At 43.2% G+C, this 57387-nt stretch carries 61 protein-coding genes and 1 pseudogene (1 of these 62 cut by a window edge); 42 read left to right on the forward strand and 20 right to left on the reverse strand.

Annotated features, from left to right (window positions below):
• Positions 1-157: 157 nt before the first annotated feature.
• From MKY23_RS07610 to MKY23_RS07625, 4 genes are all read right to left on the reverse strand, one after another.
• The gene (locus tag MKY23_RS07610) at positions 158-793 is read right to left on the reverse strand and encodes an ATP-binding cassette domain-containing protein (RefSeq protein ID WP_339836877.1); all 636 of its coding nucleotides are present in this window, start codon (positions 791-793) and stop codon (positions 158-160) included.
• A gap of 19 nt (positions 794-812) precedes the next feature.
• Positions 813-1559 carry a peptidase gene (locus MKY23_RS07615; RefSeq protein ID WP_339836880.1) on the reverse strand — a complete coding sequence of 249 codons (747 nt, stop codon included), beginning with the start codon at positions 1557-1559 and terminating at the stop codon, positions 813-815.
• Positions 1556-2503 carry a YydG family radical SAM peptide epimerase gene (locus MKY23_RS07620; protein ID WP_090921900.1) on the reverse strand — a complete coding sequence of 316 codons (948 nt, stop codon included), beginning with the start codon at positions 2501-2503 and terminating at the stop codon, positions 1556-1558. Before MKY23_RS07620 ends, MKY23_RS07615 begins: the two co-directional genes overlap by 4 nt.
• Before the next feature lie 274 nt (positions 2504-2777).
• Positions 2778-2906 (reverse strand): epipeptide YydF family RiPP, encoded by a 129-nt coding sequence (locus tag MKY23_RS07625; protein ID WP_090921902.1) that lies wholly within the window; start codon positions 2904-2906, stop codon positions 2778-2780.
• Between the two features lie 303 nt (positions 2907-3209).
• Between MKY23_RS07625 and MKY23_RS07630 the strand changes: the two genes are divergently transcribed.
• Positions 3210-4931, forward strand: coding sequence for a helix-turn-helix domain-containing protein (locus tag MKY23_RS07630; protein WP_339836885.1), 1722 nt, complete (start codon positions 3210-3212; stop codon positions 4929-4931).
• A gap of 253 nt (positions 4932-5184) precedes the next feature.
• Here MKY23_RS07630 and MKY23_RS07635 read toward each other — a convergent pair whose 3' ends face one another.
• Positions 5185-5505, reverse strand: a complete 321-nt coding sequence (locus tag MKY23_RS07635) for a DUF1433 domain-containing protein (protein ID WP_339836888.1) — start codon at positions 5503-5505, stop codon at positions 5185-5187.
• A gap of 103 nt (positions 5506-5608) precedes the next feature.
• Between MKY23_RS07635 and MKY23_RS07640 the strand changes: the two genes are divergently transcribed.
• Together MKY23_RS07640 and MKY23_RS07645 are read left to right on the forward strand one after the other, a co-directional pair.
• Positions 5609-6997, forward strand: a complete 1389-nt coding sequence (locus MKY23_RS07640; RefSeq protein WP_339836890.1) for a hypothetical protein — start codon at positions 5609-5611, stop codon at positions 6995-6997.
• A 1-nt stretch (position 6998) separates the two neighbouring features.
• Entirely contained in the window at positions 6999-7304 is a 306-nt protein-coding gene (locus tag MKY23_RS07645; RefSeq protein ID WP_339836893.1) for a WXG100 family type VII secretion target, read from the forward strand.
• A 322-nt stretch (positions 7305-7626) separates the two neighbouring features.
• Here the strand turns inward: MKY23_RS07645 and MKY23_RS07650 are convergent, their stop codons facing one another.
• On the reverse strand, positions 7627-8070 hold the full coding sequence (locus MKY23_RS07650) for a hypothetical protein (protein ID WP_339836896.1): 444 nt from the start codon (positions 8068-8070) through the stop codon (positions 7627-7629).
• Between the two features lie 497 nt (positions 8071-8567).
• Here MKY23_RS07650 and MKY23_RS07655 point away from each other — a divergent pair, with 497 nt between their 5' ends.
• The 8 genes from MKY23_RS07655 (at position 8568) to MKY23_RS07690 (ending at position 14827) form a co-directional block, all read left to right on the forward strand.
• The gene (locus MKY23_RS07655) at positions 8568-8810 is read left to right on the forward strand and encodes a hypothetical protein (protein ID WP_339836899.1); all 243 of its coding nucleotides are present in this window, start codon (positions 8568-8570) and stop codon (positions 8808-8810) included.
• A gap of 37 nt (positions 8811-8847) precedes the next feature.
• Positions 8848-9261 (forward strand): hypothetical protein, encoded by a 414-nt coding sequence (locus MKY23_RS07660; protein WP_339836902.1) that lies wholly within the window; start codon positions 8848-8850, stop codon positions 9259-9261.
• 239 nt (positions 9262-9500) lie between these two features.
• Positions 9501-9689, forward strand: coding sequence for a hypothetical protein (locus tag MKY23_RS07665; protein ID WP_339836906.1), 189 nt, complete (start codon positions 9501-9503; stop codon positions 9687-9689).
• 212 nt (positions 9690-9901) lie between these two features.
• Entirely contained in the window at positions 9902-10768 is an 867-nt protein-coding gene (locus tag MKY23_RS07670; protein WP_339836909.1) for a hypothetical protein, read from the forward strand.
• Between the two features lie 173 nt (positions 10769-10941).
• Positions 10942-12030 (forward strand): hypothetical protein, encoded by a 1089-nt coding sequence (locus tag MKY23_RS07675; RefSeq protein ID WP_339836912.1) that lies wholly within the window; start codon positions 10942-10944, stop codon positions 12028-12030.
• A 315-nt stretch (positions 12031-12345) separates the two neighbouring features.
• On the forward strand, positions 12346-13818 hold the full coding sequence (locus MKY23_RS07680; protein ID WP_339836915.1) for a TIR domain-containing protein: 1473 nt from the start codon (positions 12346-12348) through the stop codon (positions 13816-13818).
• Positions 13819-14302: 484 nt separating this feature from the next.
• The gene (locus MKY23_RS07685) at positions 14303-14491 is read left to right on the forward strand and encodes an aspartyl-phosphate phosphatase Spo0E family protein (RefSeq protein WP_339836918.1); all 189 of its coding nucleotides are present in this window, start codon (positions 14303-14305) and stop codon (positions 14489-14491) included.
• 33 nt (positions 14492-14524) lie between these two features.
• The gene (locus tag MKY23_RS07690) at positions 14525-14827 is read left to right on the forward strand and encodes a hypothetical protein (protein ID WP_339836921.1); all 303 of its coding nucleotides are present in this window, start codon (positions 14525-14527) and stop codon (positions 14825-14827) included.
• A 126-nt stretch (positions 14828-14953) separates the two neighbouring features.
• Here MKY23_RS07690 and MKY23_RS07695 read toward each other — a convergent pair.
• Positions 14954-15250 (reverse strand): annotated as a pseudogene (locus MKY23_RS07695) (ABC transporter substrate-binding protein); the annotation flags it as partial.
• A gap of 194 nt (positions 15251-15444) precedes the next feature.
• Positions 15445-15714, reverse strand: a complete 270-nt coding sequence (locus MKY23_RS07700; protein ID WP_339836924.1) for a hypothetical protein — start codon at positions 15712-15714, stop codon at positions 15445-15447.
• Between the two features lie 146 nt (positions 15715-15860).
• Between MKY23_RS07700 and MKY23_RS07705 the strand changes: the two genes are divergently transcribed.
• The 3 genes from MKY23_RS07705 (at position 15861) to MKY23_RS07715 (ending at position 19285) form a co-directional block, all read left to right on the forward strand.
• Positions 15861-17309, forward strand: coding sequence for a hypothetical protein (locus MKY23_RS07705; RefSeq protein WP_339836927.1), 1449 nt, complete (start codon positions 15861-15863; stop codon positions 17307-17309).
• 33 nt (positions 17310-17342) lie between these two features.
• A complete protein-coding gene (locus MKY23_RS07710; protein ID WP_339836930.1) occupies positions 17343-17615 on the forward strand; it encodes a hypothetical protein in 273 nt (90 codons plus the stop codon).
• 704 nt (positions 17616-18319) lie between these two features.
• Positions 18320-19285, forward strand: coding sequence for a CPBP family intramembrane glutamic endopeptidase (locus tag MKY23_RS07715; RefSeq protein WP_339836933.1), 966 nt, complete (start codon positions 18320-18322; stop codon positions 19283-19285).
• Between the two features lie 112 nt (positions 19286-19397).
• On the opposite strand, the gene MKY23_RS07720 is transcribed toward MKY23_RS07715, so the two are convergent.
• Together MKY23_RS07720 and MKY23_RS07725 are read right to left on the reverse strand one after the other, a co-directional pair.
• Complete coding sequence (locus MKY23_RS07720) at positions 19398-21077, reverse strand: ABC transporter substrate-binding protein (RefSeq protein WP_339836936.1); 1680 nt, start codon at positions 21075-21077, stop codon at positions 19398-19400.
• 398 nt (positions 21078-21475) lie between these two features.
• The gene (locus tag MKY23_RS07725) at positions 21476-23083 is read right to left on the reverse strand and encodes a response regulator (protein WP_221787040.1); all 1608 of its coding nucleotides are present in this window, start codon (positions 23081-23083) and stop codon (positions 21476-21478) included.
• Between the two features lie 364 nt (positions 23084-23447).
• Between MKY23_RS07725 and MKY23_RS07730 the strand changes: the two genes are divergently transcribed.
• Positions 23448-24392: an alpha/beta hydrolase gene (locus MKY23_RS07730; protein ID WP_339836941.1), complete on the forward strand. Its 945-nt coding sequence runs from the start codon at positions 23448-23450 to the stop codon at positions 24390-24392.
• Between the two features lie 236 nt (positions 24393-24628).
• Here the strand turns inward: MKY23_RS07730 and MKY23_RS07735 are convergent, their stop codons facing one another.
• A complete protein-coding gene (locus tag MKY23_RS07735; RefSeq protein ID WP_339836944.1) occupies positions 24629-26440 on the reverse strand; it encodes a histidine kinase in 1812 nt (603 codons plus the stop codon).
• A 453-nt stretch (positions 26441-26893) separates the two neighbouring features.
• Between MKY23_RS07735 and MKY23_RS07740 the strand changes: the two genes are divergently transcribed.
• The 3 genes from MKY23_RS07740 (at position 26894) to MKY23_RS07750 (ending at position 30456) form a co-directional block, all read left to right on the forward strand.
• Complete coding sequence (locus tag MKY23_RS07740) at positions 26894-27751, forward strand: ABC transporter permease subunit (RefSeq protein ID WP_186812220.1); 858 nt, start codon at positions 26894-26896, stop codon at positions 27749-27751.
• A gap of 19 nt (positions 27752-27770) precedes the next feature.
• Positions 27771-28643 carry a carbohydrate ABC transporter permease gene (locus MKY23_RS07745; RefSeq protein WP_090921935.1) on the forward strand — a complete coding sequence of 291 codons (873 nt, stop codon included), beginning with the start codon at positions 27771-27773 and terminating at the stop codon, positions 28641-28643.
• A gap of 1171 nt (positions 28644-29814) precedes the next feature.
• Positions 29815-30456, forward strand: coding sequence for a FusB/FusC family EF-G-binding protein (locus MKY23_RS07750; RefSeq protein ID WP_339836948.1), 642 nt, complete (start codon positions 29815-29817; stop codon positions 30454-30456).
• A 252-nt stretch (positions 30457-30708) separates the two neighbouring features.
• On the opposite strand, the gene MKY23_RS07755 is transcribed toward MKY23_RS07750, so the two are convergent.
• Positions 30709-31305, reverse strand: a complete 597-nt coding sequence (locus tag MKY23_RS07755) for an NAD(P)H oxidoreductase (RefSeq protein WP_339836951.1) — start codon at positions 31303-31305, stop codon at positions 30709-30711.
• Between the two features lie 202 nt (positions 31306-31507).
• Between MKY23_RS07755 and MKY23_RS07760 the strand changes: the two genes are divergently transcribed.
• The 5 genes from MKY23_RS07760 (at position 31508) to MKY23_RS07780 (ending at position 35045) form a co-directional block, all read left to right on the forward strand.
• On the forward strand, positions 31508-31882 hold the full coding sequence (locus MKY23_RS07760; RefSeq protein ID WP_090922282.1) for a helix-turn-helix domain-containing protein: 375 nt from the start codon (positions 31508-31510) through the stop codon (positions 31880-31882).
• A 117-nt stretch (positions 31883-31999) separates the two neighbouring features.
• Positions 32000-33124 carry a hypothetical protein gene (locus tag MKY23_RS07765; RefSeq protein WP_339836955.1) on the forward strand — a complete coding sequence of 375 codons (1125 nt, stop codon included), beginning with the start codon at positions 32000-32002 and terminating at the stop codon, positions 33122-33124.
• A 151-nt stretch (positions 33125-33275) separates the two neighbouring features.
• A complete protein-coding gene (locus MKY23_RS07770) occupies positions 33276-33608 on the forward strand; it encodes a hypothetical protein (RefSeq protein WP_339836958.1) in 333 nt (110 codons plus the stop codon).
• Positions 33609-33666: 58 nt separating this feature from the next.
• Positions 33667-34185 (forward strand): hypothetical protein, encoded by a 519-nt coding sequence (locus MKY23_RS07775; protein ID WP_339836963.1) that lies wholly within the window; start codon positions 33667-33669, stop codon positions 34183-34185.
• Complete coding sequence (locus MKY23_RS07780) at positions 34182-35045, forward strand: DUF4085 family protein (protein WP_221787020.1); 864 nt, start codon at positions 34182-34184, stop codon at positions 35043-35045. The genes MKY23_RS07775 and MKY23_RS07780 overlap by 4 nt, the downstream gene beginning before the upstream one ends.
• Before the next feature lie 111 nt (positions 35046-35156).
• On the opposite strand, the gene MKY23_RS07785 is transcribed toward MKY23_RS07780, so the two are convergent.
• Entirely contained in the window at positions 35157-36236 is a 1080-nt protein-coding gene (locus MKY23_RS07785) for an anti sigma factor C-terminal domain-containing protein (protein WP_221787019.1), read from the reverse strand.
• Positions 36233-36745, reverse strand: a complete 513-nt coding sequence (locus MKY23_RS07790; protein WP_221787018.1) for a sigma-70 family RNA polymerase sigma factor — start codon at positions 36743-36745, stop codon at positions 36233-36235. Before MKY23_RS07790 ends, MKY23_RS07785 begins: the two co-directional genes overlap by 4 nt.
• Before the next feature lie 143 nt (positions 36746-36888).
• On the opposite strand from MKY23_RS07790, the gene MKY23_RS07795 reads away from it, so the two are divergent.
• The 5 genes from MKY23_RS07795 to MKY23_RS07815 all read left to right on the forward strand — a co-directional run bounded on the left by MKY23_RS07795 (position 36889) and on the right by MKY23_RS07815 (position 39269).
• A complete protein-coding gene (locus MKY23_RS07795; protein ID WP_221787017.1) occupies positions 36889-37101 on the forward strand; it encodes a hypothetical protein in 213 nt (70 codons plus the stop codon).
• 80 nt (positions 37102-37181) lie between these two features.
• Entirely contained in the window at positions 37182-37721 is a 540-nt protein-coding gene (locus tag MKY23_RS07800; RefSeq protein ID WP_339836971.1) for an HAD-IIIA family hydrolase, read from the forward strand.
• 28 nt (positions 37722-37749) lie between these two features.
• Entirely contained in the window at positions 37750-38091 is a 342-nt protein-coding gene (locus tag MKY23_RS07805; protein ID WP_090921967.1) for a hypothetical protein, read from the forward strand.
• Positions 38092-38103: 12 nt separating this feature from the next.
• Complete coding sequence (locus MKY23_RS07810; protein WP_186809575.1) at positions 38104-38391, forward strand: SHOCT domain-containing protein; 288 nt, start codon at positions 38104-38106, stop codon at positions 38389-38391.
• A gap of 14 nt (positions 38392-38405) precedes the next feature.
• Entirely contained in the window at positions 38406-39269 is an 864-nt protein-coding gene (locus MKY23_RS07815; RefSeq protein WP_221787014.1) for a phosphotransferase, read from the forward strand.
• Positions 39270-39322: 53 nt separating this feature from the next.
• Here MKY23_RS07815 and MKY23_RS07820 read toward each other — a convergent pair whose 3' ends face one another.
• Genes MKY23_RS07820 through MKY23_RS07830 form a run of 3 tightly spaced genes read right to left on the reverse strand, consistent with a single transcriptional unit; the run spans position 39323 to position 42485 of the window.
• Entirely contained in the window at positions 39323-40408 is a 1086-nt protein-coding gene (locus MKY23_RS07820; RefSeq protein ID WP_221787012.1) for an iron-siderophore ABC transporter substrate-binding protein, read from the reverse strand.
• A 26-nt stretch (positions 40409-40434) separates the two neighbouring features.
• On the reverse strand, positions 40435-41439 hold the full coding sequence (locus MKY23_RS07825) for an iron ABC transporter permease (RefSeq protein ID WP_339836978.1): 1005 nt from the start codon (positions 41437-41439) through the stop codon (positions 40435-40437).
• Positions 41436-42485 (reverse strand): iron ABC transporter permease, encoded by a 1050-nt coding sequence (locus MKY23_RS07830; protein ID WP_221787009.1) that lies wholly within the window; start codon positions 42483-42485, stop codon positions 41436-41438. Before MKY23_RS07830 ends, MKY23_RS07825 begins: the two co-directional genes overlap by 4 nt.
• A gap of 103 nt (positions 42486-42588) precedes the next feature.
• Here MKY23_RS07830 and MKY23_RS07835 point away from each other — a divergent pair, with 103 nt between their 5' ends.
• From MKY23_RS07835 to MKY23_RS07850, 4 genes are all read left to right on the forward strand, one after another.
• Positions 42589-43269, forward strand: coding sequence for a response regulator transcription factor (locus MKY23_RS07835; protein WP_221787007.1), 681 nt, complete (start codon positions 42589-42591; stop codon positions 43267-43269).
• Positions 43266-45044, forward strand: coding sequence for a HAMP domain-containing sensor histidine kinase (locus MKY23_RS07840; protein WP_221787006.1), 1779 nt, complete (start codon positions 43266-43268; stop codon positions 45042-45044). The genes MKY23_RS07835 and MKY23_RS07840 overlap by 4 nt, the downstream gene beginning before the upstream one ends.
• Positions 45045-45570: 526 nt before the next feature.
• Positions 45571-46416, forward strand: a complete 846-nt coding sequence (locus MKY23_RS07845; RefSeq protein WP_154958359.1) for a hypothetical protein — start codon at positions 45571-45573, stop codon at positions 46414-46416.
• Positions 46417-46517: 101 nt separating this feature from the next.
• Positions 46518-46898 carry a VOC family protein gene (locus tag MKY23_RS07850; protein WP_154958358.1) on the forward strand — a complete coding sequence of 127 codons (381 nt, stop codon included), beginning with the start codon at positions 46518-46520 and terminating at the stop codon, positions 46896-46898.
• A gap of 88 nt (positions 46899-46986) precedes the next feature.
• Here MKY23_RS07850 and MKY23_RS07855 read toward each other — a convergent pair whose 3' ends face one another.
• On the reverse strand, positions 46987-47970 hold the full coding sequence (locus MKY23_RS07855; protein ID WP_154958357.1) for a cation diffusion facilitator family transporter: 984 nt from the start codon (positions 47968-47970) through the stop codon (positions 46987-46989).
• 320 nt (positions 47971-48290) lie between these two features.
• Between MKY23_RS07855 and MKY23_RS07860 the strand changes: the two genes are divergently transcribed.
• The 7 genes from MKY23_RS07860 to MKY23_RS07890 all read left to right on the forward strand — a co-directional run bounded on the left by MKY23_RS07860 (position 48291) and on the right by MKY23_RS07890 (position 54304).
• On the forward strand, positions 48291-48968 hold the full coding sequence (locus tag MKY23_RS07860) for a response regulator transcription factor (RefSeq protein WP_154958356.1): 678 nt from the start codon (positions 48291-48293) through the stop codon (positions 48966-48968).
• The gene (locus tag MKY23_RS07865; RefSeq protein ID WP_339836987.1) at positions 48965-50353 is read left to right on the forward strand and encodes a HAMP domain-containing sensor histidine kinase; all 1389 of its coding nucleotides are present in this window, start codon (positions 48965-48967) and stop codon (positions 50351-50353) included. The genes MKY23_RS07860 and MKY23_RS07865 overlap by 4 nt, the downstream gene beginning before the upstream one ends.
• 67 nt (positions 50354-50420) lie before the next feature.
• On the forward strand, positions 50421-51665 hold the full coding sequence (locus MKY23_RS07870) for an ABC transporter permease (protein ID WP_339836990.1): 1245 nt from the start codon (positions 50421-50423) through the stop codon (positions 51663-51665).
• Positions 51662-52339: an ABC transporter ATP-binding protein gene (locus tag MKY23_RS07875; RefSeq protein WP_154958353.1), complete on the forward strand. Its 678-nt coding sequence runs from the start codon at positions 51662-51664 to the stop codon at positions 52337-52339. The genes MKY23_RS07870 and MKY23_RS07875 overlap by 4 nt, the downstream gene beginning before the upstream one ends.
• 222 nt (positions 52340-52561) lie before the next feature.
• Complete coding sequence (locus tag MKY23_RS07880; protein ID WP_336122123.1) at positions 52562-53101, forward strand: NUDIX domain-containing protein; 540 nt, start codon at positions 52562-52564, stop codon at positions 53099-53101.
• An 83-nt stretch (positions 53102-53184) separates the two neighbouring features.
• Positions 53185-53694, forward strand: coding sequence for a DUF4275 family protein (locus MKY23_RS07885; RefSeq protein ID WP_154958351.1), 510 nt, complete (start codon positions 53185-53187; stop codon positions 53692-53694).
• Positions 53695-53731: 37 nt separating this feature from the next.
• Complete coding sequence (locus tag MKY23_RS07890) at positions 53732-54304, forward strand: DUF4304 domain-containing protein (protein WP_336122124.1); 573 nt, start codon at positions 53732-53734, stop codon at positions 54302-54304.
• Positions 54305-54312: 8 nt separating this feature from the next.
• On the opposite strand, the gene MKY23_RS07895 is transcribed toward MKY23_RS07890, so the two are convergent.
• Entirely contained in the window at positions 54313-55140 is an 828-nt protein-coding gene (locus MKY23_RS07895; RefSeq protein WP_339836997.1) for a DUF2785 domain-containing protein, read from the reverse strand.
• A gap of 84 nt (positions 55141-55224) precedes the next feature.
• Between MKY23_RS07895 and MKY23_RS07900 the strand changes: the two genes are divergently transcribed.
• Positions 55225-55518, forward strand: coding sequence for an RNA polymerase alpha subunit C-terminal domain-containing protein (locus tag MKY23_RS07900; RefSeq protein WP_154958348.1), 294 nt, complete (start codon positions 55225-55227; stop codon positions 55516-55518).
• A 60-nt stretch (positions 55519-55578) separates the two neighbouring features.
• Here the strand turns inward: MKY23_RS07900 and MKY23_RS07905 are convergent, their stop codons facing one another.
• Positions 55579-56523, reverse strand: coding sequence for a hypothetical protein (locus MKY23_RS07905; RefSeq protein WP_221786964.1), 945 nt, complete (start codon positions 56521-56523; stop codon positions 55579-55581).
• A 303-nt stretch (positions 56524-56826) separates the two neighbouring features.
• On the opposite strand from MKY23_RS07905, the gene MKY23_RS07910 reads away from it, so the two are divergent.
• Positions 56827-57348: a DUF2569 domain-containing protein gene (locus MKY23_RS07910; RefSeq protein ID WP_186812209.1), complete on the forward strand. Its 522-nt coding sequence runs from the start codon at positions 56827-56829 to the stop codon at positions 57346-57348.
• 32 nt (positions 57349-57380) lie between these two features.
• Positions 57381-57387, forward strand: partial view of a histidine phosphatase family protein gene (locus MKY23_RS07915; RefSeq protein WP_221786963.1) — the beginning only. The gene runs 611 nt beyond the window's last position; 7 of the gene's 618 nt are visible here — the first part of the coding sequence; it begins with the start codon at positions 57381-57383; its stop codon lies beyond the right edge, outside the window.

Raw genomic sequence — 57387 nt, forward strand, 5'->3', positions numbered from 1 at the left:
GTATAGGTACTGAAGAGATACTCTCGATAACTTAGCGATGTAACTTTATCAAGACCAATAGGAAGGAACCAACCGATTAAGAACGACAATACAAAAATAAGTGCTAGAAACATAAATACTTTATTAAATAGGCTTTTTGCAAATTCAATCATAGTCATTATTCCTCAATATAAGTTTTTATTAGTTGATCTTTGTTCTCGTATTGCACTAGCTTCTTGTCTTGAAAGAGGAAGTATCTTCCCTCGATGTTTTTGAGATCTGATAAATTGTGAGTGATGTTCAATATGATTTTGTTTGGATGCTGTCTGCTATAAATGTTAAGAAATTGGTGAATCTCATTGACTGTTGTTTTATCTAGAGAATTAGTGATCTCGTCGAGTATGATCATTTCCTTATTTTCTAAAAGAAATGATACCAGCTTAAGCTTCTGTTTCTGTCCATCACTTAAATTTTTAATGAGAATGTTGGATGGTATATTTTCAATATTCAATAAATCACTAAGCTGATCCAACATCATCCGATCATATCTTTTAATTAATATCTTAAAAAGCAATTTGGCGGAAATATCTTCAGGTATATTAGAATAACTTGAGATTACGGTTAGGTTTGAGGACAAGTGTTTCGGGAAAAAACCGCTCTTATTTAGAATAAAATCTTTCGCCAGTCTGGATTTCCCCACACCGTTCTTCCCAACAATATGATTGACACCACCTGGTTGAAAATGTAAATGTGCGTGATCAAGCAAGAGATTATTTTTGATTCTTAACGTATAGCCATTTATATCTAAAACCATGGCATGAATTCCTCCTCTCTTAAAACCACAATAATACTGAACGTATGGCGAGTAAAACCCCGATAATCTGAATGATTTTAATGATGAAATGATTTTTCTTGGAGTTTTCAAATTCATCTTTATTTAGGATTGTAAGTAAAATTTTGTATCCATCAGAGTTCAGCACTGGGATTACATTCCATAATAAAGCTAAAGAGAAGAAAATATAGGATACCGATAACATATCCATTTTCAAGAAAAACGTATTTATGATCTGGATCGTTAAAATAATGAATAAATTTATGTAAATGCCTGCTGAATGAACAATGAGCTTTTCTTTTTTGGATAACATATAAATATCGTTTAGTTGAACATAAAAAGAAGGAAAAACATAAAAGTTCATTTTGAATCCAACTTTGTTATGTTTTCTTCCGAAAAAATTCATGGATTTTATATGGCCTAGCTCATGAATAAAGACATTGAAAATCATGTAAGAAACAAAAATAGAATAATTCATTAAGTTATGTTCAAATCTAGGAAATGTATAACCGAAAAAATGAATAAAATAAAGATTAGACACAAGCAGTACTAAAAAGAGTGTGATGTAAATGGTGAAATTTACAGAATTAATTTTACTCTTATATACGCTCAACTGCTCTTTTAAAGTTTCATCCAAATTGATAATGCTTGTCTTATAAAATTCTTTTTTGCACTTATCTTTAACAAACACTTCGTTTTCTACAAAAATTTCATACTCTTCGTTTTCAAACGTAAAACACTGCTTCATACCATGCTCTCGTAATAATTCATCATATATGGTGTTAACAAATCAATATTCTCTTCCGTTTTAAATAGAATGTTGCAGATGTTACATATGGATGAAAATTGTTCTGGGATCTCAATGTGATTAAATTCAGGGTTGCTCTGAACTGTATCAATGAACCATTTAAATCCTTCCTTTCGCATAATGTAAAATAAAAGATTGGAGTTTAATTTTTCAATGGTTCTGTCAAACGTTTGGTCCATGCTTTCTCTCAAATGCAATTTGGTATCAAATACTGCTGGCGAGCAACAAGGATATATTTGACCGTCAAAATGATACACGACTTCAAATCCAGGACAATACAAACTCCTTTCGTTACTGAGTTTATAAATATGTTGAAAGCTGTCCGGGTCTTCATGCTTTGCTTCTCCAACTGGCATGAGTGGAAACTTTGTCACTCTGATCCCAAGCAAAGATTCTCCCATATATTCTAATATACGATTAGACATTTTACTTTTTGTTACAGCCATATTTAGCGCCACGCTCGTACTAGAGAAGTCTCTGCTACATTCCAGTATATTTTTAATGGCATCAGCTTTAACGTATGGTTCATGAAATTCATCATAACTTATGGTTAGATTAGTCACATTGTAATACTCCATGTCGTTAAAATACTGTTCTGTTTTTTTTCTACTGATGCCCCAAAAGCCGTTACTAATAAGGGTGATTCTCTTCTGATGAGGTTTAATGATCTCTAATAGCTCTTGTAAAAATGGATAGTTCAAAAAAATCTCTCCACCTGTAAATGAAATCAAATTTACTTTTTTATTTTCAGCCAATTCATGGGCAAGCTGTCTTATGTAATTTGGATCCATAGATTGAGTGGATGCTGGAGAACAAGAAAAGCAGCAATGGGCGCAGGCTGCATTACATTTCGCTCCCAGGTTTATTACCGCATTGTTATACATGAACATTTCCTTTCTACCGTTCTTAAATGAAGTGAGATGTAAAAGCACTATTTCATATAGAGTCTCTCGAAACTCCTACTAAATAATTTCCAATAAAGTAGCCAGACCTCATCATTAGTGGTTGGCAGTCTTCAGGCGCAAATTGTGCCAGAGCTCACATGAGTAATTCCCGTATGTTATGTACCAAAATGGATGAAGAAGCTTGGAGCTTTAATTGACTCAACCACTAATTTGAGTTTTAGCTTTTAAGAATCATAGATTCAATACAGCCATTTTACTTGGCTCCGCCTCCTGAACCTATAATCCAAGCACCTTCTCCAGATCGGACAAAGTACCACAAGTCATTAACTTTAGCCAGTTTCTCCGATTTAAGAATCAATTCTTTAATCTCTAATTTTTTCATTTGTATTCACCTCCTCTCAATTACCACTATTATACATGTAATTATTATACAGAGAAGTTAAAAATATGTGAAAACTATTAAGTGTTTGGATACGGATTGGGATTAACGAGAGTTGGATCAATATTGAAGAAGCTTCTCCTAACAACTGAATATTCGTTTCCTTCATACTGTCCGTACCGTTGCTCTGGGTGAGTTGCATGACGAAGAGCCGTGCCGAGTCCGAAAATTGACAATGAGAAAGAATCTCAACTACAATGACAACAGTAATGATTATACCTATGTTATTGTCAGGAGATGAGAGAAATGCCGCTGCAGGAACAGACAAGTGGTTGGAGTGATACAGCAATCAAGATGCTGGACGGATATAGCGGTACTTTGCAGACAGGCAGCGTTTTGCACGAAACAAATGTAACTTCTAATGTGCTACTGCTGGCATACGGAGGGGAAGGGGAGCTTGCAATGGATGGCGAGGGTTGCCACATTGGAGCTTCTTTTGCCTGTCATGCGGTGAAGGGATCATCCTACACGCTGACGGCCAGATCAGAGGACTTTCATTATATAGTGATCAAATACAAGGCTTCTTCCATGGAGGGAGCCTCTATTGTTGTGCCTTCATACCGCAAACACCCGCTGCGCAGATCGTTTGTGCAGAACTCGGCAACCAACGCGGAATGGATCGAGAATGCGGAAAAAATAGTAGCCAAATGGCGCCGCGGCGAAGGACTGGAACGATTTTATGCCAACGCTTTGCTCCAGGGCATGATCTATGAGCTAATCATGGCGTATGAACGTGGTCAGGGGGGAGCGGAGTCCGATATGGTGGATGTGGTCGCTTCCTATATTGCGTCGCACTATCGTCAGAACCTGGAGCTGAAAGAGCTGGCTGCCCTTGCGGGCTGTAGTGTGAGACAATTGCAGCGTCGTTTCAAACAAGAAAAGCAGCTCGGACCGATGGAGTACGTCATCCAGCTACGCATGGAAAGTGCTTCGCGCATGCTGCGTCATACGGATGCTTCAATAGGAGAAATTGCCGACAAGCTGGGCTATCGAGATATGTATTATTTCAGCAGGGCTTTTAAAAAGTATGTTGGCGTCCCACCACTACATTATCGGCATGCCGCCGCGTCGAGAACCGATGCAGACTATGCGAAGGCTTTGTTGCAAAACCGCACAGCTTCATCCTATGAATCAGCCCAAGGCCCGGTCATCTGTCATATGCAAGGCGAATACACGGTCACCGAAACACCGCAGCGTATCGCTGTCCTCGATGTGCAATATGCAGATCACTTGCTTGCGCTGGGTTTGTCTCCGGTAGGGAGTGTCGGACTAGGAAGCAGCGTGTTATCTTTTCCCCAACCCCTTCAGGCAGGACTCAAGCACACCGATTTACTAGGTACGTATGAATATCCCGATCTACCTGCGGTAGAACGACTCGCACCGGATCTGATTATCTGTACCGAGGTACATGAACAGTATCTTGAACGATTAAGTGGGATCGCTCCAGTGCTCATGTTCAAACGTAATGAAAGCTGGCAGACGATTCTAAGCTTGTTCGGTGAACTGACAGGCAAACGAGCAGAGGCCAAGCAGATTATTGCGGATTATCTTCGTAGAACGGCTTTGCTGTCTGAGGAATTAGCTTCAGTATTGGGAGGGAAAAGTGTGGCCCTGATCCGTCCGCTGGACTCTCTCGTTCGTGTGCATTCTGCGGCTCATCGCACAGGTGCTGTGCTGTACCGTGATTTAGGTCTGCCTGTTCCACTGTTTGTGGCAGATACCTCCGATACGGCCTATCATATTTCGGTTGAGAGATTACCCGCAGTGCAGGCAAGTCACTACTTTCTGCTGAGTAACGAGTTTATGCAGGATGGAATATCGGCGACAGAGCAGCGGGTTTTGGGAATGCTCGGTGGGGGAGAAGAGCAGCAGGTGCATTCAGTGGATGCGGCAACTTGGATTGGTTGCTATGGGCCGATGGGGATCAATGGGATTGTGGATCAGATGGAGAAGGCGTTGTTGGGATGAGGGGAGCTATATTGTGGCTCCTCTATTTATGTAGATCTAAAATGTATTGGGTTAGTAGGAGACTTCTTCAAACAGAGATATATCATAATTTGAGAACATAATTATTCTAGTATGTAGATTGTATTTGTTTCTTCATTTTATTACTGTGGGGAGCGTTGACAGAAGTGATCAACGAAAGATACAATCCATATATTCCCTATATTTTCAAAAGCATTTATATAGATTGATAGTTTAAAAAATATACTTCAACGCTCTATTTGGAATCTGATTTTTTGGATATTCCATCAGGAAGCGATAGTGTCTCCACACTTAATGGATCGTAATTTACCATAACGAATACCTTCTTTTTCTTATCGCCTTCAATATAGCCGTGGAGGCCTAGAGACTTGCTTAGATCGGGAGGAGAGAATCTATACTCCGTAAAACGAACGGTTACACCGTATTTTTCGAGAACATAATTTGCAGCGAACTTCTCGGCGGAGGATACAATCTCCTTTTCCTCTTTGGAGGCACATGCTCCAAGTAAGAGAGAGGAGATAATTAAGATTACAAACAGGAAGAAAGGTTTTCTCAAAAGGGACACCTCTACTTTCTTAGACTGGTATTAATATACTATAAAGATTGAATTATCACTAGTTTACATAATCATATTGAAATGTTCAATTCAGGAGGTATTTATGCAAAACGGTTACATTAGTGATGAGTTATACCAGAAAATTTCTAACTTTGCTTATCAGAGGGACATTTCTGCCGGCACACCGCTTACAGAGGAGGGGGAATATGCACAATGGAAAGTCATTGAACCTGAAGGTGCGGAGCTCCACAATAAAGTGTCGGGTTTCGATTCCGTTGTCTTCCAAAACAATCAAACGAATCAGATTGTCATCGGTTACCGCGGAACGGAGCCAGATGGGAACTGGCTGGGGATAGCGGCTGATTACGAAACAGACGTGTTCGATGTTTTAGGTGGACGCACTAGAGAACTGGAGGATGCCATAACTGATCCGAATCATCATAACATTTTCAAGAAAAGCTTTATTCAATCGATTAAGGACGATATTAATTGGCAAAATAATCAATTCCATCAGGCGGAAGTACTTTATGAACAGGTTAACTCAAAATATCCTGACGCAAGTATATCTCTTACAGGACATTCGCTTGGAGGTGGTTTAGCGCAATACGTAGCAGCGCGACAGGATTTGTCAGCCATGACATACAGTGCCCCGAGTGTAACCAATCTGCTGGACGATGCAAGCTTAGCGAAAGTAAATGAGGGGTACTATGATAAAAAAGTGGTAAACATCGTTCATCCTAACGATTCAGTAGGTGCAGGTGGGATTTCTGAATATGACAGGCATGTTGGCAGCACGTACTACAAAGGCCAGGATTTTGACTCAGCCAATGCGATGTACCAAAACTGGAGACTGCAATTCCAGCTTATGTTACCTATTCGCCCGATGGGACCCAGCGGCCCACTAGTTACATACAATTTTCCAATCGATATTGATCTGGACAAGTTTCAGGTCGGCAATATTATTCGATTGATGGACTCATTTTCTAAAAAAGAAGGTAAAGGCTATCACTCCATGAACCAATATCAGTTTGATCAACAAGGGAACTTGGTCGGTCCACTTATTGATCGTGCCACGGGGCAACAAATTGATATCTCACCACGCTGGAATACTTATCAGGAATCACAGGTGGCCTTGTCAAATCTCTTTGGCGGAGTGCTAGCGCCCTTAATTGCGGTTGCTGCCTATGGGAAGTCAGGTCAAGGTGGCGGTACAATCCGATTGACACCGGAGGAGCTAGCGCAGGCAGCTAGGGAAATGCGCCTTAGTCTGGACGGATTCTCCAATGATGCACAAGCTTCCATCCGGATGTTCAAGGCGTATACTTCCACAAGTGAGAGCCATTCCTTTACCCCAATTGCTTACAATGCTACAGCGACACTAGAACGAATTAACCGTTGGTATCAGGAATCGATCAGCGAGATTGCAGAGTATATTGAACGAAAGCACGAAGATTTCGTTCAAGCAGATCAGTTCTTAACAGGAGGTAAGTGACATGGGAAGAATATCGGTATCTTTATCCGATCTGAGAAGAGCCGTTCAGCAATGTGAGCAGTTACAGGAGCGCTTAATGCAGCAGGAGCAGAAAATGCGTTCAATACATAGCAGACTAGAACAAGATTGGGCTGGAAATTCTGCAACCACGCTAGGATTCAAAATGCAATCTTTCCTGAGCGGAACATCCACAAGAATAAATGAATTGGAGACGCATAAAGAAGCACTGCGACGGTACATTCATAGGATGGAGGAAGCTGACCGGGAGGATCGCAGGGATCGCAGGGAACATAGTATGCTGAGATGAGATTTCAGAAGAGTGGTATGTAGATGTCACTGAAACATGGATCAGCACAGGGCGGGGGGAGAAAAAGGGCCTGAATCTCAATTCTTGAAAGTATGATGGTACTTTGCAGATAGGCAGTGTTTTTACACAAAATAAATGTAACTTCTCACTTAACCTCATATCAATTTTCACGGTAATTCACCTCTGTTTTGTATTCGCAGGTATGCATGATAGGAAGCCTAAGAATGTGCAAGAAAAAAAGAATCGGCGAACCGATTCTTAAAAGGGAATTTTAACATTATAGCAGAATCTACATCAATTTAACCGAGTAGCTAGGCTTATCTCAATCTTGCACTTCATGATAATTACCAGTCCATGGATCAAAAACGTATGAAGTTACTTCTGAATTTTTTTCCACTGAGAACATATAACCTTTTTTAATTTCATTAGATTCATCTTGTATTAACGTATTCTTCTGCTTATTAACCACATAAGGTTCTTCTAGGTTCTGAGTTACCTTATCTACCGCACTTTCATACGTATATTGAGGAAGTGTGGTTATCGTATAAATTGGAATAAATATCAAAAAGAGCGTTTGTAAAAAATACACTATTTCTTTACGTTTTTTACTAAGTTGAACTTTTAAGAAATAACTCAAAACTATAAAAAAAACTAACGCTCCAATGAAAGGAAAAAGATCTAAAATATTATTGTATCGATATTGTAAAAAAAGTAAAAAGGACACTTCTATCAGACAAGCAATAATTATTAGTTTTCTATACATCATATCTCCTTTGAATAAGTAGTTGATACCAACATTAATGACATCAACTTATCTTAGATATTTATTTTGTGGATTGTTTCGACATATCCTTAGTTAAGAAGCCAAGCATTGTATGCTCCGATTATGCAAAGATCAGTAAGCCCTGCTGCTTTAAACACTTAAAATACTAACAATCAGAAGACAAGAAAAAAGTTATAAATAATTCTTTCATACGAATACTCCTTTAAATAATATACTTTAAAACGTTTTATATCCAATCATTTCCTAATATAAATACATCATATCATTTAAGGCACATGATTATCTGTTCACCTTGAGTTGTTTTTAAAGAAAGTCTGACCACCTTCCAAGCGAATTTGGTGTTTAAATTAAGTGAAGATGTATCACCTCCGTCTTTGTCTCGAATGTAATGTTAAGATTCAGAAATGATATTTGAATTCAGGTGTATATGATAAAATGATAGTAAGTTTTAAAAATACGAATAATAGGAGGTATAGCACATGAAATGGCAGGAAGTAAGAGAGCTATACCCTGACCAATTTGTTTTAGTTTCTATCCTTCAGTTTCATGAGGAAGATAACAAAAAAGTTGTGGATGAGGTTGCACCGATTCGTACTGTATCCGAACAAGATGCGAATAAAGAGTTTTTTCGAGTAGAGCCTGGTAACGTTGTGTATCATTCTTCAAATCCAGACTTTGTGATTCATCTCCGCAAAGATCTATTAATGAGAGCGGGACGTTGAAAAGATATAGAGCAAAAGATTTAGAAGGGGAGAGCCTATGAGCGAAAGAGCTAAAAAGAAATTGAAAATGCAATTTGGCTTCATCATACTATTTATTTTTATCATTGGTGTGCAATTAATTGTCAAAAACTACTTCGTGAATCATCCCCCTGCATGGACAACTGGGTTATCCATTTCTTGTTTTATTATATTTTGTATACTTGGACTGCTAACCTACCTTGATCTCAAGAACCAAGAGCAATTCGTAACCATTGGACAAATCGTAGATGTGAAGAAAGATACAAATATCATTATCGTTAAAGGGCTGGGGCGAGGTCATATTAAGGTATTAATAAAAGATAGTCATATCCTAGATATGATGCAGCCGAATGAACTGATCGAAATCACGAGATTGAAATATACAAAGATGATAACGAGGAAAGTGTATCAGGACCAAGAGCTACAACTTTGATCAAGTGATTAAAGAGTTGAGTTTTTATATATATCGATGACGGTAGTAATTTTAATCCTACTGAACGTTATGCTTTATTGAGAGATGCCATCGTTAGATTACATAACTTCGATCTTCGAGTACGAGATGTCAAAGGTGAACTATTCATAGATCAGAGATAAGGAGGTCAGAGAATAGAAACAAAAATGCTGTTTGGCGTAGGTTTGGTTTTCGATACACTTTAATACGGAACCATCGTGATGGGGGCAAACGAAGAGTTGGACAATCTTCTTCCTTCAACTATTCAAGAGATGATCGGTGATCAGATTATGATTAAAACAGTGGATGGTGAAGAGCGGGTATATGAGGTTGTTTCTTATCAGATCAATCATTTGGTAAAAAGAATGTTGGTATTTGTTTGGGGAACGGGGTATCATCAGATGAAGTAGTAGCTGGTTCGATTGTTTATTACTATCAACTGGGATAAAGCATTCAAGAATGTGAGCTAGGTTAAACGTCATGAGTGAAGAAATGTGGGACAGAGGTCTCACATTGGTTGATCTTCAAGGTAGGGGCATAGTGTAATTCAAAATATTAATTTTTGTTATTATCTTGCTCATATAAGTTAAATGTCAAATGAAATTTATAAAAGGAGTCAATAATGAAAAAGTCATATAATTTGTACTTGATATTATCATTGTCCTTTATTTTAATCATTTTCATTTCTCTCGCTGTAGGTATAAGACCAGAAATTATTTTTGGATATTCGATAGCAACACTAATCTTTGCAATTATAGATTTTATAAACGTACTGCAAGAAAACAAGGATAAAATGAAGCACTTGAGGCAAGAAGATATAAATAATACGCTAGATAATTACATAGGGGCAATTGATTCAATTGTTGGAGATGCGATGGAGAACATACAGAATGGTAAACGAGAACTAGTTAATACACGGAAAAAGTTTTATGGAAAGCTATTAGCACAAGAGCCTCTCTTTAATGTGAAAAAGAGAAACGTAAAAAAAGCAATGAAACCCGCTGAAGATATAAGCGAGATAAGTAAAGATATTCAAATCTCTAATGATTTTTTCAGGAATTTTGCAAAGGATTTGAAGTCACTTAATCCCTCAAATAATACAAGAAGTGCAAACAGTGTAGAGTGGTTTTTTTCACTGATGGGCGTATTACTTGTACTGGTTTCTCCATTTATACCGGAGGAAGCTTATATATTAGTTTTTGGAGGACGATATAATTCAATAGGAACATATCTTGTTTTATTGAGTCTATCGTTAATTTTTTTAACGAGCTACTATAGGAATAAATATGCAGAAAGAGTATTACAACTTCAAAAAATTCAGTATAGCGCCATGATAAGCCAATTCGAAAGAGTGAAATTTCAAATGGAATATGGAATGAAAGATTTAAATAATGCTCTGCATGAATCATCCGAGGAATTTGGGGAAGTTCTGGAATTAATCGCCTCAAGTTTTGAAAAAGTAATGGATAAAAAAGAAGATAAGAAATAATTTCAAATAAAATGTTTATCGGATTACACAGTTCTTCTCAGTTCGGCACTAGACTTGCACTCAGCATGCTGGGTCGTGAAAATAAACCAGTAGATAAAATTATTAAAAATCCTTGAACAGTAGAATTAATGTATTATACTTTTAAAATACTTCTAAATAAAGGATGTGTCATAATGTCAGATAAGAATATTGATGATGCTATTTCATGGTTTATAAGAATGAGACCATCTTATAAAAACTTAGCGAATAAGGTAGAATCAATTATCCGTGAAGTGTTAACTAATTCTGGAGCTTCGTATTATACAATTACTAGCCGAGCGAAGGATATAGAAAGTTTTACAATAAAAGCCAGCAAAGAAAAGTATAAAAATCCACAACAAGAAATAAAAGATCTTGCAGGAATTAGAATAATTACATACGTGAAATCTGAAGTCAACAATTGTTGTGAACTAATTAAACCGTTATTCGAAATTGACCATCTACATAGTGTTGATAAAACAAAGGAACTTGGAAATGATAAAGTTGGTTATCGTTCTATTCACTACGTCGCAAAGCTAACAGAGGATCGCTTAAGCTTACCAGAATATCAGATTTTTAAAGATTTGGAGTTTGAAATTCAAGTTAGAACAATTCTAGAACATGCATGGGCTGATATTTCACACGATAGAAATTATAAGTTTAATGGTGTTTTACCACCAGACAACGATATAGAACGTAGGTTTTCACTGGCAGCGGCAACTCTGGAATTAGTGGATCGTGAATTCGATAATTTAGCAAGAGAAATAGTTGTATACGGTCATGAAGTAGCAGACAAAGTAAAAAACGACGAGTTGAATATTGAAATTAATACAACATCACTATCTAATTATCTGAACCTAAAATTTAAACCATTCATTGATAGAAAATTAATTGAACCGACTTTTAACAATCGTAGTAAGGATGTAATAGATGAACTTATTTCTTATGGAATAAGTAATTTAAACGACCTTGAGTTAATTATTAAAGATAATACTGAAGAATTTGTATATGAAAGAACTAATTTTATAGCTCTATTAAGAGATATAATGATGTTAAATGATATTAATTTATATTTTGAAAAAGCATGGTCAAATAACTGGAATGGTGTTGGAAAAAAAATGATTCAGTATTACAGTAGTCAGGGAATAGATATGGATGAAATAATGGATATTTATGATCTCTCGGAAGAAGATGAAGACAACGAAGATACTGAGTTTCATTTTGATGAAAGAGATACTGATTAATTATATATTCTATAAGGTTTTGTAAAGAGATTCTATTTATTTGGCCTAAATCGCTTGTTCATTAAAGCTTATAACAAAGCGCGTCGTTAGTGATTCAGAAGTCTCCTGGGAACAAAGATTTTAAAAAAATATATAATGATTTGGATTGTTATTAATTAAACTAAAAGGGGGGGATCTTAAAACTAGATGTATGTGGAGTAAATACATTTAAATATAAATATTGTATTTTTTATCGTGGAGTTAATTGCAATTAAAATATTTATGATTCGGATCATTTAAACGATAATATTAAAATTTAAGATTAGGGGCTTACAAATGAAGTACACAGTTGAAGAAATATTTAGAACAGAAGGAGTGCCCGAATATACATATGTTAAACCTCCAAATTATAATGAACTTCTCATTGATATTAGGAATGGTGGTAAACCTGTTATAATTGAGGGTCAATCTGGAACAGGAAAAACGACTACAGTCAAAAAGATAATTGATCAAAATCTCCAATCAGCAGGGTTTGAATATTTATCTTCTAGAAAGGCTGAAGATGTAGCCAAAATTATCCTAATATCCAAGAGGGAGATCATAGGGAAGTATATTATTGATGATTTTCATAGACTGAATGATGGTATTCAGGAGGATATTGGAAATTTAATAAAGATAGCAGCAGAAGAATATGAAGAGGGGAATCATTCAAAATTAGTTATATTAGGCATAAATAAGGTTGGAAGTGAATTGATACATCTTGTTCACGATATAGCTAAAAGATGCGGAATTCATAGGATTCAGCCAGCTAGTGAACAAACATTAATTAAACTTATCGAGTTAGGAGAGCAAAGGCTAAGTATTGGCATTTCAAATAAGGATAAACTTTTTGAGGAAACTAAGGGAGATTATTGGCTTACACAATTACTATGTCAAACAATATGTTTAATTAACGATGTGACTGAGACTTTAGAAGATGAAAGAATCCTTGAATTTCATCTTTCAGAATTGCGTCAGAGATCTACTGCAAGATTGGAACATAGTTACGAAGAAGCGGTAAAGGAGTTTTGTAGAGGTAAAAGGTTTAGATCAACTAACGATCCGTACTATAGATTGTTAAAGTGTGTTAGTGAACAAGACAGTTCAATTGTAGATTTAACAGAGCTTTCAAACGGTAATCCAGACGTGAGTGGTAGTATAAATAATATAAAAGAAAGTAGATTGAAAATATTACTAGAGTCAAAACCTATTTGTGAAAGATATTTTTACTACAATTCAGAAACAAAAAACTTCGCTATTGAAGATCCAGCACTCTTTTACTATCTTAAGCATCTAAATTGGAATCATATAAGAAGAATTTGTGGCTTTAGGGATTCGTCATCTAATTTTGAGTTTGATTTTGCAATTTCTTTCGCTGGTGAAAATCGAGATATTGCTAAAGTTATAGCAAATCAACTTGAGATGTTAGACTGCTCTGTTTTTTTTGACGAGTATTTTGAATCTAATTATCTGGGAAAAGCATGGCATAGAATGTTTCAAGATATTTTTAAAGAAAAAAGTAGGTTTGTAATTAGTTTACTTGATAAGCACCATTTAGAGAAAATATGGCCAACTTTTGAAAGAGAATGTTTTGCTCCAAGGATTGTTGATGAAGCAGTTATACCTATCTACTTGGACGAAACCTCATTTCCTGGAATTCCTCAAGATATCATTGGAATAATGTTTAAAAATGTGTCTGAAGATCAAATTGAAAACAAGATTACTGATGATATTGTTTATAAAGTTATTGAGAAATTAGAAACATTGTAGGAAATTCAAAATATCAATAATAAAATAAAATCAAAGTTTATGTAAGGTTATATTTTTAAGGACAGTCGAATGTGTAGAAGAATAAAAAAAATCTTCTTAGGTAGGATGCCACACAAGTTGTGGCATCTTTGTTTAATTTAATCTTTTTTTCGCAATACGATATTGCCTCCGACAAAAGGAAGGGGTGGTGTGAAAGAATCTAAGTACAATTTTGCAATTCGGTTAGAATTTCTCTTTTTTGATCTTTACTTTGCTCATAGTTACAAGCGGGAAACCAATGACTTTTTGGCACTAAAGATTTTATCGGTGTTTTTTTATTTTAATTCGATTTCTGCATTAAAGTCACCACAGTTTAACTTACAATTCGGATTATATGAAGATAAAGCCATACAACATTGAGGGATGATTATTCACCTTTAAAAGTTACCTGCGTCTAGTTTTGACAAGACATAATGCAATTTAGACCCATCAGAGAGGTGCATGTATGAGCCGGTTGCTTGACTTATTGGAAGAGGAGCGGCGCAAGCTTAATCAGCTTGGTGAGGCATCCTTGAAGCAGGCGATTCCGTTGTGGGACAATCCTGCGGTTCAGGAACAGAGCCGAAGGGTGGATGAACTGGTGGCACGAGTTAGTGAAATGAAAGCGAAACATAGTCGAGTGGCACGGAAATGAGCGAAGTACATAATGCGTAGGGGAGGAGAAGTTATGGATTTTCCACCGTGGATGCAGCGAGCGATTCAGGCCAGGTTGGATGAGGTGACTGCCCGGATCGAGCTAGATACTGAACTGAGTCGTGTACGTGGGGAAACCGACGAAGTGTTTGAAGCTTTGTTTGCTGGCAAGGATGTCGAGCAGACACCTGAATATGCTGAATGGGAGAATCGTTACATTGTCAGCAAAGGCATAGAGAATGAACGATTGTACATGCAGGGGCTAAAAGATGGCATTCAGCTCACTGTATCCTTGTTGGGTCAGTCAATGCCGGAGGAGAATGATACGAAGGCTTGATCCACTAACGCGTACCCATAAGTCATGGGGAAGCGCCCCCGCTCTACACTTAAAAACCCGAGCCGAAGCGTGAATAACTCGCTTCGGCTCGGGTTTTAGTGCTCTACTTTTCACAACAACAAATTCTTACTTCCCACTCACAGACTTGAACCAATCATTTACCTCTTGGGTGATCTGGTCGCCGCCGTTGGATTTCCAGTTAGCTACGAATTGATCGAACGCTTCGATTGGCCGTTTGCCGTAGATGATTTTGTTGAAAGTTTCGAGCTCGGACTGACGGAGCAGGTTCCTCTTGAGTACCATGGTTGGTGTGGCTGCGCCAGTGAAAACGTTTTGTTTACGGATGTCGATCTGGGACATCACGACTTTACCCGCGTACCAGTTTTCCGGTTTACGGAATTCAGCCATTTGTTTCTCGTATGGTGGGATCAAAAACTATCCGACGTTCTATTTATTTATATGGGAAGTATATCCTTTAATGAGGAATTTGATTTATAATGTATGAATATAGAATGTAAGGGGCGTCGCGAAATTATGCGTCTAACAACGTAAAAATGATCTAGATATTTGCTCCAGATCATTTTTGATTACATTACGTTTTGTTTAGGCCACCTTTTTCAGGAATCCTTTTTCGGATCTCGACGATCTATAAACCAGCCCGGTCCTTCTACACTGAGAACCTCCTGTGTATCGTAGTTGTAAGAAACGGTAATACGTTCATCCTCATGTCCAGTTATGTGACCGTACAGGTATAGACGTGAATGGATGGAAGGGTCATCCACATCGTGACTCGTTACAACAAAGTCTGCATTGTAGTATTTCTTTATGTACTGAATGCTTATGGGTGTAGCCTTTTCTACAATCATTTGTTTATCTGAGGCAGACATACTTGAACACCCTCCTAGTATAAATAAAAAAATAATGAAGGTTAACAGCAGTAAATTATTTTTCATAGATGTTAAATCTCCTTTTATGGAAATAAACTCTAAAAATACTTTAATACATATTATTGGATTAGACAAGGTGGGAGAACATGACTTATATCAATGATAAGACGTATTGGACCATTGCTGATGAGGTATACAAACGAGATTTACCCTCAAACGGGTATAAAAACGAAAATCTTCCAGGATGGACCATAGTTGAGCCTGAGGGAGCAATGTTGCATGATACAAACGGTTCTGGTTTTGATGCTACCGTATTCTATAACGAAGAGCACAATCAAGTTATTATAGGCTACAGAGGGACTGAACCACCTGATCGTCCAATATGGAGCGTACTAACAGACTGGGAGACCGATTTAAGTGATGTTGTGGGGAATCGTGCTAAAAATCTGGAGAAAACTCACAATTATATGGAGCGGCATAAGGAAGAGATTGCGTCGTTACCTTTGCATCAACGAATGCCTTTTATTCAAGAAGAAGCAAGGTATCAGAATAATCAGTTTGTTCAGGCAATGAACCTGTTTGAGAAAGTGAAGGAGGAGTACCCAACTGCTGATATATCAACAACCGGACACTCGTTGGGAGGTGCTCAGGCGGAATATGTTGCTATTCGTAACGGAGTATCTTCAACAAGTTACAATCCGCCAAGTATTGTACATTTACTTCCCGATGACTTACAAGAGAAGGTTCAAAACGGGGATTATCTAAAAACGAATGTGGCCTATGTCCATCCAGGGGATACTGTAGGATCTGGAGTGAAGAATGCGGATCAGCATGTTGGCTCTACCTATTACATTAATTCGACCTTTGAAGAAGCTAATCGATACGAGACAATCCCTGTTTTCTTACCAAAGCGACGAGAGACTTGGTGGGAACAAGCGTTGTTCGGTAACAAGTGGTCGACTGAATTTATTCGTGTTCCGTCTATATCTGGAGAACAGAGTGCACTGTCCAAGTTTTTGGATTCCATGCTCGTTGGTCAGAAAGCACATAGTATGGATCATTTTTCATTCGATGAGAATGGAAACATTAGTAATCCATTATATACGCTAGATGGTCGACGCGTGGATGGCCAGCCTAGAGTGGAAAACTATTCAGAGATGATGAAGGCAAGAGAAAAGTTGAAGGCCGAAATGAACCTACTTTATGAGGAATATGGTCCTGTTGTTAGGGAAAGTTTAAGTAAACTTGTTACAGCGGTACTTGGAACCCACTCAGTAGATATGGCTAGACAGAACTCTGCGTATTATGTGGGTGATCGACACGGGAGCACCATACAGCTAACACCTGAGGAGCTTGCACATGCTTCCAGACAGATGCGGAATAGCCTACATGATTTTGCTAGTGATACCAATTCTTCAATTCAGATGTTCCAAGCTTATATATCAACCAGTGAGAGTCGGTCCTTTAATTCAATTGCCCACGATGCTACAGCGATGTTGGATCAAATTAATCGATGGTACCAAGAATCTATTACAGACATCGCAGATTATATTGAGCAGAAAAGACAAGATTTTGTTCTCGCAGATCAATCATAGTGTATCTTTAACGAACGTGTAGGAGGTGTACATATGGGAAGAATATCTGTTTCTTTGTCAGACTTGAGAAGAGCAGTTCAAAAGTGTGAACAGTTGCAGCAGAACTTGATTCAGCAAGAACAGCAGATGCAAAATATATATAGAAAGCTGGAAGAATGGAAGGGAGAATCTGCAATAAAGTTGTCTGAAAAAATGTCGAGGTTCCTTGAAGGGAGTACATCCAGATTAGCAGAACTAGAAGCGCACCAAGAAAGATTAAAACAGTATATCAGGAAAATGGAAGAGGCCGACTATGGATATCAATGATTAATCTGTCCCTATAGTATAGTGAACCCATAAGTTATGGGGGAGCGACCCTGATCTACACTTAAAACCCTGAGCCGAAGCGTGAATAACCGCTTCGGATCGGGTTTTAATGTTTTACTTTTCCCAACAACAAATTCTTACTTTCCACTCACCGACTTGAACCAATCATTCACCTCTTGGGTGATCTGGGACATCACGACTTTACCTGCATACCGGTGTTCTGGTTTCCTAAAGTTTTCAATCAGGAGAGAGTCATTAAAAGTATGAATCAATTTAATAGCATGTAACCCTCTAGGCAGGAAACTTTACAATTAATCGATAGATGTTGGAGGAGAGAAAACCGAAAAAATAAAAGTGTATATGAGCTTAAGAGAAGTGATTGAACAAATATGGGCAAAATTGATATGATTAATATAAAGTTGGAATATACAACTTCTAGCCAAATTTTTGCTGCTCATTGTAATAATGCTTTGAAAAAGAAAGTAAGCACAGGGGTTCGAGGAACTCCGAATACACATCAGATTCCAAATCCACTCTGGTGGAGTATAGATCTGTAGAGGAGGGAGAGTAGAATATTTCTTTGGAGTTATTGAAGCAGTTTGTTTAGACACAACTAGTTCATCTATAAGAATACATAAGATAAACAGGATGTTACGTAAGGCATAGTTAACGGTAATGGGAATGCGAGATTTTTCAAAAGAGGAGTGATTAAGCTGCTTTCTTTCTTCTATCAACGATATAAAACGTGGTTTTGGTTTGTTTTGTTTTTGGCTTTTGGGTCAGGTGCGGTGTCCAAATCTTTTCATTCCTCGTTGTGGGAAGTGCTGCTCAATGCTAGTCTGGGGTTAATATGTCTTGGGGTATTTATTGTCTTTCTTTTTCGTAAAAAGTCAATCGCGTCTCCGACTACGAACAAAAATGGTCGGTTAGTTGTAACTTTCACCATCCTTAGCGTCGTTGGGGGAGCAACTATTCTACCTTATATGATAGGAACCGTAGGAACTCAATTGACTGAACAATTCAGTCTTCCTCTGTATGGGATCGTTATTATTACGATTTTGAATGTCACATTTATGTCTTTTATTGCTAGTACGGTCGGACTTATTTTAGCCGAAAAAGTTCAGCTTGGTGTTCCTATTTTAAGAAGATTATTGTACTCAGGCAGGTTATCGGAAGTTTCAAAACAGTGGATTATTATTGCGATATTGGGCAGCTTCATCGGAACTTTTGGTATTGTTATGCTCGAAACGTACATATTTCAACCACATATGCCACAATTACCGTCAACTCCAACATTGGCATGGTGGAAAGGTTTACTGACTATTTTTTATGGTGGAATTGTCGAAGAAGTTCTTCTGCGTTTATGTTTAATGACGGTACTGGTATGGGGAATGGTGAAGATAAGTAAAACTCAAGCAAGCATTCCTGCGGCTATATACTGGATCGCCATCATTATGTCTTCTGTATTATTTGGGTTAGCACATCTGCCAGCGACTGCGAGTTTGTTTGGAGAATTGACTCCAATATTAATTATTAGAGCAATTATAAACAATGGAGTGTTAGGAATTCTGTTTGGTTATTTATACTGGAAAAAGGGTTTGGAATACGCAATTCTTTCTCATATGTCAGCAGATTTTTTCCTTCATGTCATTTGGGCATCTTTAGTATGATCGTTCTCCCGATTAATCAAAAAAACAAGCCGCGGCGTTAAAACTAAACCCCTTGGCTTGTTTTTTTGTTTCATTTATTTTGCCTAATACTACTTTTCACAACAACAAATTCTTACTTCCCACTCACAGACTTGAACCAATCATTTACCTCTTGGGTGATCTGGTCGCCGCCGTTGGATTTCCAGTTAGCTACGAATTGGTCGAATGCATCGATTGGCAGTTTGCCGTAGATGATTTTGTTGAAGGTTTCGAGCTCGGACTGACGGAGCAGGTTCCACTTGGATACCATGGTTGGTGTGGCTGCGCCTGTGAAATAGTTTTGTTTGCGGATGTCGATCTGGGACATCACGACTTTACCTGCATACCAGTTTTCCGGTTTACGGAATTCAGCCATTTGTTTCTCGTAAGGTGTTTCAGCTTTCTCGCCGTTGGCGAGTTTCACGAGTGTTTTCATGTACAGATCCGGAATACGTGCAGGGCCGGTCAGGAACGGGAATTCGTTGGAGAAGTCTTTGATCTTCTCTCTGTCACTGGTCGGTTTACCGTCTACGATATCCCAGTCATAACCTTTCGCAAAGCCGTACTCGTACGGACTGCCTGCTTTCGGGTTCGCCAGGTTATCCAGCAAGTAGTTGTAGTACAGGAAAATCGCTTCAGGATGCTTCGCATCTTTGTTGATCATGATACTTGCGTTGACGCCGGAGTTCTGCCATTTCGTACCGATCTTGCCGTCTGGACCAGCCGGAACAGGGTAGGCTTTGTATTTCGCGCCAGGTACGTTCTTCAGCAGGTCTGGAGCAGGCCAGTCCGGTACCCAGTTTGCGCCAGGCAGAATGCCGGCTTTGCCAGCGGTCCAGCTTTCAGCGGATTTACCTTCGTCCCAAAGCGCGGAGTCAGCGTGGATATAGCCTTTTTCCATCCATTCAGCCAGCTTGGCAAGGGCTTGTTTCGCACCGGGGTTCACGGAGCCGTACTCCAGGTTGCCGTTTGCGTCTTTGTTCCATTGTTCTTCAATCGTGCCGTATGCACCGAACAACCAGTCGAGTCCACCCATCCAGGTGTTGGTGTTGTTTTTGAGCGAGATGGCCAGCGGGAATACTTTGTCTGGAGACAGACCGTCCGGGTTCTCGTTTTTGAATTTGTCCATGATGTTCTCAAGGTCTGCGATGGTTTTCGGCGCTTCCAGGTTTAGCTTCTCCATCCAGTCTTCGCGGAGCCAGAGCAGGGTATCGTCGTTATCCGTGTACTCCATGATTGGCATGTTGTATTTTTTGCCGTCCTTGGTGAACGGATACCACAGCTCAGGATGTGCTGCTGCGTGCTCTTTCAGAATCGGGCTTGCATACTTCTCGAACAGCTCATCAATGGCGATGAATTGACCGGAGTCGATCAGTTGATTCGTCAGTACCGCGTTCGTTGGCACGGTTACGAAATCAGGCAACTTCTCGCCAGACGCAATCGCGAGCTGCAGTTTCTGTCTGTATTGATCGTCAGTGGCCGGATACCACGTATCTTTGTGCTTCATGCCCAGCGTTTCGAGCATCCAACGGTCATGTACGTTGTTCTCTTTGGTATCGCCATGAGCGTATTTTTTCGGCATCAGCACGGAGCTGAATTCGATGGGTGGGTCGTATTTTCCTTTGGCAAACGCCGCTTCCGCTTCCGCAGAGCCGACAGCCTCTTGTGTATCATTCGTGCCTTTCTCACTGGCTGACTCGCCACTGCCGCATGCAGTGATGGTGATGAGTGCGATGACCATGAGCAAGGACCACCATGTTTTGAATTTGATCATTGTTCAATCCCCCTACGATGTATGATCTTTACACTGTAACTGTACCAAGTAGAGCGGGAGCGCATCTATATGAGTTTGTTAGTTTCGATAGGACTCTCTTAGTGAAAGTATAAAAACTTTGGTTATCGCAATCTATATAAGTTGAACTAAAGATTTTACACATTCCACTCCGATGACAGAAGAACCTTCCAATCGCTGTTATCCCCAGATTTTTTTCATTCCCTTTTTAAAGGGGGAAATCCGGTGATAAAGGCGAAGCTTATGCTTCCGATGTAGCTTTCTTTCAGAAAGCTTTTAGCTTCGCTTCTCCAGGTTTTTTCTGTCCTCTCCGTTCTCGTGTAAATGAATAGTTTAACTTATATATAAGTAACGTAATCAAAAGCGAACTGCTATTCATATTAATGCTGGTCTCGGTACTCTTGAGGTGTCACGCCAAATTGACGTTTGAACACTTTGATAAAATACGCCGGGTCCATATAGCCGATCTCCAGGCTGATCTCATATACTTTCTTGGTGGTTGTGACCAGCTTATGGCAGGCCCGATCCATGCGCAGGCGGGCGATATATTCACTGATGCCCTCGCCAGTTTCGATCTTATAAATCTTGGACAGATGCGTGGGATGCAGGTTCACATGATCTGCAAGCACACGTAAAGATACGTCGAGATGCAGGTTTTTATCCGTAAACTCCTGAATCTTTTTTACGTATTCCGACCGGGTATCCTTGACCTCGTTGGATGTGCCTTCTTTGAGTTTGGCGAGTACGCCGAGCGACCATTTGCGCAGCTTGCCGATGGTGGAGAAAACTTCGCCGCTCTGTAGCTGCTCGATCTCACTGCCCATGAGACCTGACAGGGTGAGCTTGTTCCGATGAGCCAGGTTAGTGAAAGCAGCGGTGATGAGAAAACCCGCCTCCATACAGTGTTCCCATGATTCGGACCATTTCTCGTCCAGTTCGGCGCAGACGGCACGGATTTTGTCTTCGGCGGCATCCCATTGGCCGCTTTCCAGCAGCTGAATGAAGGTAGGCGGTGTGTACAGCACGTCCAGCGGACCTTGTGCCGCAGGTGCTTCGACATCGGTGACCCGCATGACGAATTCACGCTCGTCCCCGACGATCTGGCGGAAATAGGCGGAAGCCTGACGGAAGCGATCGTAGATCTGTTCCGGGAAGGTGAACCACTCGGTCATGACGATGGAGAGGGAGCCTTTCAGAAACTGTTTTACTTTGGATTGAAGCTGAATGGACAGCTTCTCCAGAATGGTTTCTTTTCCAATATCGCCATTCGCCTCTTTCAATTGCAGCAAAAATACGACATACCCGTGCTCTTCCTTCACACCCCACACGTGCATAAACTCACCCATAATCTCCTCTGCCATGTTGATGATGGCATATTCGATCAGGGTCTGATCATGGCTGTCGTAGTGGCCGAACTCATTATCCATACGGACTAGCATCAGCGCGGCATCCCCGGTGTGGAAGGGCAGGTCGTAATTGTCCAGTTTGCGTTCCCATTCGCTTGCGGAGAACCGAATTCCCTGTAATGCTTCTAAAAGTAGGCGTCCACGCAAATGCGGCAAATTCTCGCGCAAAGTAAACTGCGTTCGCGACAGGGAACTGACAAGCGCCCATTCATTGTTTAGTTGGTCGATGGCTTTCTGCACGGCGCCGATCAGTTCGTCATCTGTTGGAGGTTTGAGCAGGTAGTCCACGGCTTCGTACTGGATGGCTTTCTTGGCATAATCAAATTCGGAGTAGCCGGATAAGAGGATGCATTTTATTTTTTTGTCCCGGATGCGTATGCGTTCGATCAGCTCTATGCCTGTCATTTCCGGCATCTGAATGTCCGAGATCACGATATCAATCGGATGGGTTTCAATGAGTTGCAGTGCTTCACGAGCGGAGTATGCCCGGTGAACCTGTTCGATCCCGAGCGTATGCCAAGGTTTGGTCATGGACAGGTTATCGACCCAGTGTGCTTCGTCGTCTACGATGATCATTTGCATGTTGCTTTGTCTCCTTGCTTGAGGGTTTACACGCTTCTAAGCTGACATGTGTTGCAAGCAGTATATCACACCCCAATCCGCTTCTCTATGGAAACAGTTCCGTGCACATCTGCGCTTGAAAAAATGGGATGAAGCATCAATGTTCTAGAATAGGAATCCGATGTATAGGGTGAAATTACAATTGCTTCATTCCTCCTTGAAGCAGTAGGATGGATATGTACGACTGGTCACCCAGTCTAGGGCGATCGCTCAGCAAATAAGGAACTACGGAAGTACATAAAGAAAAAGATGACAACGAAGAAGAAGAAAATGAAGAAAAAGAAAGAGAAAGAGAAGAGAGAACGTATCATTACGGGGGGATTTTGTGAGTACGACAAATCATTTTAATTTTGTATCGGACGAAGGAACTCGAATCCATGTGTATAACTGGCTACCAGATAGTGTCACTCAGGTCAAAGGAGTAGTACAGATCTGCCACGGCATGGCGGAGACGGCGGCCCGGTATGAGCGTTTTGCACTGGAACTGAATCGGAATGGATACATCGTGTACATCCATGATCAGCGAGGGCATGGAAAGACGGCAGAGGTTGTAGAGAACTTGGGGTATTTGGCAGATAGCGACGGATTCGAGTGGATGGTGCATGATCTGTATAAACTGACGGGCATCATTAAGAAGAAGTATCCTGAACTCCCTCTATTTTTGATGGGGCATAGCATGGGTTCTTTCGTAACGCAACGGTATCTGATGCTCTATGGCGAAGAATTAGACGGGGTTATCTTGTCGGGTTCTACACTGCATGTGCGCTTTATTCTTCATGCGGCTGCGCTGTTAACCAAAGAAGAGATTCGTCGCCGCGGCAGACGTGTACCGAGCCACCGGATGAACAAGTTATCCTTCGGCAAATACAACGATGCGTTCAAGCCTGTCCGCACTGAGTTCGACTGGCTTAGCCGGGATGCGGAAGAGGTGGATAAATATATCCGTGATCCGTTCTGTGGAACGGTATTTACGACAGGATTTTTCGCAGACTTTTTCACTGGACTCAAAAAGCTTGGGATCAAAAACAATCTAAATCTGGTGCGCAAAGACCTACCGATTCATATCTTCGCTGGAGACAAGGACCCGGTAGGCAGCTTTGGCAAAGGCATTATCCGGCTGTACAACGCCTATAAACAGCAGGGCATCGACAATGTGACCTACAAGCTGTATCCGGGCGGGCGGCATGAGATGCTGAACGAAACGAACCGGGACGAGGTTACTGCGGATATAGTGAGTTGGTTGAATGAGCGGATGAGCAAGAACGTATAGACGTAGTCGCAAATAGAAAAGGAAAGTTAAAAGATAGGAAAAGGAAAGCAAGAAGATGGCAAAAAGATACGAAGAAGATAGCAAGAAGAAGGAAAAAACGCCTTTACCGCCGCCACAATGAGCGGTTGGAAGGCGTTTTCTAGTGCGTACATTAGTGAATGCAATCGTTACCCGAGGACGTTGAGCAACAAATGCGGCGGTCCAGGGTAACGGATACTAGGTCAATCTGTCTTTAATCATCCGCCTGAGTCGTTCCCAGGTTCCTTGTCAGCTTCTTCGCTCGGAATTTCCCAGACGATTTCGGTGCGGAAGCCGCCGAGTGGAGATGGGCCGAACAAAAGATAGGAATGGTTTCCAAAGGTGTGAATCATACGCTGATACGTATTCCAGAGACCGCATCCGACTTCCTCTTGTAACGGCTCCAGCATTTCTTGGTTCAACGCTTCGTACTGCTCCGGCGTGAGACCGGGGCCGTCGTCATCGATATAGATTTTGCCAAAGCCATTCACACTCTCCCCGGTAATACGAATCTCCCCGGATGTATACGATTTTCCGACACCATGGATCACCGAGTTCTCAACCATCGGTTGCAACATTAGACGCGGCACCGACTGGGCAAGCATATGCTCCGGAATATCAATGTGATATTCGATTCGGCCGTTGCGTAGCTTCTGAATATCCAGATAGTTAACGAGCAGCTTGATCTCTTCCTGCAATGAAGAGGTTTCCCGTTCCATCCTGGTGGTGTAGCGATAGTATGCACTCAGGTTATGCGCCATAGATACCACGGCTTGCTCGTCCTTCATCTGCGCCATGTTGATGATATAACCGAGACAGTTATATAGAAAATGCGGGTTAATCTGTGCCTGGAGCTGCTTGAGCGTCGCTTCTCTGGCTCGTATTTTTTCCTGAAAGACATTTTCGATCAGGTCCTGAATCTGGTGAGACATGTCGTTGAAACGGTGGAACAAGAATGAAAACTCATTCTGGTTGTTGCTGTGCAAACGCACGGAGTAATCCCCTTGCTGTACGCGGCGCAGACCTTTAATCAGTTTCTGGATGGGGTACTGCACATTGCGATAGAGCAAGATGGACGCGGAAATACCCACAACAAGCAGCAAAATCATACAAACATAGAACAGATTCTGACTCAGCGAGATCGGCTCCAAAATCTGATACAGCGGCACGACATCGACCAGATGCCAGTCCAAATACGTGGATTTGACGGTGCTGACAAGATAGTTTTTGCCGCCCAACTCCACGACATCCTGTGTTGTATCTTCGAGCGAGTGAGTATCCAAATAACGGATCAGATCACCGGATAACTCCTTGTCCGCAGTGCGGTTTAGAATAGGAGTGTTGCCTTTGTGATAAAAGAATGGATCGCCTTGTCCGCCTGCTTTGTACGTGTCGAGCATATTCTGAATGTTCTCATGGCTAAAGCTGGCTTCAATGACCAAATTGCTGCCTGTGAGCATACCTGGTTGTGCTAATGAATCCGTATAGAACCAGTAAAAGGATTGCATGGCGTCTTTCGAATCGGTGGAATGATCCCCGTAGGTCCATTGTCCGCTCATATTTTTTTTCAAATATGCCTCATCATAACCCGTATCGCGGGTGTAGTTCGCAATAACCTCTTTGTTCTGCTGGGAGTACACCGCGTAGCGGGTAGGCCAGAGATCGGTTACGCCGGTCTGGAGCGTCATTTTCTCCTGAATGATGTATCTCGTCTGCATCTGGTCGTACTTATCCTGCCATAGATTCAGGCCATTGAAGGCACGTACATTCGGATCACGCGAAAGAATAAGGCTGAAATCCATCATCTGATTGATGCGCGAGTCGATCTGACTGGACAGGAACGTGAGCTGCTTGGTGTTCGAGACCTGCAGTTCTTTGCTGACGACATCGTACGTAACGTTGTTCGAATAGGTGTACATGATCAGAATCGGGATGAACAAAATGATGATTAACAGATTGATTTTGGCGAAAAGGCTGAAGCGGGATCGGATTCCTTTTTGAAAAACGTTAAAGCGCTCCCATGTATACATAAAAAGTCTCCTCTATATTCACATCTAACTATATTGATGGCCCTTTTTCTCACACGTTAACGGAGAGGGCAGAAAAAAACCGGAAAAGCAACGCGGTCGCATTTATCCCCGGATTTTCCCCTTGAAAAGGGAATGGAAAAAATCTGGGGATAACGGCGATTGAAGGTTTATTCTGCCATCGGAGTGTCTCGTGTGAGGAATGAATGCTTATCAATATAGATCAAACTAACAAAACCCTATCCACCCTAACAATGTTATATAGTCAGACCTCGGAACGGCTTGATACTATTTATATCAGAGAAGCCCAAGACACACAAAAACTTTTTTTGGGAACAGGAGAAGGTTCATATGGAGGCTAAAATGGAGGGTCAACGGCTCCCGCAGGCGAATGTCGGCAACAAGCTGGAAAAAAAGAAGAAAAAACGCTACAAACAGCCGTGGATATTGCACTTCATGGTGCTACCAGCGGCCATTATGGTCTTTATATTTTCATATATTCCGATGTCAGGTATTCTAATGGCCTTTCAGGATTACAAGCCCGCGCTGGGCTTCAGTGGTTCGGAGTGGGTGGGGCTGAAGCATTTCGAGTATATGTGGACCAATGATTATTTCCTGCAAATTACGTGGAACACATTATTCTTTGCCTGCTCGAAAATCATCATGAACTTGATTATTCCGTTTATCTTTGCGTTATTGCTCAATGAGGTGCGGAAGATGGCGCTGAAACGTACGATCCAGACACTGGTGTATCTGCCGCACTTCTTGTCCTGGGTGACGTTGTCCGGTATTCTGATCGACATTCTGGCACAGACGGGAATATTGAATCAGTTTCTGGTGTCCGTGTTTGGCATCAAACCGATTTTCTTCCTTGGCGATGGCAACTGGTTCAGGTTTACCGTCATTATCAGTGATGTGTGGAAAGAGTTTGGTTTTAACACGATCATCTTCCTTGCAGCACTGGCGGGCATCAACCCGGCCCTGTATGAAGCGGCTGAAGTGGATGGGGCGGGGCGCTGGAAGCAGACGATGTATATCACTATTCCTGCACTCATTCCCATCGGAATCGTTATTGCCACCCTGGCGCTGGGCAACGTGCTGAACGCCAACTTTGACCAAATCTTCAACCTGTACAGCCCATTAATCTATCAGCAAGCGGATATCATCGATACGTTTGTGTATCGCGAAGGTCTGCTCAGTGGTCAGTTCAGCTTTGCAACGGCGGTTAATCTGTTCAAATCGGTCATCAGTCTGATCCTCATCGTGATCTCGTACCGACTGGCGTACCGTTTTGCCGGATACCGAATTTTCTAAGAAAGGATGATGATGAACCATGTATCATAAAACGTTACCTTATCGCATTTTCAGCATCTTCAACAATGTGTTTCTGACCATCCTTTCGGTGCTCTGCTTGCTGCCGCTGTATCACTTGCTGATGGTTTCACTCAGTTCGTCCGCCCCTGCGAATGCAGGGCTCGTGACATTCTGGCCAATTGGATTTACGTTCGAGGCGTACGCCAAGACGTTTGATAACTCCAACTTCTTGTCCTCGCTCTGGGTATCGGTGGAGCGGACGGTGCTGGGCACCGGGCTTGCACTCATCGTCAATACGCTTGCGGCGTATGCATTATCCAAAGAAACACGTGTGTTCCGCGCACGTAATGTTTACTTGTGGTATTTTGTTATCACGATGCTGTTCAGTGGAGGCCTGATTCCGGGATATATCCTCATTTTGAAACTGGGCCTGATGAACACGCTGTGGGCACTGATCCTGCCGGGTTTGGTGGCGGTGTTCAACATCATTCTGTTGCTGAACTTCTTCCGCACGGTGCCGAAAGATTTGGAGGAAGCCGCATTTATCGATGGCGCAGGTCATTTCCAGTCGTTTATCAAAATTTATCTGCCCGTGTCCGTGCCGGTTATTGCTACCGTGTCTCTGTTCATGATGGTGGGGCACTGGAATGCATATTTCGACGGGATTATCTACATCCGTGATTCGGAAAAGCTGCCTCTCGCGACATTTATGCAGACGATCATCGTGCAGGGCGACATGACCAAGATGGACCCGCAAGCGATTGCGAACCTGTCCCAGCGGACCATCCGGGCATCGCAAATTTTCATCAGCGCACTGCCGATCTTGCTCGTGTATCCATTCCTGCAACGTTACTTTGTAAGCGGAATTGTGGTAGGGGCTGTGAAGGAGTAGGGAAGTATTATCGGAGCACCCGGTATAAATCTATTTAGTTCAACCGGTATACCATTGTGAAAAGAAAGCTGCCAAACTGGGGAAGGCCAGGGAGGCAGCTTCTTTATGATGTAAATATTTTCAATCTGATTAATTTGTTATAAGATAGTACCAATCCATGATGGAAGTGAGGTTATAGTTTTGATACCTCCATATGTTGTAGACCTCTAGGTACGTTACTGCTCATACCTTATTTTAGGTAAATCTAAAGTACGTGCCGGGGATGTTATTGTTCAAAGATAACGACGAAATGCAAGCATGGGAAATGCAACAGCTAGACAAGGATCTGGGTACATCGAAGAGAATTAAAAGAGATTTCGATCCTAGAATGAAAAAATTAAATGAGTATCGAAACCACAGAAAAACCAAGTATTATTATAATAACGAGGTTAAGTCCATTCGAAGACTCACTCAAAGAAGCTTTCGCAAACAATTCAAACAGAACATGCTTTATGAAGAATTTTATCGTCCAATACCTCATGATTATCGTACGTATGGTTGGTTGTCTTACTAAATGGAAAGAGAGAAGAAATTCTTTCTTCAGGCTGTCGAGAAAGTCTCGACAGCTATTTTTTTGTACATTTATACATCCAATTCAACACGCTACGCGTTAATATTTTGAAGTGGACGATATAGAATCAGGTTTGGTTTGGAAAACGAAATTGTAACGAGTTATGGCATAGGAGGAAAAGAGCATGTTTTTAGTAAACGGATTGATGGCATGCGGGTAGATGGGTTTATTTTAAAAGACGTGCCTATAGAATTCACTTCATTTAAGTACCATAATATTAACGGATTGTTAGGTTTGGACATACTTATTAAAGTAAATTTATTCTGAATTAGACAATTTCGAGCTGAATCAGTGAACATAAACCGCATTGCCCATCTCCCCCCATTCCTGCTATAATTCCCGTATATCGACTGCATTGGGGGTTATGACGTGGCAATATGGATGATGCCGGATTGCTCGTTCGCTAGAAAGCCTTACGCAAAGCCTGAATAGGGGCGGACTTTGTGTAGGGCGCGACAACATGAGATCGTGTGCCCTGGATAAGCAACATTAATATCATGGTTCAACCCGCAGGCTTTGCACCTTATTTGCTTGACCACTATAAATAAGGGGCTGAAGGCCATGCAAACACCATTTATTCATAATCATCAATATAACTATATTTATAAACAAGCCGAATTTTTGTTAAAAACGCTGCGCTCGGTCGTGGACCCCAAAGTATTGGATACGGTCCGCTACACCGTCAGTACGAATGCCGTAGGCATCTTCGAGGATCTGACGCTGGAACAGAAGCAGCTGTTGGAGCAGTTATCCACGTATGCGACGCCGCATGACGTGCAACTCTATCTGAATCAGCTTGAAGACTATCTGATTCCATACCCACAGGTTACAGCCAAGCAGATTCAGAAGTTGTTTCCAAAGGCGAAGAAGCTCAAACTTCCTTATCTGGAATCCATCGATTATATACACACCACGTACCTGAGATGGATCGATATTGCGACAAGCCGTTTGTTCATCGTGTACCCACACGAAGGCAAGTTCCTCGGGATCGAGGGACGAAGTACGCCCACGAACAAGAAGGGATACTGTATGTTCTGTCATCGCCATCAGGAACTTGGATTCTACAACGTGAAGACCAAGGCACAGTCGGCGGACAACTTTGCGTCCGTTGGTCAGTATGTGTGTATGGATGATAAGGCGTGCAACGGGAGCATTACGGATATTAGCATGCTGGAGAGATTCTTGCTGGCAACGATGAAATAGAGCTGGAGATTCGTGTGTAACGAATATACCCAAACTGGTCAAACAACGTTAGTATCGTAAAATAGCACAAAACACAGGAAGGGTCGCTCAGTTGAGCGGCCCTTTTTGATGTGTAATGCCGGAATGTTTTACTTACCATAACCGCTCTTGAAAAGCGGAAACAGGGGATTTATTTTACCAAAGGCGGAGCGGAATGTGAGATGTTTATTTTATATCGTGAAAGCCACAGATGTACCCTAACCATTAAACCATTTATGTTACTGACTGTTCGGCAGAAGCGCTAACATAGTTCAGTCCCAACTCATACGCCTGATTCAGCAGTTCCTCATAATGCTCCGGCGGTGCTTCTACGGTATTGTACAGAAACTCAACCTTTGAATTAGTCACGCCACAGTAATCGGCAATGCCGACATTGAGCAGGTTTTGAATCGAGTCACCGTAGTTGCGTTTATTCATCTGTTCTTCCGTCACACCGGAGAGAGCGATCCACAAAATCTGCTCATGATGCAGCTTGTTCGCACCATAGGCAAAACTGTTGTTCATGACGCGGTCAATATACCCTTTCAGCATCGCTGGCAGATGCCACCACCACAGAGGGAAAACAAAAGCAATTGCATCGTGTTTCTTGAGCCGTGTAATTTCCGTTTCAATCTGAGGGGAGAATCGCTGGTTATCTTGCGTATAGTCCGGTTCATCTTCTGCTCGCAGGATCGGATCAAAACCAATCTCGTGCAAATCCACGATTTCAGCTTGATGACCTGCTTCTGTCAGACCTTGAACGAAACGATCGGTGACCTGAAAGGTCAGGGAATCTTTGCGCGAATGAGATACCACTACTAAGACGTTCATTATCAATCACAACCTTTCTGGAGCTTGGTTCGGTAGCCATAGCTCCTCTGCTGATGCTATTATAAACAGAGTTGAAAACATCTGGAAGTACGCACTTTATTGTTCTATAGGGAGATGAAAGTACCCTAGGAGCATGAAATTTGAACGTGAAACTTAAATGTACCGACATGAGGCTCAGAAAGATATCGGAGGGAAGATCAAGATGGAACAAGGCAAGACAAATAACGGGGCTCCCAAGAAATATAGAGTTGGCGTTGAAGCAGCGCTGGAAGTGATGGGTGGCAAGTGGAAGCCGCTCATTATTTATCATTTGTTTACAGGGTGCAAAAGAACGTCGGAGCTGAAGCGGTTAATCCCCGAGATTACGCAGAAAATGCTGACCACACAGCTGAGAGCGCTGGAAAAAGATGAGATTGTGCAGCGTAAGGTATACTCCGAGGTTCCTCCGCGAGTGGAGTATGAGCTGACAGCATATGGATTGGGACTTAAGCCTGCGCTGGATCTTCTGTGTTACTGGGGGGAAGAGCATCTGGATAAGGTTTACGGGGATAAGTCGAAGGTGTTGGAGGATTTTTAGTTCCAGGGAAACGTGAAGGACAGGAGGTGAAGAAAAGGTATCGGAAGGCGCGCTTCGAGAGATACATGAGGAAATGGGTTGCAGATTAATACGCATCAATAGAGAGGTGTGAGAAATATGATTAATGAACAATATTATGAGAAGCTTAATCAGGACGCAATAGATAATTATCTGTTTTACAAACAAGAAGCTGAGGCAAAGGTACATAGAAGAGAGTATACAACAAGTAAGAGGTATGACATTATGCCCTTTTGGTTTGAACGTGAGGGACAAATCCTTGGAGAACTTTCGAACGAAGAGACAGACACCTATTATGAGTTTGATGATCAAGGCAGCTTGTTGATATTGGCTTGTGACGATCTCATTGACGGCTATACGTATGTTACATATAAAGATGATCTGATAACGACAAGAACATATGTTGAGGGCACATTGGATGGAGTTAAGGAATATTGGTTGCAGGGCGAGCATATCTATCGATCCGTAGAATATCTTTCTCGGTTTAATAAAATTAACGTTGAGGAATATATTTACGAGGGCGACCTGCTTGTGCAAGTCTACCAGCCGCAATATGAAAATAATGAATATTACGAGCATCTTGTTCGAACGTATTTCGAATATGATGACCACGGTATACTGCTGCGAGTGTTAGATGGAAAGCAAGGTGTGATCTATGTCAGAATGGCAGACGCAGAAGTTCAGACATTGCGGGAAACGGTGAAAAAGGAACTCATGTTGGCGGTGAAGCAAACCATAGATACGCTCTGTGACTCTCCATCGGAAAGTTCCTATTGTTTCTTATCCATCTACTTGCATGATGAAGTTCATGCAGTGTACTCGCCGATGTTCAACCCAGGTTGGAATGAGGTAAGAGAGGAACAGATAGAAGAAAAAGATGAGCATGATGAGTATTATTATTACGGACTCTGGAGTTCAGGCGACCATCCACTGAATGATCAACAAGAGCTTGAGAATCATGATCTGATCCAGAGGCTTCGAACTTTGATTATATATTGGCGTAGCAGAGGAGATTGGTTTGAAGAAGGCAAGCACTTGTGGCAGGAGGTTGCTTACGAGCTAAATGTAACGACCAACTGGCCTGAATACTCTAAACTCACAGACAACTTTGTTGTGTTTGTTGAATGGGAAGCGATGGATATCATGAATGGAGATTTACATGCAAGCATACCTGCGAGCAAGCTTGAGCTGTTACAGTTAGAAGACTTGGCACCAAACGTTTAATAAAGTGCAACTAAATATAACCTAACCAAAAAAGGGGGAATAACTCATTACATTCAAGACGATTTATCCAAGAGCTGTACTGCAATTAATTTGTATGCTAATGATTGTAGTTTTATTTTCTAGAAATGTTTTTTACGGTGAAAATGGTGTTATGAAATACATCGCTTTATTTTTTTTCGTCTTTATTCTAGGTTATATCATCTTTCTAATCTGGTGTTTGCTGTTCACCAGACCTAGCATTACGCTGGAAAGTGATCATATCATCTCTACCAAATTACAGAAATACGATGCATCTCAGATTGAGTGTATTTATATGAACTACAGACGAATCGGGTTTAAACGCTATGGCAAACGGATTGTGCCAATGGATTTATGCTTTTATTTTAAGGGAGATCAAGAAACCGCAGGTGTAGAAGCAGTCCGTGAATGGGCCGCGCGGAATGACAAAGAAATCAAACATAAATTTTTTCAATCCTGGGTGTAGACCGGCATGTCTGTGAATGTAAGGGGACGCTGAGGCGGGAGAATCTGGAGGAGTAGCCATGAAAACAATAGAGCAATTTCTAACGAGCGATTGGTACAAACAGGTCACGGCTGAACTTGTTCAGCTTAAACCTATGGTGAAATTTGTGGAACATGCTAGTTATGAGTCATCTATGTTGATGGATTCTTTTAGAGAGCGCAAATATGTTCTGGAGGGCTTTAACGGCCCTGCTCCGACCGAAGAAGAATGTGTGCAGTGGATTATGGAACAGATTGCCGAGGACAAGGACGAGATTATGTCTTATGTGGTAGCCAGGTTAGCGTTCAGTGAGCACTTAGATGATGATCCGGACGGAGAATTTGCTGATGGAGAAGAACTGGATGCAGGGGATCGGTCCGAAGTGGTAGAGGTGTTGGGATTTACGAGATCGGTTATCGCAAACACCATTATTGAGTATGATCTGGTGAAGAATCATCCGAAACAACTAACCACCTTTTTCAAACGCACACGCATTCCCGGCGCTGCCAAATTCGCATCACAGATTAAAAAACTCTACAAACAGGAGCGATGCCTATGAAACACTTAACAAAAGAGTGGTACGATACGTGCCAGCAAACAGGGCTTCATTTTGGGTTGAGAGTACATAAAGGCGCGGGGTCGCTGGATGAGGCTCTTTTCCAGAGACTGTACAAACGGAAGGAAAAAGAACATGTAAAGCAAGAGCGTGAGATATACGATACCGATCCACGTTTCATGCTGGAGAGTGATGGTCAAGTGATGACCCGTGCAGACAAAGCTTTTAGCGGGGAAGAGATCACGGCGGAAGATCAGATGGTGTATCACATGCCGCCGGAAGAGCGAGCGCATATCGAGAAGCTGATTGCGGAGTATGATGTCCGTCCTGCTTTTGATGTGAAGCAATGTAAAGACAAGTATAAAGAAGCGATGGAGTGGAACTACCAATACCATGCGGAGAAATTACCCGCGGACATCTTGAACCAGATTGCTGACATCCGTGTGTTTGCACTGGGATATTGCACGAGCGAAGTTATGCAGCAGCTTAAGAAAAAGAGTGCAGAGAATACCCAAGAGATGGAACGTATCGGACAAGAATACAGGGAAGCGATGTTGAACCAGATTATTGCGGATGATGTTCGCAACCAGGTACAATTTCACGATTGCGAGGTGACCGAACTATTGCACGTAGTCGATCTGGTTATTCGTTTTGACAACCGGGGAGGCTTCACTGAAATGAACAAACTCACGTTGATTGCACCTGAAATTCTTAAGCAAGAAGGTGAGGTTGTGGGCAGTCACTGGCTGTACCAGGAGCTGTACCGGATCGATAACGGGTACGAACTGCATGTTCTTTTGGATGGAGAACCTATGCCTGAATTGATTGTACGTTGTACAGATATTGTTGCCGAGACCGAGTGAGGGGGTACCTTTCTAGATTCGTTTGCATTATCAGTAACTCTTGTATGTAAAAATAGAGATCATGCCTGTTCACACCAAGGCATGATCTCTATTTCAATGGGTCATGTATGCTTAATCCCAATTCCATATTTCTACCCGGTTCAGATGCACATGCCGGAATTCCGGATTCTCGGTAATCTTCTGCAATTCACGTACGGGACCTGTTACAACAGCTCCATATACTTGTACGCCATTCTTTTTCAGATAGGCAAGTCGTCGCTGATCCCAATCAACACCGTTATAACTCAGGTTGCTGGTCATCCATTCCAGATCAGACATCATGGCTTGGATTTGTTCCTGCATCGTTCCTTCTGACTGTGCCTGGTTCTGATCTTCAACTTCTCTAGGAAAATAATTAAACCATCGACCTCCGCCGTCTTCCATTTCATAGAGCGGTTTAAGCGTCAGATGAGGAACATTATAGTCAAACATTCCTGCTCTCGAATAGGAAAGATTTTTTTCTTGCATTTCTCCTGAATAGATCGGCATCGCTGTTACTCGGACATCATACTTAGAGAGCAGCTGCATAAGTTGCTCAGGCGATTTTAGATTTTTCAATGAGATCGATATCTCGGCGACATGTCCGTCATCTATTTTACGAAGCCGCTTGGAACTGCTGTTTTCCTCCGTGTCCTCATGGGAAGGTTGGCCGTCAACCAAGTCATACGGAAGGTAAAATGGACCGGGTTCGTTACCATTTAAATAAGCACCTGTGCTATTCATCTTGTAACTGAATTTACCGGTAATACTTCGTTCGGCTTGAACCTCACCAGTGATCACTTCGGATGAACCAACGAGGCGATATACTTTCAGATTAGCCTTCTGTGTTAGAAAGGGAGTTACTTCAATTGTCTGATGAGGACTTTTTTCGACGCGCAGTCCGTCACCATGCATCTCCACCACCGAAATAATAGAACGCATCAACTCGTTCCGCACCTTGGATTGATCGAAATACATATGCAGAGCCGTGAGATAGACATGATAGAGTATAAATATTAAAAATAGAACTCCACCTGCGTTCAGGAAAATTTTCCAACGTGTTTTCCATACCATTCGTCTAAATTGCTTATGACTCCATTCCGGGCGTTGAGGTTCGAAATCATCTGCATGGAGTACATGCAGATCATCTGGTTCCGTTGGCTTGGACATCATTCATTCTCTCCTTTCATCTGTAACATCTCTTCTTTAAATCGTGCTCTGGCACGAAACAGAGTAACTTTGACTTGGTTCATATTCATATCCAAAACCTCGCAAAGTTCTTTGTAAGACAGCTCATTCATCTCGCGAAGCAGCAGCACAGTCCGATATTGTTCAGGCAGTTTTTTCATGACCTGTTGAATGAGTTTTATCCGTTCACGAGCAGCGAGCACTTCCTCAGGAGTACGATATGTATTCTCTACACTTTGTTTCTCCAGTTCCCGGCTCATTTCCATTTCACCGCGATGTTTTCGGTACCAATCGATAAATAAATGTCTGGCTACTTTGTATAACCAGGCTCGGGCATAGTCCGCATGTTTCGCTTTCATCGATACCATAGCTCTGTAAAATGTCTCTTGAACTAACTCCTCAGCCATTTCTTGTGATCCACACATTCGGTATAGATAGAGATGCAGGGAGGACTGGTACTGTTTGAATAGTTGGGCATATAAATCACTCCTCATTTCAGATTTCATCCTCCTTCATTTAAGACAACGGGTGGAGTTGAAAAATGTTACAATTAAATTGAATATTTATTAATGATATGAATTGAATTATGTTTTGTCAGGCACATAAGTTCATAGACACCAAGGAGATGTACACGACTATGGAGTTATTTACAGCGTTGATTGCCGCTTTTGTATGTATTATTAGCGTGCTCATTGTTGCAGCGGTTGTACGTTATGCTGTGGATTCGTCCAAAACATCAAGGAAACTTGATCTACTGATGAAGGAAGTACGTAATCTGCGCGCAGAAGTCAGAGGGCTTCAACATACGAAGGGCCAGGACAGTCAACATATTATCGATGAAAAAGTGTAATCGCTGTGTGAAGCGGTGGGACCTTTAAGTTAGTGAATAGCGATTAATACAATAACTTAAATCGGGAGTGAACAAACCTTATGACTGCAATTCCAAACGTTCAGGCTGTTTTTATTGACAGAGATGGCACAATCGGAGGTACAGGACATTTTATTCATCCGAGAGACTTTGAGTTATATCCGAATGCACAGGAAGCGATTACGCTCTTAAAGCAAAACGGAATGAAGGTTTTTGCACTCACCAATCAACACCGAATTTCACGCGGACAGGCAACGGTTCAGGAGTTTGAACAGCAGTTTCAGGAATACGGATTCGATCAGGCCTACATTTGCTCACATGAAGAAGAATGCGGCTGCCGAAAGCCTAAACCCGGCATGTTACTTCAGGCCGCGGAGCAGTACAATTTGGATTTGACCAAGTGCATCGTAATCGGAGACGTAGGCGAGACAGACATGCTTGCTGCGCATGCTGTAGGCGCGACTAAGGTCATGGTGAGAACAGGCTGGGGCGAATCCTCATTAACGAAGTTCAGAGATAAATGGGCTCAGACGGAGCCGGATTATATTGCAGCAGATATTTTGGAGGCAGTGCATTGGATTATTGACAATTTGAATGAGTAAATGTTCAGTGTATAAGGGGAGTGATGGGATGATCGCAAGAACATGGCATGGAGCGGTACCGCTGGAGAACAAGGAAGCTTTTCTGGAATATGAGGTTGAAACAGGTGTGAAAGATACACTCGCTGTTAAGGGAAATCGCGGAGCGTATCTGAAAGTTGTGGAGCAAGGAGACTACGCACACTTTTTCCTGTGCACCATGTGGGAGGATATGGAGTCCATGATGGCATTTGCAGGGCCGGAGCCTACCATTGCGGTAACTTATCCAAAGGATGAGGAGCTTGGTTTGATCTCTGATCCGATTGTCATTATACAGGAAGTAACCAGTGCAGATAGTCCATTTGAGGATGATAAAAAAGTACATAACATTTAGGGGGGAATGAAGTTGAAGGCATTATCCATCATTGCAGTTGTAGTATTTACATTGACGTTATTTTTCATTTTTGTTTTGGGACCCGTAGACGAGGCGGCTGCAGTAGGATGGGCATTTTTATCTATGTTTTTTGCCATACCTTATTCGATTTTTGTGCTTGTAAAGGTCAATAAATTAAAGAAACCCGTAGTTAATGTCCATGAACAGCTGTTACAATTGGGGGATTTAAAGGACAAAAATATCATCTCGGAGTATGAATTCGACCAGAAGAAAGAGAAGTTGCTTGCAAAGATTAGATAAAACAGGAGAAAGATATGACGAACAGCAACCCAAGCACCAAGGAGATCAACGAGCTCTTGCAAAAGCATAGCATTCACGAACACATCGTGGAAGTAAAGCAGCTGTCAGGAACGACGGCGGGGCGGGTGTTCAGGCTACTTGCGAGCTCGGGCGACCGGTACATTTTGAAATGGGATGATCCTGAGGACATTCGTGTTACATGTCAGTTTCTGAATACATACAGTGAAGTGATGCTGTTGCCAAAGGTTCTTTTTACGAGTTCGGACAACACTTATTTTGCATACAGCTTTATGGAAGGTGTGACTCATAACCATCGGGGAGCGAAGAAAGAATGGTTAACCCGGCTGGTGAAAGAGCTGTTGAATACATATGTACGTTTGCCGGATACAAGGCTATGGGGAAGAATGGGGTATCCACGCGAGACATGGAGGGGATTCAATCAGATTAGTATTGATGAGGCGAGAGAGAATCTTGGTGATGTGCTTACAGCGGAAGACTACAATCTGGTTCAATCAACAGTGAATCGTCTGTTTCATGAGGATGAGTCGGAGAGATTTCTTTTGCACGGGGATGCGGGTGTTCATAATATTGTGTTTGAGCAAAAGGAACTGATTGGGGTCATTGACCCATCTCCGATGGTCGGCCCGGTTCTCTATGATTTTCTCTATGCTTTTTGTTCCTCCCCCGATGACCTCGACCCGATATTGTTATGGGATGTATTCGGTCATCTTGAGCAGGTGACTATGGATAAGTTCAGATTGATGGAAGAAGCACTGGTTCATCTATACTGCCGGATCGGGCTAAGTAACAAACATCATCCGCAGGACTTGCCAGAGTATCTCGAAGCGTGGAATTTGTGGAAACGGTATATAACATAAAGCCAACCTTCGCTTGGAAGGTTGGCTTTACTTTTGCATTAAGGAAAACCATATTATTTTGTGAAGAATGGAATAGCCTCTTTTAGAATTTCTTCACCCGACAGAGGCCCCTTACCCAGTGCCCATATTTCATCATTAACAACGAGCACATGTTTATCTTTCACCGCTTTAATCGATTGGAAGGTGCTGTTATTCATCCATTTATCCAGGTCAGCCTTCGCCCCATAGATGACCAGATAGTCCGGGTTTTCCTGTACAAGGGTTTCCAGATCTACATCGGCTACGTCAATCTTGCCTGGCGTCTGTTGCTGACTGGACTTGTTCTCATCGAAGCTGTATTCCGCACCGATTTTCTCCAGCAGTGTTGCGATATATGAGGTTTTCATCCAGATGTAGAAGTTTTTCTCCAGTGCTTTCACGACGATAACTTTAGGTTTGCCCTGGATTTGTGCGTGGGTCTGTTCAATGTTCTGGTTCAGTTCATTCATGACCTGATCATGTTCTTTTTCTTTGCCAAGCAAGGTTCCCAGCATAGCAAAGTTTTGCTCCATGTCTCCGTAACCATTGGTATAGAGCGCGATGGTCGGTGCAATTTTCTCCAGATCCTCACGTATGGCTCCGTGCACATCGGCATTGGCGATAATCAGATCGGGCTTGAGGGAAGAGATGACTTCCAGATTAGGCTGCTGGTGATTTCCAACAAAAGTATAGTCCTTCACCTGATCTTTCAGATAACCAAGCACTTCCGCTTTATAAGAGCCCGCAATCCCTGTTGGCGTTACACCTAGGGAGACGAGTTCATCCGTGAAGGAGAAATGCAGGGTAACGATTTTTTTGGGCGAGGCAGGGAGTTTGGTTTCTCCCCAGGCGTTCTTTACAACAAATGAACCGTCTGAATTAGAGGTAATTGAAGGAGCCGTTGTTGTATTGGCTTCATTTGAACCTTGGTCTGAAGATGATGTTGCAGTGGAGGAAATGGACGCATTACCACTATCCGTTTTACTCGTGCCATTAGCAGAAGCCGCTGACTCCTTGTCCGATGTAACACCAGCGGTGTTGCCAGCCGTTCCTCCGCCACATGCGGTGAGAACCAGCACAAGAGTTAATATAATTACCATAAATAGTGATGTTCGTTTCATTGGGAATGAACCCTCCCTATTGAAAATTATTTTTTCTGTCCTTGCTTGATGATCAGGTATACAAAATAGGGCGCGCCGATTAACGATGTAATGATGCCAACGGGAATCTCCATTGGAGGGATCAGAATGCGCCCAATCATATCGCCCAGCATGACAAGTAGCGCGCCGAGCGCCGCGGTAAATGGGAGGGAACGGATGAAGTTCTCTCCAACCAGCTTATGGGACAGATGCGGAATAATAAGTCCAACAAAGCTGAGATTCCCCGATATACTGGCTGAGCTTGCGGATAAAGCGAGAGCCACAATGAGTAGTACCGTTCGCACCATGCGAACCCGGGTGCCTAAGGACACCAGCACGGATTCATCCAGCTTCAAAACATTTAAGTACCTTACGAGCAACATGGCGGCTAACAATCCTGCTGCCGTCCACGGCCATAACATCTCTACATGCTGCAAGCTACGTGCATATAAGCTGCCTTTAAGCCAGACCAGTGCCTGACTGGAACTCATGGCATATTTAACGATAAGCATTTTGATAATGGCTTGTAATGCAGAACTAACCGCGATACCAACAAGGGCGAGACGGATCATGGACGTGCCCTGACGACGATAAGCGAGCAGGAAAATGATCAGACTTGCCGTTGCCGAACCTGCCATCGAATAGAAAGGCAGCCAGATTGCGGGCGTTAATGGCGCAAGTAAAATAATGACTACGGTCACCAGTCCGCCACCTGCTGTTGCCCCGATGACATCGGGTGAAGCCAGAGGATTACGGAGGACGGTTTGCAGGATGGCACCTGCGACAGATGCAGCAATGCCTACAAGCATGGCGCAGAGAACACGAGGCAACCGAAGCTCAACAATCGTGCCGGATTGCGCTTGAAACTGGTCGATGATTTCACGGAACGTAACGGGGGTTGCCCCGAAACGAAGCGACAGGATGAATACCAGCGCTATCAAGAATAAGACTGCGGTCATCAATGCAGCGAAGCTCCATTTGGATCGAGAGGACGGATTCTTTAAACGTGTCATGAACGTTTCCTCCCGCGCATGCGCATGAGCACGATGAAGAACGGTGCTCCAATAAACGCAGTAATAAGTCCAACCGGTGCTTCCAATGGATAGAAAAGCAGGCGTCCGATCAGATCGGCATACACGAGAAGCACACTGCCTGTCAGCGCAGCAAGTGGTACAATCGCCCGATAATCGATACCTGTTAACGTCCGAATAATATGTACTGCCATTAAGCCAATGAACCCGATGGGGCCGCATACCGCCGTTGCTGCGCCAACGAGCACAATAATGGCTACCATGATTCCGCTCCGTACGATGGTTAACCGTTGTCCAACAGATATCGCTGTATCCTCCCCCATAGACAATACATTTAACTGGGATGCAAACAAGCAACAAAGGATACTAACGGGAACGAGAGTAACTAGCGAGAACATGACATCTTCCCAGGACATGCCCGACAGATCACCAGCCATCCAGCGCAGCAGTTGATACAGATCGGTATCATGGAATATGATCAGCGTGGTGGTCATTGAACTGAAAAACAGACTGTTCACCAGTCCCGTGAGCACTACACTGCTTGAACTGAAGCGGCTCCGTACACTGAGCACATAAATGAGGATGCCGCTGAGTGCTGTTCCCAACATGGAAGCTGTTACGGTGAAAAAACGGAATGTTTGGAATTGCATCAGCACCATCAGTGCAGCAATCATCATATTGGCCCCCTGATTAATGCCCATAACCTCCGGGTCTGCCAGATCATTCGATGTTAAAGACTGAAGCAGACATCCCGCAATACCGAGTCCGGCACCAACAAGTACCGCAGCGAGAATTCGGGGCAGTCTAATCGTGGTTACCGAGCGAATCAGGGATTCGTTGTCCGTCCAGGCGAACCAGTTGAACAGGATCGGTTCCTTGCGACTGGGTTGCAGATGAAAGATCATGGCCAGATATGCGCCCGCAACAAGCAGGATAAGTAATGTCAGGCCGATCCAGATGGGCTTCGACAGACCTAGATGTTTTCGTACGGCAGAAGCACGAGATGAATTATGAAATGAAAGAAACATGCCGGATTACGTTCATCCCCTTTTCGTTTTTAATGAAAATGATTATCATTGTTGATATAATACATAACAGTTGTGTGATTCATGTGTGTTTAGGAGGAAAATTGTGAGACGTTCCGTTTTATTAATAGAAGATGAAGAATCCATTCGTGAGCTGGTCACGGATTACTTCACGCAATCCGCTTGGCAAGTTATTGAAGCAGCTAACGGGGAAGAAGCACTTGAACTGTTCAATGCCTGTCCTCCAGACTTGGTGATTGTAGATCTGATGATTCCCAAAGTGAGTGGCTGGAATGTGTGCCGGCAGATTCGATCTCAGTCTACCGTGCCCATCATTATCCTTACCGCAAAATCGGAAGAAGAGAATAAGCTGCTGGGTTTTGAGCTAGGTGCCGACGATTATGTGACGAAACCGTTCAGCCCGCGTGTGCTGGTTGCCCGCGCGGAGACATTAATGAAACGTGTGGATAATACGGTGGGACAGGAAGATCCGATCATCTCTTTTGGCAACATAAAGGTATATGAGAGAAAACGAGTAGTGGAGTCAGACGGTCAACCCGTTGAACTGTCTTATAAGGAATATGATGTGTTGCTGCACCTGCTCAGGCATCGAAATTTCCCTTTGACGCGTGAACATTTGTTAAATCAAGTGTGGGGTGTAGACTATTTTGGCGACCCTCGCGTGGTGGATACTCATATCAAAAATCTGCGTAAAAAATTAGGTGAAGATGCCGGATATATTCGTACGGTGTTTCGCATCGGGTACAAGTTTGAGGTTGAATCGTGAAAACGAGAGGGATCGTATTTAAGCTTTTTGCTGCCAATCTTGTATTTTATATCGTCTTCTTTGCAACGGTTGTGGCAGGACATTTCTGGTTCTTTGAACGATTCTATCAGCATGAGCGAGCCAGTGATTTGGGTAAAAAACTGACCTCCTTCGCTTCGGATTACACCCAGCAGAAATGGCCTGCGGAGAAAACACCCATGGTGATGGGCAGTTTCATTACACAAAATCACGTGCAAATGGCCATTCTAAGCAAAGAAGGTGAGGTGCGTCACGATAACCCGTTTCGAATCCAACTGGATACGGATGCAGGACAATTGTTGCCAATCGCAGTTTCCTTTTTCCCGGATATCTCGGCTTTAACTTCGTATGGTTTGCAGTCTGGTGATCGCGTGACGGTGCAAGGTGCTTATTACATGGAGCAGGGACGCGCTCTGTTCTCACCTTATGTCATTCGTAAAGAGGGGTCACCCGCGGTTGGGGTGCTTCCTCACAACGCCGATCGGGAAGGCGTCATTGAGATTAGTGGCACCGTAAACTCGGTATTGTTGCCTGCGCCGGGTCAGTGGAATAACAGGGAAGGTATTATGGCGGCTGCGCTACGCGTGTGGTTTCCTTTGCCGGAAGCAGAGCGGGAGCAGTTGGATCGGGGAGAAGCATTTCATACCGAATGGAAGGAACCTGTGAGCGGTGTACATAATCTGGTGTTTGTGCAACCGATTGTTCGTGATGGTAAGGTCGTGGAGTATCTGTTTGCTCTAACGCCCTTGACGCAGCTTGGGGAGGCATTTGGCGCGCTGGAGGTGTATTACGCCTTTTTCAGTATTGCCGGGGGGCTACTGCTGATGGTCGTTCTGTCCTTTTTCTTCTCCAAAATCGTTTCACGTCCGCTGCTACAATTAAATCGTGATGCGGCTCGCATGGCAAAGCTGGATTTCACGGCCATGGCCCCGATTCAGAGTAAGGATGAGCTGGGTAGTCTGTCCGAAAGTCTCGTCAGTCTTTCTTCCAATCTGGATCGTACGCTGAAGGAGCTTCAACTCACGAACGAGAAACTGGTGCTGGAGATGGAATATAAAAGCCGGATGGAGCAGTTGCAGAAACGTTTTGTGTCGGATGCTTCGCATGAATTAAAGACACCCATCAGTGTGGTGAAGGGATATGCGGAAGGACTTCTGGATCAGATCGCGGAAAATAAACGTGAGCGTTATATTCGTACCATTTTGCGAGAAGCCGATCGGATGGAAAAGCTGGTGCTCGATATGCTGGAGTTGACTAGGCTGGAGGCTGGCGCGGTGAAGCTACGTATGGAATCGTTTACGGCGGATCAACTTGTAGCTGAATGTGTGGAGAAGATGAGACAACTCGCCAAGGCAAAGCAGATGAAGTTCGAGGTGCAGGGTGACCGCGATGTACATGTCTGGGCCGATGCAGAGAAGATGCAGCAGGTTCTGCTGAATTATGTGAGTAATGCGATTCGCAACGGGAATGAAGGAAGTAGCATACGGATAGATATCCAGCATGATCGTGAGCATGAACAAGTGTGTATTGTTGTAGAAAATGAAGGGCCTTCCATTGCAGAGCATGAGCTGACACGAATATGGGATCGATTCTACCGCGAGGAAGATGCGCGCAGTCGTCAGGCTGGTGGAACCGGGCTGGGGTTATCTATCGTGAAGGAGATTGTACAACTGCATCAGCAGTCCTATGGTGTAGCAAATACGCCGAATGGCGTAAAATTTTATTTTACGTTGCAAAGCTCGTCGGAAGATGAGTGATTGTTCCTGAACGTACTGGTCGATGATCGGATTTCTGTGGCTGGAGTACTGTTGAAATAAAAGGGATCGTGGAAATGTTTATCAGCTTATAAGAAGAGGGCCTTGGCTTAAAGCCAGGGCTCTTGTCATTTTAATTAATACTTCATGAAAAGAATCTATAGGCACGTTTACCGGGTGTCGCTACGACTTAAGTAGTACTCCAGCTCTGAAATGAGAGTGTCAGAATTCTAACGATCCCCACGAAGCTTATTTACTCTGATATGAGGGTGTCCAAACTCTAACGATCTCCAGGAGCTTATTTCATCCAGAAACATAAAAAATATACTGTATTGACGCAAAATCAGCTAAATAACGTCTCTGCGGATCGTTAGAAAATAAAAAGCAGCGAAACAGACTAAATAAGGCTTCTGGTGATCGTTAGCGTTTTAGTTGAGTAAGGATACAATGAAAATGAACATCGTTCCGTTCAACAATACAAACAGTCAATGCTGGTGAATCAATGATGTATTACGGAGGAGGAAGTGTAATGACGAGCAATTATAAGATTCCTGAATTGTTGCAAGACATCATGGATTGGGAGCAGGAAATCAAGCATGAAGTATCTTATCTGGAGACACCGACGGGTTATTTTCTACAATTCGATCCTTATGATCACGGGGGTTACTGGAGTTCTCCTGCGGATGCGATCGTGTTTGCCAATACAGGCATGGACGGCATTCATTATTCATTTTTGACGGACTTTGGATATGCTTCTGATCTGAGTTTAGCATCTGTAATTCGTGTAGACCCAATGGATTCTGGTAACTATGCGAGGATTGTGGCCAGCAATATCCGAGAATTTTTTACTCTTGTCTTTTCAGGCTATGGGGGATTGCTTCTAAATGAATTTGAATCGAAACAACAGTACCTGAACTATGTCATGGAGCAAGAGGATGATGCGCGCGAAAGTGAATACTTTGACGGGAAACGCTGGGATCTTGAAAAAAACAAGGTTCGGAACTTGGCTATGCAGCGATTTGATCTTCAGCCCATCTCCGACGGATACTCATACATTCAGGAAGCACGGCAGATCAGACGTGGTGAAGTCATTATCGACACACTAGATGGCCTTGGCGTTGCGCTGGGGAAAGATTTAGTGAGTGATTGTAAGAGAGCGGAGCCTCATCCGTGGCATGAGAAAGAAATTCCATACGATCAAAAGGAGCAATTAAAATCCTACATATCGAGCGCAGATCAGGTGGGTCTGTTTAGTTTAATCCGGGACAGTCAGGCACAAGGGTTCGATGACCCTGATGTATACCGAGCGATGAAAGATCGGCTCGTTTCATTTGGTCTGACGATGGAAGCGCGAAAGCTCATGCACTACAGGTAAAATGTGTTGAAACCTAGACGTAATTTTATTCAACCTATAAAATGGGATTATAAAACAAAACATAGTTTCATTAAGTGAAACTTAATAAGGGGATGAATCAAATGACCTATCATTTCAATGGCATTGATCATGTGCAGTTGGCTGCTCCTGAAGGTTGTGAGAAGGAAGCTAGAGATTTTTTTAATCAAATTCTTGGATGGACAGAAATTCCTAAGCCGGAACAGCTACAGAAACGCGGTGGTGTGTGGTTTCAATGCGGCGTCCATCAGGTTCATATCGGTGTGCAACATGATTTCGTACCTGCTTCCAAAGCCCATCCGGCCTTTCATGTCCAAAACCTGGAGCAGCTGCGTGAACACCTGCACAAGCACGGTATCGAAGTATTAGATGATGAAGCAAGATCAGACGAGGGAGTACGGCGTTTTTATCTGAATGATCCCTTCGGGAATCGACTGGAGTTTCTGGAATTCATTGCAGTATAAACAGCAAAAAACAGGGCGATCCCTTAACGGGAACCGTCCTGTTTTGCCTTATCCCAATAAAAGGGAGTATCCGCTAACCTGCAACACATTAATGATGGTGATGCGCATGTGCATCGGGTGCGTCACCTTTGACGGTGCAGAGGACGGAGGTATCGTGAAGATGCTTTTCAGACTCAACCTGCAAGGTGACATGTTTGATCTCTTTGTGTTCCAGCAGATGTTCGATCTTCTGTACAAGCACCTCGGACGCATATACATCCATTGTTCCATCTACCACGATGTGGGCAGTCAGTGCGTTCAGGTTGCTGGTGATCGACCAGACGTGAACATCGTGTACACCTTTGACACCGTCCACCTGTTGAATCGTCTGCACCAAATCGTTCACATCGACGTTTGCGGGTGTGCCTTCCATAAGAATGTGCAAGGAAGATTTGGTGACATAGAATCCACTGCGTAATACCAGCACCGCAACAATGACACTTGCGAGTGGATCTGCCCAGCCCCAGCCGAAGAACATCATGAGCAGGGCAGCAGCAATCGCACCGATAGACCCCAGCATGTCACTGATTACGTGCAGATAAGCCCCGCGCATGTTCAGGTTGCCCTCGGTATCGCTGCCACGCATCATAATCCAGGCAACCAGAATGTTCACGAGCAATCCGATTGTACTGATGATCAGCATGCCCATCGTTGCCACTTCGGGCGGGTGGATAAAGCGGCCAATAGCCTCGTAGAAAATATAAAGCGCAATGGCAATTAACGTCACGCCGTTCAGTGTAGCAGCCAAAATCTCGAAACGTCTGTAACCGTAGGTTTTCCCCGTATTGACGGCTTTGGCTCCATATGTGAACGCGAGCAAAGCAATACCGAGCGCGATAGAGTCCGAGAGCATATGACCTGCATCGGAGATGAGTGCAAGACTGTTCGTAATGAATCCTCCGAAGGCTTCTACGATCATGTAGAAGGTAATGATAATGAAGGAAAAGAGCAGTACTTTTTTATTATTCGTGCCGTGCGCGTGATTGTGTCCATGATCGTGGGTATGATTGTGCCCATGTTGTTGTCCTGACATTGTAATCCTCTCCTTTGGAACGATCCTCTGTTATGTATGTTGCGTGATCATATAGCGTTACGTGTTACTTGTGGGTGTGTTGCTGATCATTTTTGTAATACGGTTCACTCCTATTTATATGAACATATGAGCAATCACTCATATGTTGTAAACTTATTATAATTCGGCCTCATAGTAGTGTCAACCAGATTTGCGAAAATATAAACATGCATCCACACAGACAGCTGTAATGTCAACTGCACCACTTAACTGCACTGGCTAATGGCTTCGTTTTTGTGCTACCATCGGGGCAGGATCACTATAGAAGGGCGGACTACGAGATGAAACATCTGCTGCTAGCAGACGATGATGCGAATATTCGCGCACTGTTGCGCCATGTCATGACGAAGGAGGGATACCGGGTACATGAAGCACAGGATGGTGTGGAGGCGGTCCAAATGATACAGCAGACCCCCATCGATCTTGCGATCCTGGATGTGATGATGCCAGGCATGGACGGACTTGAACTGTGTGATTACATACGTCAGCATTACGACATTCCTATTATATTGCTGACCGCAAGGGATCAGCTGGCAGACAAGAAAGAAGGATATTTGCGAGGCACAGATGAGTATGTGACCAAGCCATTTGAACCTGAGGAACTGGTGTACAGGGTCAAAGCGTTGTTTCGCCGATATCACCGAACTTCCAGCGATATCATTCGCATGAATCGGGTCGTGATTGACCGCAACAATGTGGAAGTAAGCGATGGACAGTCGATTCTTTTTTTACCAATGAAGGAGTTTGAACTACTGTCTCAGCTTGCGCAGTTTCCGGGGCGCCTGTTCTCGCGTGATGAATTGATTCGTCTCGTCTGGGGAGCGGATTATGAAGGGGACGACCGAACGGTCGACGTACATATCAAGCGATTGCGTGACCGCTTTGCGGATTATACCGATGATTTTGTCATTCAGACGGTGCGAGGGATTGGATACAAAATCGAGGTGAAATCGCATTGAGATCGTTATACGTTCGCATATTTCTCATTACGGTGGCGGTGATTATCGTCAGTAGTTTGCTCGGATTCTTTTTCTCCAACATCTACTATCACGCTAAACTTAAAGACTTTAATGATGAGAAGTTGGTTGGTATCGCCATGGACATGAAAAAGTTTGCCGAAGAGCAGCCTGAGCCGAGTACGGTACAGCGATATCTTCACAATGCAGCGGCATTAGGATACGAAATCTATGTCACCGATGGTCAAGGCGATGATCAGTTTTACGGCCGTGAATTCCGCGAAAAGCAGTTGGACAAGCAGGCTGTTCGTCTGGTTCTAGGCGGCGATGTGTATCATGGCGTGGCCGAGTTTCCGAGCCAACCGTTTATTACCGGATTTTTTGACAACCAATTAAGCAATACGGTGGGGGTTCCACTACAGGTGAGCGAGGTTCGTTACGCCATGTTCATGCGTCCCGATGTTATTTTGCAATTTGGAGAACTGCGGATTTTCTTTGCGCTCATTGGGGCATTAACGGTGGGTATCAGTGTGCTGATCTTTCTGTTCAGCACGCGTTATCTGGTCAATCCGATCGAACGGCTATCCGAAGCGACAAAACGTATTGCTCAAGGCAATTATAATCTGAAATTAAATACAGCAAGGCGTGACGAAATTGGGCAGCTCGCCCAGCATTTTATGACGATGAGCCGTGAATTGGAACGGGTGGACCAGGCCCGGCAACAGTTTGTGTCCAACGTATCCCATGAGATCCAGTCACCTTTAACCTCCATTCAGGGATTTGCGCAATTGGTAGCGGATCGGGAATTACCGGAGCAAGAACGGGCGCATTACGCATCCATTATTGAAAAAGAAAGCCGGCATCTCTCGTTGCTCAGTAAACAATTGTTACTCCTGTCTTCCTTGGAACAGGGTCATGAAGATATGACGCAAACCCAAGCTACCTTCGCGCTGAGAAGCCAATTCCGTCAGGCGGTTCAAGTGTTGCAATGGCAATTGGAGGAGAAAGAGTTATCCCTGCGCATGTCTGTACCGGAATCCATAAAGATTACAGGCAATGAAGTGTTACTGATGCAGGTTTGGATGAACTTGCTTGGTAATGCGGTGCAGCATCTGCCGAAGGGCCGTAGCATTGAGGTTCGGGCAGAGCAGTTGGATAAAGCGTGTGTCGTGTATATTCAGGATACTGGAGACGGAATTGCAGCCGAACATCTGCCGTTTCTGTTTGATCGTTTCTATCGGGCAGATCATGCGCGTGAACGTTCATCTGGTGGGACCGGCCTGGGCCTTGCGATTGTGCAGAAAATTATTCGTCTCCATCACGGCACCATTGAGGTGTCCAGTTCAGCTGAAGGCACGCTCTTTACCGTAACGCTTCCGCAGATGTAATGTGTTATTCATTTTCCGTTCATTTTCACCTCCTATACTTGGATTATCAAGAGGGAGGTCAGAGCATATGTACTTGGCTATACGGGAAATGAGATTTGCAAAAGGACGATACGCCTTGATCGCGACCATCATGGTGCTGGTTTCGTTTCTGGTGTTGTTTGTAACCGGACTTGCTCAGGGGCTGTCGTATGATAACGCGGCTTCGATTAAAAATATGGCAGCAACCCATTTTGTGCTTGAACAGGATTCGAATCATCGATTTACTCGTTCACAGGTGGGCCAGCAGGAGCTGGATGAGGCCCGTGCTGTCGTTGGACGGGATAATGCCGAGCCGCTTGGGGTTCGAATGACGACCGTCAGCCCGGCGGACGATACCAAGAAGATCGATGTCACCCTATTCATGGTGAACCCGGGAAGCTGGCTGGCGCCAACGGTTACCGAAGGCAATGCGATCAACGATCAGTCCGCAGGGCAGGTGGTGGTCGATCGGAAGCTGGCAAAATCCGGCGTCACGATTGGCACGGTTCTGGTGGATCAAGCCTCGGGGACGGAGTGGACAGTGAGTGGTTTTGTGCAAAATGAATCGTTCAGTCACGCGCCGGTGGTGTTTATGAATGAGCAGGAATGGCTTACATTGCAAGCTGGATCACGTACTGTGCAGGCAACTTCTGTAATAGGTCGAGTAGACACCGGCACTGGCACTGGAACAAGCGCGATTGCTAAAGCGAATACTGACGCTACTGGCACTGAAAAGAGCGCTGAAGCTGTAATGGGTACATCGACTCCATCTGTTTCACCGAGCACAGTCTACAATGCAATCGCGGTCAAAGGTACGGATGAACAGGTAAGCAAGCTGAGTGCCGCCTTACCAAAGACAGAGATCATCACCAAATCGGATGCGGTATCCGCCATCCCTGGTTATAAGGAGGAACAAGGCTCATTACTGATGATGATTGCTTTCCTGTACGTCATCTCGGCATTTGTACTGGCGGTATTTTTCTACGTCATTACAATTCAGAAGACCAGTCAATTTGGCATTTTAAAAGCGATTGGAACACGAAACGGTTATCTGGCAGGCAGTGTGTCGCTACAGGTGTTGCTGCTGTCCGTCGGTAGTCTGGTGATTAGCGTATTGCTTGTGCGGCTGTTCGAATCTGTTCTTCCAGCATCTATGCCTTTTCAATTAGGAATATCCACCCTTGCATTGACCTGTGTGTTATTCATCCTGATGTCGATGGCGGGTTCGTTGTTCTCGGTGTGGAAGGTTACCAAAATTGATGCGCTTGATGCGATTGGGAGGACGGCAGCATGAGAAACCGACTGGAATTACAAGGGATTACACAGACATTTGATGACGGTGGCAGTCAGCGCACCATTCTGGATCAGCTTGATCTACAGGTTGCAGAAGGGGAACTTGTCGCGGTGATGGGCCCTTCGGGTTCAGGAAAAAGTACATTTCTGTCCATTGCAGGTGCACTGCTCGAACCCACGGATGGGGAGGTACTACTGGATGGCTCTTCGATCATGGGCAAAAGTAAAACGGACATCTCGGATGTGCGGCTGCGCCAGCTCGGATTTATATTTCAAAGTGCGAATCTGATTCCTTACCTGAAGGTGGAGGAGCAGTTATTAGTAGTAGCGAAGCTTGCGGGTATGGACAAAAGTAAAGCCGAGCGCCGTGCAGGTGAACTGCTGGAGACGGTGGGCCTGTCTCACCGGCGCAAAGCATATACTGACAAGCTGTCCGGCGGAGAACGCCAGCGCGTTGCCATTGCGCGGGCGCTAATGAATGATCCGGCTGTGCTACTGGCGGATGAACCGACGGCTAGCCTGGATGCGGAGCGCGGGCTGGATATTGTAGGCACGATTGCACGGCTCGTGAAGGAGCAGGGCAAGAGTGCAGTGATGGTTACGCATGATGAGCGGATTTTGCCGCTCTGTAGCCGGGTTCTTTTTTTGGAAAAGGGAAAGCTAGTAGCACGTTAGAGGATTGTGAATTTGCTTTTCGAAGAAATAAGTTGATGAGAAATACGCTTAACGGTTAGTTTCAGTGCGATGAGAGGGTCACAGCTCCTGTGGGAGAGGTGGCCTTTTTTTTGTGTTTTCGACTATAATTGGAAGGGAATGGCGTGTACGTTGAGGTAAAGATTCAGGCTACGAATGGATGACAGTACATCATGAATTTCATTGGGAGAGGATTGGATGCGAATGAACAGCATAGATGCACAACAATTTCCGGCACTGAGCACGTCGATCCACTGGGGAATCATTGAGGCGGAGTTTAGGCTAGGCGAGCAAATAGACGAGACATTGGTGAGTAATGTGAGTATTATTCCGTTTGTCGGAGAACAGTGTGTCGTGTTTCAACTGGATAACGGACTGTGGGAACTGCCCGGAGGAACGTTGGAAGCAGGAGAGCATTACATGGACGGATTGAAACGTGAACTGATGGAAGAACTAGGCGGGGAGCTGCGTAGTTATCAGGTTTTTGGGCAATTCTACTGCACCTCCAGTTCACTTGAGCCGTATCGCCCGCATATTCCGCATCCGCATTTTGTCAGGGTGATTGGTTACGGAGATGTGGAGTTGGTTGGTGAGCCGCTTAATCCCGAGGATGGGGAGCAGGTGGTGTCGGTTGAGATCGTAGAGATCGATGAAGCCGTACGGCGCTTCCGGGATCAGAATCGGCATGATATTGCCGAGCTGTACGAACTGGCCTATGTGCTGCGACAAGCAGAAAAAGGCTGATGTAGACGCAAGGTATTGTTGCCGTTTTGAAGTATGGTTTTGTAAAGTATCGACAAACGTATCTACATAAAGGAGGTTCACCCATGATTCGGGAAGAGATTAATCGGATGCTGGATGTGTTGCCGGAAAGTGAACTTAACGTGGCATACTCACGAGTTGAAATGGTGTACCGCAAATATATGTATGAGAAAATGATCGCGGACAAGGGAGTACAAGTGACCGAGTTGTGCGAGGAATCGGAGGAGATTGTTCAGCGCTGGGATGAGGTGTTTGCCCATAACTTGGATGATGTTTCGAAAGAAACGATCTATTACAGCCAGTACAAATGGCATATGTTCAGTTACAAACAGCAGGAGTGTTTGGAAGGGGAAGCAGCACGAGCAGCCTTCGATGCCGAAGAGAAGACCGACTTATATGTGATGTATCAACATACGCCGTTTGTCCAGATCTATGAGAGCGCAAGTGCTGTCGTCGCAGCTGATTTTGATGAACAACAGGATATCTATATTTTTGACAAGGTGTTTACATGGACATATGTGCATACGCATGAATCAATATGCGGGCCGTATTTCTATAAAATCGAACAGGTATAGAGGGGAGAGAGCTCTGTTGCAGGAACTTTTTAAAGAGATGATCAAAAATGAAGTGAAACCTTTATTAGTCCGTCACGGTTATACTAAGAAGGGTCTTAACTTTCGTAAAGTAGATGGAAATCTTGTATACACATTCAACTTTCAAAAAGCAAAATATAATACCGTAAGCCTGGTTCGGTTTTATATCAATGGTATGATTCATTCCTCCGAGCTTGCGGAGCTACAGATCGTTACACCAAGTGGTGCAGTACTGGAGGAGCAGGCTCATTTTATCTGCAGAATTGACAAAATAGTTCCTGCTGCTCCAGACCGCTACTCTTTGACACCTGACACCGACCTGGTCACCTTTTCTAAAGAACTGTTCTCCCATCTGGAAAAGGCCGTTGAATACATGGAGAACATAACCAGCGCCAGGGATATTGTGGAGTATTATATGAACATAACCGCACTACATTTAAGCGAAGAAACCTTTCATTATCTACTGCAAAATGGCGATACTACGACTGTTCAGAAATATCTACAACAGCTACACGCTAAATATGGAGCCCAAAAGCGATGGACGATTTTTGAGAAGAAGTATGCCGCTATTTTTGCATCGTATGGACTCTAACACATTCTTCAGGATGTGTAGTAGACCGGTTCTACTTTATATAACGTTTGCTCAATCGTTGGACATAAGGCAGCATCATACACTCCATGAAATTTGATTCTAAAATAAAGACTTTTGAGAAAGTTTTTAATGTTGTTTTTTTGCCTGAAGGCAGGCAAAAATTCGGATTCATTCTCCACCGTGCCAAAACGTTGAATCCATTGTTGAACGGACGCCTGACTAAGGATGTTTCTATCCAGAATACACATGACTGGTGTTATCATTCGTTCGTCTTCGCCATCGGAGTAGACCCGGTCACTGATCGTCATTTTCTCGTACACCAGATCCAGCATCGTTGATAAATCAGCCTCATCTAATTCATTATATTGAGCCAAATCTTCCAACACATCAGCAGCATGAGCTACAGCGTGAGCCCAACCCTTAGTTTCATCATATCCACGGTAATCCTTTTCTTCTCGTACATTGTGAAAGACTACATCCTTAATCTGATGAATGCGCTCACTTGACAGGAAGGGCGATGCTGCGTGTCTCATGAAAAGAAGAGGGATAACCAGCATGGAAAAGGAACGTGTGAATACGGAGTCGGAATGGGTTTCCCCCAGTCCATAAAGCAGATGGTCACGATCTAAAACGGTGGTTAAAATGTGTTCTAATTCGGATGTAGTCAGAGAAAGGCCAGGAATCCAGTGAGATAGGGTGGTATAGATCAACTCATCACGCAATTGTGCGTCCACCGTACCTATGTTATGTAACATTTCTTGGATCAGGACGAAGGCGTCTGACTGTGCTTGATATTGATTTTCTCGTATGTACATCAGTTTTTCTTTTAAATTCATTTAAACACACTCCTGCAATTTAAATTTCATTCTAGTAAACTTATTATCAAACGTATTATACAATCTCTAAGGAGGAAAGCCCAAATGACAATCAATAAAGGAACACGGCGAACATGCGAGAAGGGACATACATTTCTTAAAAAGAGTGATTGTTCGACTTGTCCCAAATGTGAGGCGGAACGTAAACCTAAAGAGGGATTTATGAGTCTACTGTCTGCTCCGGTAAGACGCGCACTGGAAGCAGAAGATATTACGACATTACCAAAACTTGCTGAATATACGGAAAAAGAAATTCTGAAACTGCACGGTATAGGGCCATCGTCCATGCCTATACTGCGTAAATCGCTGGAGGAAGAGGGATTGTCCTTTAAGGTATGACTTTAATCTTTGATTTCAAGCTTTTTTGATCGTTTCCTCATTCCTCAGCTCCTTTGGAAGCTACTCTATAACAGATAACAGTTCTTCCATCGTGACTTGATACAGCAAGTCACCCTCACTCAGTAGCAGGCGATCCTGACGAAAATCCTGTCGCGCCTGTTGGAAGGGACGGTTTTTCTCGTTCAGCAATTGGAACTTCGTTCCTTTGGTGAGGCTGCCAGACTTCTGCATTTTCTTGAAAATAAATGTTCCATGCTTCCCGTACCCGGCATCAAACAGGAAGTGATATCCATCCGTACAGAAACCGGAGGAACCTGATATATTCGGATTCAGGAAGTTCACTCGAGTAGACTCCGGTTTGAATCCTCCCGAAATACAGCCAAGTGAAAAGTCACTATAATAGTAGAACCAGACTTCTTCCTCGTTCACCACATTGAGTGCATAACAATCTGCAATGTCTGCACTGTTATTTTTATAGAGCACATTCCCGTATGCATCCCAAGCGAGCAATCCACTCGCCCCAACGGGCTGATCCCAGCCATAGTTACCAAAGATACCTTCATCGAAGTAACTCGTCCAGATCGTTCCATGCTTCGTCACCTGTACACTCTGAATCCCATCCCCGAGCAAAAATTCTCGAATCGTCGTGCCTTCCATATCACATACTTTGGCGTTCAGATCAAATTGATCGTTTCCATAATAGGTGCAGCGCGCACCAACGAGCAGAAGATGTTCTTGTAAAGGCTGTACATAATGATAGTGAAATTGTTGTCCCCCGATGACAACTTCCTGGACATATTGATCCGATACAATCAGCACTTTGTACGTGTATGGCTCCTTTAGTTTGGTTTGCACGAACATACCTTTTCTTCGTTCAGGGACTTGATTGATAAGTAGTATATATGCAAGGCCATCGTGTCCCCACTGTACGGAGACGATATCGAAACCTTCGGTATAAACGGAGATATCTGCAAAAGGCAGTAACGTTAATTTTGGATCAGGCATGGCTAAATCCTCCTTATTATAAGTAATCGTAAGCAGCATCGTAGGCTGCTGTTGTTAAGTTGAATTATGACATGAGCGGACGGGACGGAACATGGTGTAAGTATAACGAACCTGATAATAGGAGGTAGAAAAAATGAGTATGCCTCATTTCTTCACTGTAGTACAATAAGGAAGTTGTGTAAATTTTTATGGGAGGAACTAAATAGCTTTCAAGTAAGAATAGGAAAGAAACGTATAGAGTATTTATACATATGGAATTGAATAGCGGCAGTTAAAACAGCATAAGAGAAGGACGTGTTAGAAGTGCAACAAGAACCTCGACAAGAACCATTTCAAGAATCAATGATAGAATACCGTCCATTGGGTGTGTCTGGACTCGGAGGCTGGCTGATCCTAATCCAGATTGGTTTGTGGTTCACATTAGTGATGCTCCTTGCACAGATTAGCCAGTCTGTTTTACCCATTTTAAACACAGAGACATGGGAGATTCTAACTTCGAAAGATTCAGGTTATTATCACCCACTTTGGGGTCCAATGATTATTTTTGAGGCGATTTACAACATATTGTTTCTATTATTCACGGTGTATGTCATCGTTGCTTTTTATCGTAAAAAAGCGATTCTTCCACGCCTGATGATTATTTTTTACAGTCTTAGCCTTACAGTAGGCATCGTGGATTCTCTGCTGCTCTCTCAGATTCCGATGGCGAGAGAACTGGCAGACGGAAGCTCGATTCGGGATATTGCAAGATCCGCCATTGCCTGTGCGATCTGGATTCCGTATTTTATCAAGTCTGAACGTGTGCAAAATACTTTTGTTCGTTAAATGATGAGACAGTGAGAGGTGACAAGAACGCCATGAAGA

Origin of the sequence: Paenibacillus sp. FSL R7-0272, from assembly GCF_037969905.1 — a bacterium.
GTDB lineage: Bacteria > Bacillota > Bacilli > Paenibacillales > Paenibacillaceae > Paenibacillus > Paenibacillus polysaccharolyticus.

Bases quoted from the DNA above. Each gene is read 5' to 3' on its own strand.
- MKY23_RS07690 (WP_339836921.1), top strand. From the start codon at position 14,525: ATGGATTTTCCACCGTGGATGCAGCGAGCGATTCAGGCCAGGTTGGAT.
- MKY23_RS07775 (WP_339836963.1), top strand. From the start codon at position 33,667: ATGAAAACAATAGAGCAATTTCTAACGAGCGATTGGTACAAACAGGTC.
- MKY23_RS07875 (WP_154958353.1), top strand. From the start codon at position 51,662: ATGAGAAACCGACTGGAATTACAAGGGATTACACAGACATTTGATGAC.
- MKY23_RS07805 (WP_090921967.1), top strand. From the start codon at position 37,750: ATGATCGCAAGAACATGGCATGGAGCGGTACCGCTGGAGAACAAGGAA.
- MKY23_RS07790 (WP_221787018.1), bottom strand. From the start codon at position 36,745: ATGAGGAGTGATTTATATGCCCAACTATTCAAACAGTACCAGTCCTCC.
- MKY23_RS07755 (WP_339836951.1), bottom strand. From the start codon at position 31,305: ATGAACGTCTTAGTAGTGGTATCTCATTCGCGCAAAGATTCCCTGACC.
- MKY23_RS07675 (WP_339836912.1), top strand. From the start codon at position 10,942: ATGTCAGATAAGAATATTGATGATGCTATTTCATGGTTTATAAGAATG.
- MKY23_RS07670 (WP_339836909.1), top strand. From the start codon at position 9,902: ATGAAAAAGTCATATAATTTGTACTTGATATTATCATTGTCCTTTATT.
- MKY23_RS07845 (WP_154958359.1), top strand. From the start codon at position 45,571: ATGACGAGCAATTATAAGATTCCTGAATTGTTGCAAGACATCATGGAT.
- MKY23_RS07905 (WP_221786964.1), bottom strand. From the start codon at position 56,523: ATGCCTGATCCAAAATTAACGTTACTGCCTTTTGCAGATATCTCCGTT.
- MKY23_RS07720 (WP_339836936.1), bottom strand. From the start codon at position 21,077: ATGATCAAATTCAAAACATGGTGGTCCTTGCTCATGGTCATCGCACTC.
- MKY23_RS07895 (WP_339836997.1), bottom strand. From the start codon at position 55,140: ATGAATTTAAAAGAAAAACTGATGTACATACGAGAAAATCAATATCAA.
- MKY23_RS07765 (WP_339836955.1), top strand. From the start codon at position 32,000: ATGATTAATGAACAATATTATGAGAAGCTTAATCAGGACGCAATAGAT.
- MKY23_RS07890 (WP_336122124.1), top strand. From the start codon at position 53,732: ATGATCAAAAATGAAGTGAAACCTTTATTAGTCCGTCACGGTTATACT.
- MKY23_RS07900 (WP_154958348.1), top strand. From the start codon at position 55,225: ATGACAATCAATAAAGGAACACGGCGAACATGCGAGAAGGGACATACA.
- MKY23_RS07680 (WP_339836915.1), top strand. From the start codon at position 12,346: ATGAAGTACACAGTTGAAGAAATATTTAGAACAGAAGGAGTGCCCGAA.
- MKY23_RS07640 (WP_339836890.1), top strand. From the start codon at position 5,609: ATGCAAAACGGTTACATTAGTGATGAGTTATACCAGAAAATTTCTAAC.
- MKY23_RS07850 (WP_154958358.1), top strand. From the start codon at position 46,518: ATGACCTATCATTTCAATGGCATTGATCATGTGCAGTTGGCTGCTCCT.
- MKY23_RS07620 (WP_090921900.1), bottom strand. From the start codon at position 2,503: ATGTATAACAATGCGGTAATAAACCTGGGAGCGAAATGTAATGCAGCC.
- MKY23_RS07745 (WP_090921935.1), top strand. From the start codon at position 27,771: ATGTATCATAAAACGTTACCTTATCGCATTTTCAGCATCTTCAACAAT.
- MKY23_RS07610 (WP_339836877.1), bottom strand. From the start codon at position 793: ATGGTTTTAGATATAAATGGCTATACGTTAAGAATCAAAAATAATCTC.
- MKY23_RS07710 (WP_339836930.1), top strand. From the start codon at position 17,343: ATGGGAAGAATATCTGTTTCTTTGTCAGACTTGAGAAGAGCAGTTCAA.
- MKY23_RS07830 (WP_221787009.1), bottom strand. From the start codon at position 42,485: ATGTTTCTTTCATTTCATAATTCATCTCGTGCTTCTGCCGTACGAAAA.
- MKY23_RS07880 (WP_336122123.1), top strand. From the start codon at position 52,562: ATGAACAGCATAGATGCACAACAATTTCCGGCACTGAGCACGTCGATC.
- MKY23_RS07650 (WP_339836896.1), bottom strand. From the start codon at position 8,070: ATGATGTATAGAAAACTAATAATTATTGCTTGTCTGATAGAAGTGTCC.
- MKY23_RS07870 (WP_339836990.1), top strand. From the start codon at position 50,421: ATGTACTTGGCTATACGGGAAATGAGATTTGCAAAAGGACGATACGCC.
- MKY23_RS07770 (WP_339836958.1), top strand. From the start codon at position 33,276: ATGAAATACATCGCTTTATTTTTTTTCGTCTTTATTCTAGGTTATATC.
- MKY23_RS07645 (WP_339836893.1), top strand. From the start codon at position 6,999: ATGGGAAGAATATCGGTATCTTTATCCGATCTGAGAAGAGCCGTTCAG.
- MKY23_RS07750 (WP_339836948.1), top strand. From the start codon at position 29,815: ATGCAAACACCATTTATTCATAATCATCAATATAACTATATTTATAAA.
- MKY23_RS07825 (WP_339836978.1), bottom strand. From the start codon at position 41,439: ATGACACGTTTAAAGAATCCGTCCTCTCGATCCAAATGGAGCTTCGCT.
- MKY23_RS07655 (WP_339836899.1), top strand. From the start codon at position 8,568: ATGAAATGGCAGGAAGTAAGAGAGCTATACCCTGACCAATTTGTTTTA.
- MKY23_RS07735 (WP_339836944.1), bottom strand. From the start codon at position 26,440: ATGTATACATGGGAGCGCTTTAACGTTTTTCAAAAAGGAATCCGATCC.
- MKY23_RS07665 (WP_339836906.1), top strand. From the start codon at position 9,501: ATGGGGGCAAACGAAGAGTTGGACAATCTTCTTCCTTCAACTATTCAA.
- MKY23_RS07815 (WP_221787014.1), top strand. From the start codon at position 38,406: ATGACGAACAGCAACCCAAGCACCAAGGAGATCAACGAGCTCTTGCAA.
- MKY23_RS07800 (WP_339836971.1), top strand. From the start codon at position 37,182: ATGACTGCAATTCCAAACGTTCAGGCTGTTTTTATTGACAGAGATGGC.
- MKY23_RS07820 (WP_221787012.1), bottom strand. From the start codon at position 40,408: ATGAAACGAACATCACTATTTATGGTAATTATATTAACTCTTGTGCTG.
- MKY23_RS07760 (WP_090922282.1), top strand. From the start codon at position 31,508: ATGGAACAAGGCAAGACAAATAACGGGGCTCCCAAGAAATATAGAGTT.
- MKY23_RS07885 (WP_154958351.1), top strand. From the start codon at position 53,185: ATGATTCGGGAAGAGATTAATCGGATGCTGGATGTGTTGCCGGAAAGT.
- MKY23_RS07780 (WP_221787020.1), top strand. From the start codon at position 34,182: ATGAAACACTTAACAAAAGAGTGGTACGATACGTGCCAGCAAACAGGG.
- MKY23_RS07685 (WP_339836918.1), top strand. From the start codon at position 14,303: ATGAGCCGGTTGCTTGACTTATTGGAAGAGGAGCGGCGCAAGCTTAAT.
- MKY23_RS07615 (WP_339836880.1), bottom strand. From the start codon at position 1,559: ATGAAGCAGTGTTTTACGTTTGAAAACGAAGAGTATGAAATTTTTGTA.
- MKY23_RS07740 (WP_186812220.1), top strand. From the start codon at position 26,894: ATGGTGCTACCAGCGGCCATTATGGTCTTTATATTTTCATATATTCCG.
- MKY23_RS07785 (WP_221787019.1), bottom strand. From the start codon at position 36,236: ATGATGTCCAAGCCAACGGAACCAGATGATCTGCATGTACTCCATGCA.
- MKY23_RS07725 (WP_221787040.1), bottom strand. From the start codon at position 23,083: ATGCAAATGATCATCGTAGACGACGAAGCACACTGGGTCGATAACCTG.
- MKY23_RS07700 (WP_339836924.1), bottom strand. From the start codon at position 15,714: ATGTCTGCCTCAGATAAACAAATGATTGTAGAAAAGGCTACACCCATA.
- MKY23_RS07630 (WP_339836885.1), top strand. From the start codon at position 3,210: ATGCCGCTGCAGGAACAGACAAGTGGTTGGAGTGATACAGCAATCAAG.
- MKY23_RS07855 (WP_154958357.1), bottom strand. From the start codon at position 47,970: ATGTCAGGACAACAACATGGGCACAATCATACCCACGATCATGGACAC.
- MKY23_RS07705 (WP_339836927.1), top strand. From the start codon at position 15,861: ATGACTTATATCAATGATAAGACGTATTGGACCATTGCTGATGAGGTA.
- MKY23_RS07625 (WP_090921902.1), bottom strand. From the start codon at position 2,906: ATGAAAAAATTAGAGATTAAAGAATTGATTCTTAAATCGGAGAAACTG.
- MKY23_RS07795 (WP_221787017.1), top strand. From the start codon at position 36,889: ATGGAGTTATTTACAGCGTTGATTGCCGCTTTTGTATGTATTATTAGC.
- MKY23_RS07860 (WP_154958356.1), top strand. From the start codon at position 48,291: ATGAAACATCTGCTGCTAGCAGACGATGATGCGAATATTCGCGCACTG.
- MKY23_RS07660 (WP_339836902.1), top strand. From the start codon at position 8,848: ATGAGCGAAAGAGCTAAAAAGAAATTGAAAATGCAATTTGGCTTCATC.